This window comes from Mesorhizobium sp. A556, assembly GCF_054489545.1.
Window position 1 is genome coordinate 113,616 of sequence record NZ_JBTMXA010000008.1, and the last position, 56,439, is coordinate 170,054.

A 56,439-nucleotide genomic window follows, 5' to 3' on the forward strand; every position below is an offset into this window, starting at 1 on the left:
ACATTGGCCGATCGCCATCGCGCCCTCGGGTCCAAGCTGGAAGACTGGAGCGGCATGGGCACGGCCTGGTCCTACGACAAGGACGCGAACGAGGAATACGTCGCGATCCGCACCAAGGCCGGCCTGATGGACGTGTCGGGCCTCAAGAAGGTGCACATCACCGGCCCGCATGCCGCGCATCTGATAGACCTTGCGACGACCCGCAACGTCGAGAAGATCATGCCCGGCCGTTCGGTCTATGCCTGCATGCTGAACGAGGCCGGCAAATTCACCGACGACTGCGTCATCTACCGTCTCGGGCCCAATAGCTGGATGGTCGTACACGGTTCCGGCACCGGCCACGAGGAATTGCAGCGCGCCGCTGTCGGCCGCGACGTCTCGATCCGTTTCGACGACAATCTTCACAATCTTTCCCTGCAGGGGCCGGTTGCGGTCGACTTTCTCGCCAAGCATGTGCCGGGCATCCGCGATCTCAACTACTTCCACCATATGCAGACGCAGCTTTTCGGCTTTCCCGTCATGATCTCGCGCACCGGCTATACCGGCGAGCGCGGCTATGAAATCTTCTGTCGTGGCCAGGATGCGGGGGCGATCTGGGACACGATCGTCAAGGAGGGCAAGAGCATGGGCATCATTCCGTGCCGCTTCACCACCCTCGACATGCTCCGCGTCGAAAGCTATCTGCTGTTCTACCCCTATGATAATTCGCAGAAATACCCCTTTGCCGACGAGGGGCCTGGCGATACACTGTGGGAACTGGGGCTGGACTTCACCGTCAGCCCCGGCAAGACCGGGTTCCGCGGCGCCGAGGAGCATTACCGCCTGAAGGGCAAGGAGCGCTTCAAGATCTTCGGTGTCCTTCTGGACGGCAAGGAGCCGGCCGACGAAGGCGCCAAAGTGTTCCGGAACGGCAAGGAGGTAGGCGTGGTAACCTGCGCGATGGTTTCGCCGCTCACCGGGAAATCCATGGGCATCGCCCGCCTGGATGTCGATTGCGCCGTGCAGAACACCCCGCTCGAAATCCACAACGGCAGCGGCACGATCAAGGCTTCGGCCCATACCCTGCCGTTCGATGACCCGAAGAAACTGAAACGGACTGCGAAAGGCTAACTTGGGAATGCCTGCAACGCCGATCATAAGCCGGCCGGTCTATGGAACGCTTTCGCCGCAGCCCGGCACGGACCACCTCTTCGTCGCTGACGCCGAAGGGGCGTCGGCCATCCTCGACATGGCGCAAAAGGCACCTGCCGGCTTTTTCGATAATGCGCGCGTGATCTTCATTCCCGGAGATACCGGCTCGCGCCATGGCGAGGCGCTGGCCGGGTTGAAGCCGGCGCAATTCCATGAAAGCCCGTCCTTTGCCAGCGCGCTGCCGCGCCTGCGGCAGGTGTTGGCCAATGCCCATATGGGCACCCGGCTCTATTTGTCCGGCTCGGAAGGCCTGATCGGGCAGGCGATGCTCGCCGCGATTGAAGCAGGCATCAATCATCGTTCGATCCAAACCGAACATCGGGGCTCGCTGGCGCGGCGGGTGCAGTGCGTGCACTGCAAGGGCATTACCGAAAACGTGACAACACAGCCTGCTACCTGTTTGCATTGCGGCCTGCTGCTTTTGGTGCGGGATCATTATTCGCGGCGCTTCGCCGCTTTCCAGGGTGTCTGCATCAACGCCGAAGATCCGAGCGAAAACCCCTTGAAGGAAGAGGTTTTCAAATGAGCGCCAGCACCAACAAGATCATCGTCACCGTCACCGATGTCGTTCCGGTGACCAATCTGGTCAAGCGGTTCCATTTCCGCCGAAGCGAAGGCGGGCTGTTGCCGACATTTTCGGGCGGCGCGCATGTCGTCATCGAAATGCGCGAGGACGGTCAGACCCGACTCAACCCCTATTCTCTGATGAGTTCGCCGCTCGACACCACCGACTATACGATCAGTGTCAGGCGCGACGACCAGGGGCGCGGCGGCTCGCTGTTCATGCACAGTCAGGTCAAGCCCGGCTTACGCATGGTCATCAGCAACCCGGTCAATTTGTTTTCACTCGATCTCAGGGCAAAAAAGCACCTGATGATTGCCGGCGGCATCGGCATCACGCCCTTCATGGCGCAGATCGCGCAGCTTTCCCGCAATGGCGGTAATTTCGACTTGCATTACTGCAGCCGTGGGCACACGCATGGCGCTTACGCCGAGATGCTGCGTGAGCGTCATGGCGATCGGATAAACCTCTACTACAGCGAGGAAAAGAGCCGTCTTGACCTCGACAGGCTGCTTTCCACCCAGCCGGTCGGCACCCATCTCTATGTGTGTGGGCCGATGCGCATGATCGATGCCGTGCTGACGACCGCCAGGGCGCTTGGCTGGCCGGACGAAGCCTTGCATTTTGAGCATTTCACCGCGCCGCAGAACGGGGCGCCCTTCGACGTCAACCTTGCGGTAAGCGGCAAGCAGATCCATGTCGGCGAACAGCAGAGCCTGCTTGAAGCGATCGAGGCGGCAGGGGTCAACCCGCCCTATCTTTGCCGGGGTGGCGTCTGTGGCCAGTGCGAAACCAGCGTCATCTCCTATGACGGAAAATTCGTGCACAACGACCATTTCCTGTCGGAAGAGGAACATCGCAGCGGCAAGAAGATCATGCCGTGCGTCTCGCGGTTCGAGGGAAAATCCCTTGTCCTGGAGCGCTAGCAGGTTGACTGGATTTAGCCTGGCGGGTGGGTCAGGCTATTTGAAAATGCCGGAGCGTGCTCCATTTCCGGATGGGTGCAAGGCGCTCCGGCGTATCGGGAGGAAACCATGACGATCAATTTCAGGCAGGAAACGTTTCGCGACGATTTCTCGTTCAAGAACAGCCCCGAGCAGGTCCGGCGCTTTCCGTTTCCCTTCCATGAAGACGGCTACATGTATTCGGTCAATATAGAACCGCATGTAAGGAGCAGCAACAAGGATAGCGTCTTCGGGCACCTTTTCGACGTTGACGAGCATTATGTCTCGGAGATGCACGACCGCGCGCTGGTGCTTGCCGAAGACCCGCTACGCTGCCAATCGCTTCCGCACATGACACTGGCCGGCTGGGACACGCTGGAACTGCTGATGACGGAGATGGCGCGCGACTATCCGGAGTATTTCACGCTAACGCGGGACGACGACCAGTGGCATTGGATCAACCGGCCGCTCGACATCGACCAACGCTTTACCTTCGGGGACACCTCGACGCTGCCTTATGGCCCGTTGGAATATATAACGCGGCAGAGCCAGGGCGATTTCGCCGTGCTTGACCAGCGTGAGGGCAATCTGTGGATGGATGCCGGCATGATCACCACTCAGGCCGACTGGTCGCTGGATTTCGATATCGGCATGAATTTCTTCGAATGGCATGCACCGGTGCCGCTGGCCCATGAAATGGGCGTGTTCACGCGCGCGCTAAAATTCCTGATGGCCATGCAGCAGGGCCAGCCGGCACGCCGCCTCAACTGGACGATGACGATCAACCCTCGCCTCGACACAAGCCCCGAAAATTACCACAAATGGGGCACGGACCGGATGACGGTCACGCCGGAGAATGTGGGCGAGAAGGTGCATCTTCGCGTCGAAGTGCAGATGTTCTTCCGCCTGCCACGTTCCAACGGCATGCTGTTTCCGATCCGCTGCTACCTGATCAAGATGGACGAACTGGTGACGTCGCCGAAATGGGCACGCCGCTTCCACCGGGTTTTGCGCGACGTGCCGAGCGAATTGGCCGAGTACAAGGGGCTGACGCGCTACCGGCCGACCGTGGTCGAATGGCTGTCCAAACATGACGACGGCGCGCCGACTTCATCGGGGTATGGGCCGGATTAGAAGCGGATCAAAGCAGCATCCGATGCTCGACCAAAGAATTCCTGACACGGTTCAAACCTGTCCGCCGCCCTGGCGGTAAGAGATGATCGACAGGTAGCGCATCGGCAGCTTTGTCAGTTCATGTGGGCCGTGCGGGGCATCGGCATCGAAAAACAGGCTGTCACCTGGCACCATCCGGTAAAGATTACTGCCGTGTCGGTACACAACCTCGCCTTCCAGCATGTAGAGAAACTCCATCCCGTCGTGCTGGAACGTCGGAAATACGTCCGAATCTTCCGTCAGCGTAATGAGATAAGGTTCGACGACGACGCCGGCCGTATTGGAACCGATATGACCGAGAAGCGTGTACTGGTGTCCGGCCCGGGTGCCGCGTCGTTCGACATCGACCCCTTCGCCCGCCTTCACGAAGACAGCGTTGCGATCTTCCTCGAATCGTCGCAAAAATGCCGTTACCGGAACACCAAGCGCCCGCGACAGCGACTGCAGCGTCGTCAGCGACGGCGAGGTATTGCCGTTCTCGATCTTCGAAAGCATGCCGAGAGAAATGTTGGTGGCGGCGGCAAGGTCGGCAACCGTGATGCCGAGTTTCTTGCGAAATGCGCGGACTTCGTGGCCGATCGCGACTTCCAGCACCTTTTCCCTGGTGTCGCGGACGGCATGGGGGTCCTGGGTCAGAGGTTTAGGGCTGGCCTTCTTGCTCGCAGCAATCGCGGCAGGAGGTTCTTGCTCATCCGTCGCTGATTTTTTCATTTCGCCACCGCCAACACCCCTACCGTCCTTGTGGTCGATATTTCACCTTGGTAAACATAATAGCCATGTGGTTCAAGTCCGCCGGCTTTCGGGAGCAAGGCGCGGGCGCAGCAAGGCTAGAGTTTCAGGTTTTGAAGGAAGCGTATCCGGCGTTTTCGAAGTAGTTGCTGCATTCGGCTAGTTCGCTTGAGGACACGAGGTGGCCGGGCGATGTCACTTTAACTAGAGTGCGGAATCGTGGGGTTTATTTTGTCTCCGCAGAATTCAAACCCTGGTTCCCGTAACGGCTTTCCACTCCGCGATCGCGTGGATGCGGTGAAGGCGGCTTTGGAATGCGGAGCGTTGTGAATGGGGTGGAAGGAAGATGTTTCGGATGACGGGGAAGATCAAGACGAGCGCTGAAGGCTTCCCGGTGATTGAAAGCGCTGCATCGTTCGCTCCCGCTTTCGCAGCGGCACATGTGAATTCTCGGCGCGGTTGTTTGGGCTCCTTTCTGACCCAGGTCAAACGTAGCCAATTGACTGTCAATCGATCGCTACTGACCATATGTGGTAAGAAGATTATCCGACGGAGCAGCTTTTCTGGCGCATTCATCCCATCCGTTCAGAGGCATAGCTTCCTGGGCTTGCAGGGAAAATAATCGTCTTATTGCCACTTACGAAAACGCGCCGGTGAATGTGAGCATGAATTGCCCGGGCCAGAACCTGGGCTTCTACATCGCGACCAAGGCTCACATAATCATCTGGGGACTGGGCATGTGTAATACGGACCGTATCTTGCTCGATGATTGGGCCTTCATCGAGGTCTGGCGTGACATAGTGTGCTGTGGCGCCGATCAATTTTACACCGCGTTCAAAAGCCTGCTGGTATGGGCTTGCACCTTTGAATGATGGCAGGAAGGAGTGGTGAATATTGATCACTCGACCCGCCATCTTCCGGCATACTGCATCCGAAAGAATCTGCATATATCTGGCCAGCACCACAAGTTCAGCTCCACTGTCCTGGATCGCGGTTATAAGACGGGCCTCCGCGTCGGGCTTATTGTCTTTCGTTACTTTAATGTGGTGAAACGGGATATCGTGATTTACGACGACTTTTTGATAGGTGAGATGATTGGAGACAACGCCCACTATTTCAATTGGGAGAGCTCCGATGCGCCATCTGTATAGCAAGTCATTTAAGCAGTGACCGAAATTTGATACCATCAACAGCACCTTGGTGCGTTCTGCGGCCGCGAAGATTTTCCATTCCATTCCAAAGTCATTGGCAACAACTGCGAATCCTTTGCTCAATTCATCACTTTCGACCCCCGTTTCCGAACGAAAGGTAATGCGAGCAAAGAATGTACCGGTCAGTTCATCGTCGAATTGCGAGGAATCGGTGATGTTGCATCCTTGTGAGGCAAGATAGCCGGAGATACCGGCAACAATGCCTCGGCGGGATTCACATTGGACGGTCAGAATATAATGTGACACAAAAACACTCCGTTTCGGCTGGATTCCATGTGTTTCGACTTTGGATGGTCGATTCTGGTTTAGCTGCGCGGCCTGATCTTACCCGGATCGTAATGCGCGAACGGCACGATCGTCGCTGGCAGCCGTTTCGAGTGGCCGTCCAGTTTGCCTATCTCCACTTCGGTTCCCAGTTGCGAATGCATGATGTCGACCCGCGCCAGCGCGATGGTCTTGCCGAGCAACGGCGAGCGCATGGCCGAAGTCACCTGACCGATCTGGGCGCGGCCGACATGGATGCAGTCGCCATGGCCGACGGCGACATTGGCGTCGATGTCGAGACCGACCAGTTTGCGGGTCGGGTTTTCCTTGCGCCGGATCAGGGCTTCGCGGCCAACGAAATCGTCGGTTTTCGACTTGAGCGGCACGGTGAAGCCGATGCCGGCCTCGAACGGATCGGTCTGGTCGGAAAACTCATAGCCGGCAAAGATCAAGCCGGATTCGATGCGCAGCATGTCGAGGGCGAGCAAGCCCATCGGCTTCAAGCCATGCGGCTGGCCGGCATCCCATACTGCGTCGAACACTGTCTCGGCATCGCGCGGATGGCACCACACTTCGTAGCCCAATTCGCCGGTATAGCCGGTGCGCGACACTACGATCGGGGCGCCGTTGGCACCGCCAATGCGGCCGATGGTGAAGCGGAACCACTCCAACTCGTCCAGCGCTGGCTGAGTGGGCGGCGTCCAGACAACTTCCTTGAGGATGGCGCGGCTGTTCGGCCCCTGCACGGCAATGTTGTGCATCTGGTCGGTCGAGGACCGCACCAGCACCTTCAACCCGAGCTTCTGCGCCGTCTCGCGCAGCCATTCGCCCGAATAGTCGTCGCCGCCGATCCAGCGGAAATTGTCATGGCCCAGACGCAGCAGCGTGCCATCGTCGATCATGCCGCCGTGCTCGTAGCACATCGCACTGTAGACAACCTGGCCGACGCCGAGTTTCTTGACATCGCGCGTCAGCGTATATTGCAGCAACGCCTCGGAATCGGGGCCGGTGATCTCGAACTTCCGGAGCGCCGACAAATCCATCACCACCGCCTTCTCGCGGCAGCCCCAGTATTCCTCGATCGGCCCTTCCTTGGCGAAATCGTTCGCCAGCCAGTAGCCCTTGTATTCGATGAAGTTGCGGGAGTGCTTCGCAAAGCTGGAATGGAAAGCGGTTTCACGGGTCATTTTTGGCTCGGAATCTGGAGTAACGCGTCTGGCTATCGCCCGCGAGAATTTGTGCTGGCCCGAATAGGTCCGCACATGGATGTCGGTCAGGTCCCAGCCATTCGCCGGCGTCGTGTCGTCCGGGCAGGCCGAGGAGACGCACACGATATCGGTCAGGGCCCGCAGCAGCACATAGTCGCCCGGCCTCGACCACGGCTCGTCCGAATACATCACGCCGTGCGCATCGATGCCGGTATTGAAGAAGAAGTTGACCGCCATCCAGCCGGCGCGGGCGCCGACGCCGCGATCGGCCAGCGCGCGGTTGAAGTTTTCCGAACAATTGGCATGGCCCGGATAGCCGATATCGTCGTAATATTTGGCGTAGCAGGCGAGCGCGAAGGCGTCGTGGCGTCCGCAGGTGTCCTGCACCACTTCCACCAGCGGCTCGAAATCCTGATCGTAATATTTGGCGTGCAGGCCGGGCATCGGATAGGCATGGCCCATCAGCGAGCGCGTCGCCGTGACGTCCAGCGCCAGGTCGCGGCCCTTGTCGAGCTTGCGCGCCGAAAAGCACTGGAAGTCAGTGCATTGGCGGCCGTCTACGTCGATGATCTGGAGGTAGTCGCCTGCCTTGACGAAATAGGATTCGGCAGTCTTCGACTTTACCCTCAGGTCGAGCAACGGGTCGGCAAGCGGGTCGGCGAGGTCGGACCGGCCGCGCGTACGTGGCCGTGCCCGCTGCACCGTCAGCACCAGCGGCGTCGTTGTATCGTGGCCATCGATTCTCATCGGGCCGCCGGGCGCCGCCGCAATCAGGACACCGTTGCGGGTGGCTGTGAACGTTTGTTCCACGCCTGCGGGCGTCTCGGCATCGAAAAAGCGGATCGCCTCGGCCCCGGCAAGCTGAAGGCGTCGGAGTTCCAGTCCATAGCGAAAACCGCGCAGGCTTTCGTCGCCAGCCAGCAGCAGCGCCTTCAGCCCGGCCGCGTTGGAATTGGATTTCGCCCCCAGCACGCCGGCATCGCTGCGGCCCGCACCGTCGAAAGCGACCAGTTCGCATGGCTGCCCGCCCTCAGCATTGCGCACCGCAATCCGGTCCCCAGCCTCGATCTCGACCAACACCGCGCCCGCTCCGGCAACGTGGTAGCGCTCCATCCCCGGAACCAGCATTCCAGGGCGCAGGACCAGACTTGGGCGCGGAGGCCCAAGCGTAATCACCGGATAGTCCGTCAAAGGCATGATATCCTCGGGTAAGAATTTTTCCTGTACGTCAAATTTCTTGCGTGACAAGAATACCCTCTTCCTCGTGCGGTAGCAAGCTTTGCCACAGGCGTAAAGCGTACCAATCGAGCGTCCATTATATCTGCACCTCGTCATATACGCTTGCATCGCATCGCCGGTTGACAGGTCGATCAAACCAATTAATGTCACTGCCAGTGAAATTTATTTAGCACTAGAGAAGTCTGGGAGGACTTGAATGGCGGGGAGAGTAGCTGTCATTGGCGCGGGGCCATCGGGGCTTGCCCAACTCAGGGCCTTTCAGTCCGCCGCGAGTAAGGGCGCCACAATTCCCGAAGTCGTATGCTTCGAAAAGCAGTCGGACTGGGGTGGCTTGTGGAATTATACCTGGCGTACCGGCACCGACGAGTATGGCGACCCAGTCCACGGCAGCATGTACCGCTATCTGTGGTCAAACGGCCCGAAGGAATGCCTGGAATTCGCCGACTACACGTTTGAAGAGCACTTTGGCCGCCCGATAGCTTCCTATCCGCCTCGCGCGGTGCTGTGGGACTACATCAAGGGCCGTGTCGAAAAGGCCGATGTCCGCAAATGGGTCCGCTTCGACAGCGCCGTGCGCATGGTTACCTATTCCGACACCAGCGGGAAATTCACGGTATCCGTTTATGACCGCATCAAGGACGAGGTCTATTCCGAGGAATTCGACCATGTGGTGGTGGCGTCGGGGCATTTCTCGTCGCCGAACGTGCCGTATTTCGACGGAATCGACAAGTTTGGTGGGCGCGTCATGCACTCGCACGACTTCCGCGACGCCCTTGAATTCAAGGACAAGGATATTCTGCTGATCGGCCGCAGCTATTCGGCCGAGGATGTCGGCTCCCAGTGCTACAAATACGGCGCGCGCTTCATCGCCAACAGCTATCGATCGAAGCCCATGGGCTTCAAATGGCCGAAAAACTGGGAAGAAAAGCCGCTGCTGATGCGGGTGGACGGCAAGACCTGCCATTTCAAGGACGGAACGTCACGCGACTTCGACGCCATCATCCTATGCACCGGCTATCTGCACTATTTCCCGTTCCTGACTGAGGATCTGCGGTTGAAGACCGCCAACCGCATGTGGGTCCAGAGCCTCTACAAGGGCGTAGTCTGGGACAAGAACCCGAAGCTATTCTACCTCGGCATGCAGGACCAGTTCTACACATTCAACATGTTCGACGCGCAGGCCTGGTACACGCGCGACCTCATCCTCGGCCGCATCAAGCAGCCTTCAAAAGCGGAAATGCAGGCCGACAGCCAGAAATGGGCAGACCGCGAGGCAACGCTCGAGGATGCCGAGCAGGCCATCTGGTTCCAGGGCGACTACACCAAGGAACTGATCGAGGCGACCGACTATCCGACCTTCGATATCGATGCGGTCAACCAGACGTTCATGGAGTGGGAACACCACAAGATGGACGACATCATGGGCTTCCGCAACCACAGCTATCGGTCGCTGCTGACCGGCACCATGGCGCCGAAGCACCACACGCCGTGGCTGGAAGCGCTCGACGATTCACTGGAGGCCTATCTGGGAACGAAATAGGCTTGGCCGGTAGACGAGGAATCTCGCGCCGACTGACCTAAGCTGGCAATAGCTAAGGGAGGTCCTACTCTGTCCGATGCACCTATTCTTGAACTGCGCAACGTTACCCGCAAGTTCGGCGGTCTGACGGCGGTCAACGATCTGTCCTTTTCCGTCCGGCGCAACAGCATCCACGGTCTTATCGGCCCCAACGGCGCTGGCAAGACGACGACGTTCAGCCTAGTCAGCGGTTACTACAAGCCGACCAGCGGCAACATATTTTATGAAGGCCAGGATGTTTCGGGCCTCAAGACAAGCAAGCTCGCGCAGCGCGGGCTTATCCGGACTTTTCAGGGAACGACGTTGTTCCAGGAATTCAGCGTCATCGACAATGTGCGCGTCGGCTGCCACCGCAGCGCCGGCGCTAGCTTCGTTTCCCGCATCATCGGGTCGGACTCAGCGATTGAGGGTGCGGCCGAACGCAAGGCGCGCGCGGCGTTGGAGCTTTTCGATCTGGGTGCGCTCGCCGACGAACCGGCGTCGAGCCTGCCACATGGCTATCAGCGCGCGCTGGGCATGGCGGTTGCGCTGGCGGCCGATCCCACGCTGATCCTGCTGGACGAACCCTTTACGGGGATGAACCCGGAAGAGACCAAGCGCATGATGGACCATGTAAGGCGGCTGCGTGACGAGCGCGACATCACCATCATGCTGGTCGAGCACGACATGCAAGCCGTCATGGGGCTGTGCGAGCGCATAACGGTAATGAGCTTCGGCCAGTTCCTGACGGAGGGGTCGCCGCAGGAAGTGAGCACCGATCCGCGCGTCATCGAAGCCTATCTGGGGCGTAGCGAAGATGCTGCTTGAAGTCCGCAATCTGCATGTCCACTACCAGAAGGTCGCCGCCCTGAAGGGCATAGACCTGCAAGTGCCTTCGGGTGGCATCGTGACGATTATCGGCGCCAACGGCGCCGGCAAGAGCACGACGCTGCGGGCCATTTCAGGGCTGGCGAAGCCTTCGAAAGGCGAAATCCATTTCAATGGGGAGCGCATAGACAATCTACCGCCTGAAAAGATCGTGGCGCGCGGCATTGCCCATGTGCCGGAGGGCCGCCGCATTTTCCCGGACCTGAGCGTCGAGGAAAATCTGCGCATCGGCGCGTTTTTACGAACCGACAAGGGCAAGATCGAAAACGATATCGACGGCATCTTCCAGCGCTTCCCACGGCTCAAGGAACGCCGCACGCAATGGGCCCGCACGCTTTCCGGCGGCGAGCAGCAGATGGTGGCAATCGGCAGGGCGCTGATGTCGGGGCCGAAGCTGCTTCTGCTCGACGAGCCCTCGATGGGCCTGTCGCCGGTTCTGGTCCAGGAAATGGTCCGGATCGTGGCCGACATCGCCGAAACGGGCGTGCCCGTGGTTCTGGTGGAACAGAATGCCGGACTGGCGCTCCGGCTAGCGTCCTACGCCTATGTCCTCGAGATCGGAACCGTCGCGATCGAGGGTAAGGCAGCGGATCTGAGGGCCGACGACCATGTCAGGAGGGCTTATCTCGGTGCGTGAAGAATGGAGTTTTTCCGAGCTGATCGCCGCCGGATGGCGCGAGGCCGATCTCGAATGGGAACGCCTGAACGAGGTGGCGCTGTCCTGTCTTGCGGAAGGCCGCACGGAAGAGGCCCGCTCGAATTTCGCCGGCGCGCTGCGGCTGGCCCGCAACGACTTCGCTGCCGGCGATCCGAGGATCGCGGCGAGCCTCACCAATCAGGCGGCGGCGCTGGAGAGCGTCGATGGCCATGCGAACACCGCTCAGATCAGGGCCGCGGCAGCGCAGGCCTGGGCCGCCTGCGACGGCTGGATCGAGAAAATGACGGCGCCGCGGACCGCGCGGTCTTCGCTCTTCCATCTGCGCATGGAGCGGCTGCATCGGCCCGCCTATGAGGAGCGCTGGCGCGTCAAGGGCCGCGAACTGCTTGCCGGCGTTCGCCAGGAAGTCGTTTCGTCAGACACGTTCGAGTTTGTCGGGCTGCAGGAGGCCACCGCCCGCCTGGCGCGCTGGCACAGGGAGCGCCCGGTAACGCTGAGCGACCCGAGAAAATTGATGGCGGCAGTCATCCTCCTGGGCGCGCGGGAAAAGTTGGCCGACGCCCACGGTGAAGCAAGGGAGCATGAGGCCGGGTCGCTTCGGTGAAGGTACGGGGATGAAGAAATGGAGGCGCAACAGTCGGACCGGCGCATTCCCAAACAAGGTAGGGTCGACAACGGGAACAGGCCGGACGGGGACACTTCTCCGACGGGCTATTCGCTCAGCGGAGGAAATGTCATGAAATCTGCATCCAATATCACGCTTAATCGAAGATCACTTTTGGCTGGCGCGGCAAGCGCAGCACTTTTGCCGGTCATCTCCATGCCGAAGGTGGCCTTTGCGCAGGAAGACGTCATCAAGATCGGCTTCATGGCGCCCTTGACAGGCCCCGTCGCGGCGTGGGGCAAGCCCGGCCTCGATGGCTGCAAAATCTGGGCGGACTGGGCCAATGCGGCTGGCGGCATCGACATCGGCGGCAAGGCGCACAAGATCGAGTTCGCTTCCTATGACGACGAGGACGACGCCGGCAAGGCGCGCACCGGCGCCACCCAGTTGATCCGCGAAAACAACGTCAAATTCATCATGATGCTGGGTGGCAATTCCTGGCCCGGCGTGGAGGAGATCGCCGCCCGTCAGGGCATGATGGTCTCGACCCTGCTGCCGAGCGATCTTACGCCCGACACCAAAACCCTCATCGCGCCGTGCGAGGTGCACCCGATCTACAACGTCACCGGCGTGGACTGGCTCGCGGACAACAGGCCGGAACTCAAGACGGCCGTCATCTGCGCGCAGGACGACGCGCTGGGCAAGCCGTCGGTGGCGACTTATCTCGCGGCCTTCGAGGCCAGGGGCATCAAGATGGCCAACGATCCGCTGTTCTTCGATCCCGCGACAACCGATTTCGCCCCGGTGATGACGCAGCTTCTGGAGAAAAAGCCCGACATACTGTGCCTCGACACCTGCTACGCCGACTATGTTCAGCCCTTGTGCGAGCAGGCATTCCAGCAAGGCTTCAAAGGCCAGATAATCTCCTGCACGCTGGACTTCTACCAGCGCATCGTCGAGCGGACCTCGAAGGAATTCATGGAAGGCGTGATCTTCCAGTTCCCCGACTTCGACGACAAGGCGCTCAACGACCCGCGCATCAACTTCAAGAAGCCGAACGAATTCTACGCCGAATACGTCAAGCGCTACGGCGCCACCGAGTGGTCGGCCGTTTCGTGGGAATACGCCTCGATCATGGAACTGTGGGCGGATGCAGCCCATCGCGCCGGCAGTGCCGAACCCGGCGACGTGCTCACCGCCATGAAGGAAGGCGGCAAGGGCAAGCATGCGTTCGGCGAGGCGCGCTGGTGGGGCAAGGAACTGTTCGGCATCGACAATGCGCTGGTCGGCGACTGGCCGGTCGTCGTTATCCGCGACGGCAAGGCGACGATCGCCGAGTTCCGCTCGATCCCCGACTGGTGGGACAAGAACGGGCCGCTGCTGATCAAGCACATGACCGATCTCGGCCAGATGTGGAGCCAGCGCACCTGACACAAATGCGCTGCCGGACCCCATCCGGCCCGGCAGCATCCTCCAAAAAAACCGCTAGCTATCGAACTGGATAGACCATGCCGGATTTTCTCCTGCAGACTGTTTTCAATGCATCTTACGCCGCCAGCTATATGGCCCTGATCGCGGTCGGGCTGGTGCTGATCTTCGGCGTTATGGGCGTCATCAACTTCGCCCACGGTGAACTTTACATGGCGGGTGCCTATGGGATCGTCTTCTTCTACGCTTGGCTCGGCCTGCCGTTCTTCGTGGCTGTGGCTCTGGGGCTGGTCTTTGTCGGCTGCCTCGGGATATTGATGGAACTGGCCCTGTTCAGGCCGCTGCGAACCAATCCGCTGGGCGGGCTGATCGCGTCGATCGGCTTCCTGTTGATCCTGCAAAACCTCGCCGTGCTTGGTTTCGGCCTGCGCAACCAGAATGTGCCATCGGTTTCCCAAGGGCGTATCACGGTCGGCGGGGCGTTCCTGACTTATGAGCGCCTGTCCGTGATCCTTGTCACTGTGGCGCTTTTGACGGCGCTGTGGCTATTTCTGCGGCGAAGCAAATTCGGATGGGCGCTGAGAGCCTGCGCGCAGGATCGCGAAGCCGCTGCCCTTCAGGGCATCTCGATCAACCAGACCGCACGCTATGCGATGTTCATAGGGGCAGCCCTTGCCGGCGTCGCTGGTGCGATGACCGCGCCGCTGGTGGCGCCCTCGCCTTATATGGGCCATTCGGTGATCGTCACGGCGTTCATCATCATCATCGTGGGGGGTATCGGAAGCCTCGAAGGTGCGGTGGTGGCGGCCGTCTTGTATGCTTTCGTCCACACTTTCGTGACGACGTTCTACGATGGCGTGATCGCCAATATCGTCGGCCTGCTGCTGATGCTGGCAGTGCTGGTGGTCAAACCCCAGGGCCTGTTTGGAGTGCGCGAACGTGCCTGAAAAAACCACCATGGGCGGAGCCGGCCTGATCGGCATTCTCATCCTTGCCGCGCTGTTGATCGGCGTCCCGCATTTCGTCAGCTTTTCGCAGCAGGAACTGCTTGTCCTGCTCACCATCAACGTGCTCGTCGTAGTCAGCTACCGGCTGCAGACCTTGACCGGCGAGTGGTCGTTGGCGCATGTCGTGATGATGGGCACCGGCGCCTACGCCAGCGCGCTCTTTGCGAAGAGTTTCGGCTTTCCCGTACCCCTGGCAATGCTGGCCGGCGCGGTGACGGCGGCGCTCGTTGCAACGGTTCTGAGCTTCCCCCTGTTTCGCATGAAGGGATTCTATTTCCTTATCGGCTCGTTTGCCGCGGGCGAGATATTGCGGCTGATCTGGAAGCGCTTCACCAATCCGTTCGGTGGGCCGAAAGGCATCCAGCGCATCCCCGGCTTTCCCGAAATCAATATAGGCTCCGTCCATATCGATTTCTACAACCCTGAAAATTACTACTATCTGGTTCTGGTTGTCGTCCTGATCTCGCTATGGGTTCTATACCGCGTCGAACAATCCCGGATAGGCCTGACTTTTCATGCGATCCACTGGCAAGACAAGCTGTCCGAATCCGTGGGCGTCGATGCGTTCCGCTACCGAATGCTGGCGTTCGTGATCGCCTCCTTCTTTGCCGGCCTGGCCGGTGCGCTCTATGCGCACTATCTCAGCACCGTCAATCCGAACCAGTTCGACGTGGACACCATGGTCTATGTCCTGATCTGGACGATCGTCGGCGGCACCAGCCGCTGGTATGGGCCGATCCTTGGCGTAGTCGCCTTGACCATCATCGATGAGGTCGTGCTGCGGGCGATCGGCGCCGACCAGATACGGCCGCTGCTTTATGGCGTGACTCTCATTCTCGCCATCCTGTTCCTGCCAAACGGGCTGGAAAGCCTGGTCATCAAGGCCAATGATGCTCTGCGCGGACGTAAAGCGCCAGGGGCTCCGGATACACAGGCTGTCGTTCGGGATTAGAGCGCCGTGCGCCTAATTGGACGCACAAAGGACGTTCCACCACTTTGATTGAGCATCGGACCCGAAAACTGGATTCCATTTTCGGTCCGACGCCCTAGAAGACCTGTGCGCGGGTATGGACTGGCGTGTTATCTGTGGTTCCCTCAATCTGAACGATGGATTGGGGGATGCGATGTCACGTCGGCGCATTGGTCAGGAAAGGTTCGGTTTGCCGTTGATCGTGGCCAGCATTCGTCTTTGGATGCGAAGAACCTTTAATTCCGGGAAACGGAACCAACCCTGGCGATTGCGGTTTGTCGATCAAAGGAGATTGGAGCAATGCAGGGTCCTCGAAAACCAAATCCGGACGAAGAAATGCCAAAGCCAGGTCGTGAGCCGTCTCCTATCGACGAGCCCGATCCCGACAGGTTTCCGGACGAAGAACCGAACCCAAATCCTGACGGGACGACGAACCAGCCACTTCAGGGAATGACGACACCGCCACGCCCGGTGCCTGACCCTCAGCCGCCCATGCCACCAGGGCCAATGCCTGATCCCGGGCCGGATGCAGCGCCGATGCCGGCCAGGCTAATGCGTTGCTGAGCGACCAGAAAGGAAACCCCCGAAGAGGTGTGCCGCAGTTCATATATTCCCAACATGAGAATACCATTCTGTGCCGGAGAGACTTTTGCAACAGAGTCGCATCGGCCGCGCCGAGAACGGCCTCTAGAATTCTGGTTTGATCAACGCGAGACCGACGTCAGGATTGAGCTTTTTGCGTAAGTACTCCGGTGATTCTATGAGGATGATCTCCAAAGTGGGGCGGACCTCCGCAGTTTGAAGATGCCCGATCCTTGCAACACGGCTCCGCCGATGGCTGTTCTGCGTCTCGCTGCACGCTCAGTCGCATGATCTATCGCGAAATGGCGGACGCTCACGCCGGCCTCGATCTCTGTCCTTGCGCCTGGCGTCCGCACGAAGCCTCTGATTTTGAGGTGCTCGGAATGGCGTTGATGGCGGCGTGCGAGCGCCATCGGGTGCACGATCTCAGGCAGATGCGGATTGCCGGCACCGCGTGATGGCGGCCGATCGGGCAGGGAGAGCTACTACGAGACTAGCAAGAGCATTGAAGTTCACGCCGCAGTGTACACCTCTTCCCGGGCGCTGCGATCCATCGCGACACAGCCTGCGGTGGTGCGCGTATTGATGCGCCGGTTGCTCGCATGGCCATGGGCAGCGATCTCAGCCAAATCGTCGCCCGGCCGGATCGGGCGTGTCCACCAGCCGTCGGTCAGCTTCCATCCGGCCAGCATGGCGGCCTCGGCGTCGGAGTTGTCACGTCGAAGCGAAGCTGACTGGTGAACGATCTGGGCGCCAATCGAGCGTTTAGACAGTTGCTCCCGGCCCTCGGCAAGAGCCGCGGCTTGATCGTCGGCAACCACCACATTGTGAAAATACCGCCGTGAACGCCGGATCGGCGTCAAGTACGCGATCCTGACTTGAAAGGCTGACATGGCTGCTACCGCCTCTGTTTGCGATTTCCTGATCGAAAGATCGGTAATCGATGACAGCGTTGCAAGGGTCGGTAGGAGTTGCAAGGGTCGGTAGGAAAGGAGTGGAAATGCCCGGCGCCACCCAAATGAAAGCCGGCGAACGGGGAAGAAGGGCCGATGCCGAAAGCACAACGCCCGCCGCGGAGGAGGTGCGGCGGGCGTCATATGGGTGGTCGACGATCGGGAGGAGGTGAAAGTCGACCCTATCTGTCAGTCCCTGGGAGGAGGAGGATCCTGACAGAATTTGATTATCCCATAATACTTTACCCGATACGCTGCGCTAGCCTTGATTTTGCATAGCAGCATTGCAACTTGTGCGACGCAGCATGTCCAACCCGTCAGTGAACGGTGCCGGACTTGAACTCATCGAGGGCCCAAGGCAAGCTCGTAGAGCGAGGCGTGTTGATTCATGTTTTGACTTGATGCCTCGCGTTGTATCCAGAAAGCTATAATGATGGACGTCGCCTCAGGAGAGGTGATGCCCAGAATAATTCTAGTGGTAGGCGTGCGAGCCCACGCAAAATTGTCATGGATTGTGACGCCGATGAAACCCTCCGCGCCTGCGCAGAAAGTTCTTATATATGCGGCGGGAAGTCTGAGGCACGTCCTCCCTTCCACATAGGGGCTGCGAGAAAAGGTCGAGTGGTCGTCATTCGGCGTGATCAGCATGTCGAACGTCTTCCCGGCCTCGACAAGTGCTGCGGCAAATTGCTGGGTGACCGCTGGATGCACGTTCTCGTCGAAATCGCCATGATCAAGGAGAAGCTTGCCCTTCAGGTGTCCGGCTAGTGAACTGTTAGCGACGGCGTCGGCAACAGTCCCGCCTTGCCGAGCGCCCCGGACAAAAAATCGTTCACCAACGTCGACTCGCCGATCTTGGCGTGCAGCGTCTTCACGTCGATCGCTGGCTCCGCAGGTTCAGTATGGCCATCCGATCTGAAAACCCCCGCAGCCCCTTTCAGCAACTGCGATCGCCAGGTCGTGATTTGGTTGGAGTGAACGTCGAACTGCTGCGCCAGTTCCGACAGCGTCTTCGCGCCCTTCAAGACAGCTAGAGCCACCTTCGCCTTGAATACCGGACTGTGGTTCCGGCGTGTCGCTTCGCCATCTGATCTCCTGTCGGCGGCCATGCTGGCCCCCTTTAGGCAGAAACTCCACTTGGCCCAATGTGCAAATTTGCCGAGCCACCTCTCCGTACCGAATCCGAAATGCGCTACACAATGGATCGGACACGATGAGCGAATTCCAAATCCAAAAAACACACTAGAGGCGACGCGTGTTGCAGGTTGCCTTCGGTGATGCGAAGAGTTCCGAGGGCGCTCCCCACTCTTCTTGTCCGTCGCCGCGCTCTCCGGTGATCAAGGCGCGCATCTGGGACAGATAGGTCTCGATGAAGAAAGCGGTCTGGGATTCCAGCGGCGTATAGGGTCCGGGCCGGTAGGCGCGCGAGGCAATGCCATCGGCGTTGTCCTCGGTGATCTTCTTGTCCTGGACGGTCGTCACGTCCCACATCCACGAGATATTGTCGGCGTCCACATCCGCGTCGGCATTCTTGTCGACCAGCCATGTGATGATGACGTCGGTCTCGTTGGCATTGCGCGGAATCATCTGGAACATCGTCAGATAATCGTTGGGGGCGCTGAGGAACGACAAGCGGCCGATCCGGAAGCCGTTCTCTCCGCCGTCATACGTGCTGCGTCCGCCCATCAGGCGCGATACGGGCTGGCCGTCGTCGGAGAGCGTCAGGCGACCCGAGCCGATCGGCTTGCGGTGCATGGCGAAAGGCATGGTGTCGAGGTCGCCGGCCTCCCACACGCCCTTGTCGAACTCGGCGTCGCCGATGACGCTGTGCCATGCGTCGATCTCGCCCTGCCACTCCGCTGCCTTGTCGTCGTCGCGCATGGCCGTCACCTTCACGTGGCCATTGACGCGGAAATATTCCGGATGCGCCGAGCGGCAATGGTAGCATTCGAGGAAATTCTCCAGCACCAGTTTCCAGTTTGCCTTGGTGAGGTAGTTCTTGCGCGCGACGATGCGTGCGTCGTGCACGCCGTTTTCGCGCAACAGGTCGGTCAACCCGGCTGCGGCCGGTTCGATGTCGGGCAGGCTCGAGGCTTCCAGCCCGCAAAGGACCAGCCCGCCGATGACCTTCATCGGCACCTTGTGTAGGCCGAGTTCGTCTCCGTCGACGCCCTCGGGCAGGTCGCCCCGTGTCTGGAGTTCGCCGGTAAGCCTGAAGGACCAGGCGTGATAGGGACACACGAGGAGCTTGCTGCGCCCGTCCTTGGTACACAGGCGCGAACCGCGGTGGGTGCAGACATTGTAGTAGGCGGCTATGTCCTCATCCCCGTCGCCGAAACGGGTGACGATGATCTCTTCGTCGAAAAGCTGCCGGACGATGTGGCTGCCCTTCTCCGGCAGTTCGCTGACATGGGCGACGGTGACCCACTGCCGGGGAAACCATAACTCCCGCTCGAGCGCGAAGATTCCCGGGTCGAGATAGAAAGCCTGCTGCAGGGACCAGTCCTTGCGGTGCCCATCGATCAGGTCGATGACGCGCGCGGGATCGATGGAGGACAAGGCTTTTTCGCAGGCAGGCATGGTTGGCTCCTCGGGCTGGCTCAAGATGACTTTTGATTAGAGTGGGAGCAATACAGCCCGGAAATCAAGCATGGATTTGGCAGGGTTCCATCTTGAAAAGGCATCGAGTAACGTGTCGGGGACATGAAGACGCTCAAAGCCTCCCTTCCCCTGCTCAATGCGATGGTCGCCTTCGAGGCAACCGCGCGGCACGGCAATCTGACGGCGGCGGCGCAGGAACTGGCGATCGCGCAGTCGGCTGTCAGCCGCCATATCGCAAATCTGGAAAAGCAGCATTCGCTCGATCTGCTGGCGCGCAAGGGCAACCGCGTCGCGCTGACGGCAAACGGGGCCTTGCTGGCGGAGGCGATCCGCGAGGGCCTCGGCACGATCCGCGATGCGGTGGAGCGCCTGACGGAGCCCGATCGCGATACGTTCGTCATCGGTAGCGGCTACGACCTTGTGCAGGCCTGGCTGATGCCCCGCTTCGAGCTTGTCACCTCGCTGGTTACCCATGGGCGGGTGTCCCTGCTGACCTCGAACGACCCGCAGGATTTCCGACGGCCGGAAGTGGCGATCTCGATCCGCTTCGGCCACCCCGGACATTGGCCGGGATTCATTGCGCGAAAATTGTTCGACGGAGAATGGTTTCCGGTCTGCTCGCCGTCTTTCCTGGAGCGATACCCGGCGCTGGCCAGGGAGGACCCGTCGACTTTCCTCGACGTACCGCTGCTGCATCTCGCCGCCCCCGGCGAAGCGGTCGACAACTGGAAATCGTGGATCGGAACCGAGCGAAACCTGCCCGGACCGACATTTTCCAGTTACCTGCCGATGATGCATGAGGCGATCGCCGGCCGTGGCGCAGCCCTTGCCTGGGCCGGGTTTGTGGAGGAACAGCTCAGGCTCGGGCAACTTGTACGCCTGACCGCCGCGTCCAGGCACCACGATGAGGCCTTTTATCTGCTCATGCGCAGTAAGGCGACGCCGACCGCGCGGGCGGTGGCGCAGGCGCTCCTCGACAACGCCGCCACGCCCCATTGATGAATTGAACGGGTCTGGAACCGCCTGCCTATTCGGCTGCGGGAGCGAAACGGCGGGCGCCGTGTTGCTTGCTCCAGGCCGGCATTGACTCCTCGATTTCCACCTCGCCCGGGAATGCGTCGAGCGCATAGCGGTCAACCCGGAAACGCGTCGGATCTACGAAGCGCGGCGTATCGAGCAGAATCTCGGTGGCAAGCTTGCCGAGGCCCGGACCGTGGGTGACGCCGCTTTCGTTGTCTCCACCGACGACGACCACATTGGCGCTTCCGGGAACATGCCCGACCAGCAGGCCGACGTCCGGCGTGTAGCAGGGAATACCCTGCGACCAACTCGAGACCGTCGAGCCGCGCAACGGCGGAAACACCTCCTGCAGTCTTTCCATCTGCTGATCGACCATGGACTGCATCAGTTCGCGGTTGCGCGGCTGGCCTGGCTCCGTCCCGCCATTTTCCAGCCGGTGAAGCGGGGTATAGTGGCTGCCGGTGCCCCACATCACCGCGCCGAACGTCTCGCGCAGCCAAAGGTGCAGTTCACGGCACTGAATTGTCGGTAAGGTGGAAGGCAGACCGCGGTCATCGGTGACGACACGGGTCGCGAGCACGCGCAGCATCGGCAGCCGCCAGCCGAGGCCCGCGAGGATTTCATTGTTCCATGCGCCCGCCGCCACCACCGCACCATCCGCCTCGATGGTTCCCCGATCGGTCTCCAGGGTCACCTTGCCGCCGGCGTCGCTGATGTTGCGGACCCGCGTCTGGCCGCGGATGACGCCGCCAAGGCGCTCGATCTCGCCGACCAGTACGTCGAGCGCCAGCTTCGTGTCGACCTGGATGCCATGCGGATTGTAAGCGCCGGAATGGACCTTGGCGGGGTCGACCAGCCCGCCCATCTTCTCGCCGATCTGGGCGGCGTTCAGGTCCTGCATCTCCTTGGGTGCATAAGGCGAATTGAGAACCGGCGCCAGGAAATCCTCGCGGCCCTGCGGCGTGAGCGCCATCATCAGCGTGCCGTTCGGGCGGTAGCCGATTTCCGTGCCGAGTTCGTGCAGCATGCGGTAGAAGTCCAGGCCGTATTGCTGGAGCTTGACCCCCTCCTCGCCGAGCGGGATCATGCCTGCCGACCAGTGCGAGACGAAGCCCGCGCCGGCTGACGTGGTGGCGCTGCCTGGTTCTCCCGCTTCCACTAGCGTAACCTTCTTCACGCCCTCGCGAAGCAGGTGGTAAGCCGTGGAGCAGCCGATGATGCCGCCGCCGATTACTACGATGTGCCTGCTGTTTTCGTCCGCCATCTTGCTGCTCCTCAAGTCGCTGGGGCCGTCGAAGGCCCGTCCACATAGGTTTCGAGCCACCAGACGATACGGGCCGCGGTGTCGATATATTCGGGATAGACCCGAACACTGTGTCCGGCGTTCGGGTAGGTCGCCAGCGCGCTGGGAGAGCCCGAGCGCAAGGCGGCGAAATGGCATTCCAGCGCCTGGCTGGGCGGCGTGCTTTTATCGATGCCGCCAGCCATCACCAGCGTCGGCACCCTGTTGCGCTGCTTGTGAAAGGCGGGGCTGCGCGCAAAATAGGCTCCGCTTTCGTCCCAGGGCGAGGATTCGAGCATGAGCGCGTCGAATTCAGGGATCTGGGTGGTTCGGTGCTGGCTGTACCAGTCTCCCACGGGAGAAATCGGTATGACCGCGGCGAAGCGGTCGCTGCGCGTCGGCATCCAGGCCGACATGAAGCCGCCATAGCTGGTGCCGGTCATCGCAACGCGGCCGGTTTCGGCGATCCCCAGGCTTACGAGCGCCTGGATGCCGCTCAGGATGTCGTCGGCATCCGCTCCGCCCATGTCGCCCTGCACGGCACGCGCAAAGGCATCGCCGCGTCCCGTGCTGCCGCGCGGATTGGGAAAGAAAACGCTCCAGCCGCGAGCGACCAGCAGCGGTGCTGCGCGGGTTCGCGCCATCCAGCGGTTGCGATGCGCCGAGATCGGCCCGCCGTGAACGTCGACCAGAAGCGGTGTCGGCCCATCGGCTTTTTCCGGGCGAACCAGCCAGCCCTGAATCTCCAGCCCGTCCGGCGCTTTCCACGAAAACGGCTCGATGATGCCACGGTCCGCCATCGCGGACGGCGCGCCGGGCGCGGCCAGCGACGCGATCTCCTGCAGTTCGCCGCCCTCGATCCTTGCCAGGAACGGTGTCCGGGAATAGGCCTCGGCGACGACAAGCGAACCGGTATCCCCGACCGGCGCGGCGGCAGGCGCCCACTCGCCGCAGGTGGCCTGCGTCGAGGACCAGCGTTCGGTCAAAGCGCCATGGGAAAGGTCGTAATCGGCGACCACGGTCTCATGGCCGCGAATGCCGGCCAGATGCAGTTCGCCGGCAGAGCGCCATTCGAGCGACGTGATGTCAATGGCGTCGGTCGCGACGCCTTCGACCGTGCCGTTGGCGAGGTCGAGGACACATAATTGCCCGGCGACAAGGCCGCGATCGCTGCAAAATGCCCGGATGAAGGCGACGCGGGAGCCGTCGGGCGCGCCGCGCGGGACGCCGATCTGGTCGGGCGGCCTGTGCGCGAGCGTTACCGCGCCCGAGCCTGCATCGATCAGGGAGAGCTTGGAGGAGTACCAACTGCCTTCGCGGTGGTCGTCGCTGGTGACGGCGACGATCCTGTCGGACCCGCACCAGCTTGCCTCCCACACGTTGAGCGGCGCGCGGGTGAGCGCGGCGGGCGCATCCTTGAGGTTCCAGATCTGGATGGAGCGCCACAGATCGTCGCCCGCGCCCCAGTCCACCTGCGGCAGCCAGGCGGGCGCGCCCGATTCCTCTTTTTGCGCATAGCCGCCATGGATGCCGGCGAGATCGGCGCCGGCTCCCGCGACGACGAGGAGAAGTTTTTCGCCGTCCGGCGACCAGTCGATCTGCTCGACGCGTCCCAAAACGGTCGCGGCTGCAATGGCGCTGTCACCGGACCACAGTTCGATGCAATCGGTGCCGGCTTCCTGCCCCGCGCACGCCACGGCCAGTTTGCGGCCATCGGGCGACAGCCCGATCTGCCTCGTCTCCCGGTCGTTGAGGCGAACCGGCGCTCCGTTCCCGCCTGCTACGCGGTACAGGCGATGAGCCAGCCCGGTTTCGAAGTCCTCGTCGAAACTCTGCCCGATGAAATGGATGTCTTTGGAGGAGGCGTGAGCGCACGGGCTCCGGGCGCCGAACACATGGCCACGCAAACCGAGAAGGCCGGCGTAGAATTGCCGCGCCTCGGCGAATTCCGCGGAAGTGCGGAAATCACCCTCCATCCGGGCGGTTCCCGGCTCGGAGAGCCGCTTTGCGTCCAAGGCCATGTTCGGCTCCCTGCGGCCCGGTCGGTAACGGAGCAACCGCCGTTCCGCCATCCATTCCGGGCAGCATAATCCAGCCGGGCGATTTGTCTAGACACTAGTGTACATCTGATTGGGCCAGCCGTGTCAATGATTGACCGCCTGGTCCGGATGTTGACTTAATGGGGGCGATCAACGCCGAAACAGCGACAGGGCAGGGGTGCTATGAGTCTTTTTGACCAGGTTCAGTCGATCATGGACGGCGAGGTGATGTGGGACGCACATTCCGGCTTCATGCCCGATCCCGCCGCCGATCTGGAGAACCTCGGCATATGGCGTACGGCCGGCTTCAACTACCTCTCGATCGATGTCGGCTTCGATCTACTGCCTTGGGAAAAGACCGTCGCGACGCTGGCCAGTTTCCGTCACTGGATCCTTTCGCGCCCGTCGGACTATTCGCTGGTTGCCTCCGCCAGCGACATTCTCGCGGCCAAGGCCGAGGGTAAGCTGGCGGTCACCTTCGACATCGAGGGAATGAACGCGCTGAACGGCCGGATCGAAATGATCGAGTTCTACCATCGGCTAGGCGTGCGGCAGATGCTTTTCGCCTACAACCGCAACAACCTGGCCGGAGGCGGCTGCCATGACGACGACATCGGCCTGACCGATTTCGGCCGCCAAGCGGTCGACGAGATGAATCGCCTGGGCATGTTCGTCGACCTGACCCATACGGGTTACCGCACCACCATGGATGTCATGGAATATACCGACCGGCCCGCCATCTTCTCGCACTCCAATCCGAAGGCGCTGTGCGGCCATGGCCGCAATATCACCGATGAGCAGATCAGGGCCTGCGCGCGAACCGGCGGTATTGTCGGCATTGTCGGCCTCAACCGGTTCCTCGGGGAAAGCCGCACCGATTCCGAGCGGCTTGCCGACCATGTCGAATACCTGATCGACGTCGCTGGCCCGCGCCATGTCGGCATCGGGCTCGACTATGCCTTTCCCGTGAAAGTCGACGGCGTGGCCGACGCCATCGCCGAAAACCCTCACTTCTGGCCGAAGAACGAATATCCGGAGGGGGCAACGACCTATGCGGCGCCGGGTCAGATCAGGGAACTCATCGAGATCCTGCTGCGCCGCGGCCAGGCCGAACGCACGGTCCGCGACGTGATGGGCGGCAACTTCATGCGGCTTGCGCGCGAGTTGTGGAAATGACCTGCGGCCAGACGCCCCGGTCATAGATACGTTTGGTGTTCATATGGGCCGCGGCAGCCGCTTTCCACCGGTTCCGCTTTTTCACTGGACATATGTGTATGGTGCGGGCACGGTAAGGGGAAAATTCTGCGGGAGGCGCAGACCTCTCATGTGTCTCAAAACATAGAACAACAAGAGGGTAGAACATGGTCATAACCGGAAATAATACCAATATTTCGCGCCGCACCGTCCTCGCCGGGGCAGGGGCGCTCGGGCTTGCTTCTCTCATCTATCCCGCACAGCGCTCCCAAGCGGCGGGTTCCATCCTGCGGGTGCGTTCCTATTCCGACATCCAGACGCTCGACCCCTGCTACCGTCTCGCTTCTCCTGAGGGCGACATCACCAACGTCATCTTCGCGGGGCTCGTCATCACCTCCGCGGGCGACACCTGGGGCTGGAAGCCGATGGCCGTTGAAACGATCGAGCAACTCGATCCGCTGACCATCGCGTTCAAGCTGCGCGACAATATCGGTTTCACAGACGGCTTCGGCCAGATGACCGCCGAAGATGTCAAATTCTCGATCGAGCGCATCGCCGATCCCAAGAACGAATCCCCTTATTCCGGCGACTGGACGACACTGAAGGAAGTGGAGGTCAAGGACACGCTGTCGGGTGTCATCCACCTGAAGGAAGCCTTCGCGCCCATGTGGACCACGACGCTGCCGACGCCGTCGAGCACCATCCTTTCCAAGCGCGCGGTGACCGAGGCCGGCGGCAAGCTCGGGGTCAAGCCGATTGCGCAGTCGGGACCCTACCTTTTGAAGGAATGGTCGCCCAAGCAGCGCACCGTTCTTGTGCGCAACCCAGACTGGAAATACGAGCCGGGCGGCTACGAGGAAATCCACATCCATCCGATCGAGGACGAAAAGACTGCCGAGCTGGGCTACGAGGCCGGCGACCTCGATTATACCTGGACCTCGGTGTCCTCGATCACCCGGCTCAAGAAGACGCCGCCACCGGACACCACGGTGGTCGAAAAGCCGTCCCTCGCCTTCGTCTGGCTCGGCATGAACCAGGTTGCGGCGCCGTTCGACAATCCCGACCTGCGCCGCGCCGTCCAGTATGGCGTGGATCGCAAGGCGGTGGTGGACGCAGCCTATTTCGGCGCCGCCGCCACCTCCACCGGCATCATCGCCCCGGGACTGATCGGCCACCGCGAGAAGAACCTTTTCGATTACGACCCGGACCGTGCGCGTGAGCTGATCAAAAAGGCCGGATTCGACGGTGCTACGGTGACGCTCGACATCCTCAACAAATCCGAGCGCCTGACGGCCGCGCAGGTGATCCAGGCCAACCTCCAGGAGGTCGGCCTCAATGTCGAGATCAAGCAGAACGACAGCGGCACGTTCTGGACCCTCGGCGCCAAGGAAAGCCCGTACCAGAACAAGCTGCAGATGCTGCTGTCGCGCTTTTCCATGCAGCCCGACCCGAGCTGGGCGACGGAATGGTTCACCACGGACCAGATCGGCGTTTGGAACTGGGAGCAGTTCAGCAGCGAGGAATTCGACAGGCTGATCGTCGAAGGCAAGGTGGAACTCGATCCGGCCAAGCGCGACGTCATCTACAAGAAGATGCAGGACCTCATGGAGGAAAGCGGCAGCTACGTCTTCCTCACCCATGAGGTGACCGGCGCGATGTTCCGTAACAGCGTCGCCCCGGCTCTGAAGCCGAATGGAGAGCCTGTCTTCGCCGATTTCAAACCCGCCTGATCCGCCCATGCTTGGCAAAGGCACGGCGCGGAGCGGCTCGGCCGAAAACTGAGATGCTCCGCTACGCACTGAAGAGACTTGGTCTGGGTGTCATCATCGTAAGCGTTGCGATGATGATCCTCTTCGCCATGGTCTATGTGATCCCGGGCGACCCGGTATCCGTGGCTCTAGGGCCGCGCGCCACGCCGGAGATGATCCAGGCCCTGCGCGCGCGCATGGGTCTGGATCAACCGATCTGGGTCCAGTTCGTCAAATTCTACACCTCGGCGTTGCGCGGCGACCTCGGCACCGCGGTGCTTTCCGAACGCCCCGTGCTCGATGTGGTGCTCGAGCAGCTGCCTTTCACCCTGGCGCTGGTCGGGGGGGCGATCACGTGGTCGGTCCTGCTCGGCATCCCGCTGGGCTGCATCGCGGCGGTGCGGCGCGGTGGCTTCGTGGACCGCGTGGTCGGCGTGCTCTCCGTGGCGGTGATCGCCGTTCCCTCCTTCGTCATCGCGATCTATTCGCTGCTGATCTTCGCCGTCGCGCTGCAGTGGCTGCCCGCCATCGGTGCCGGGGAGCCCGGCGATTGGGGCAGCCAGCTCAAGCACCTGATCCTGCCTTCCCTTTCGGTCGGCATCGGTTGGGTGGGCTACATCGCGCGCATGGTGCGCGCCTCCATGCTTGAAACGCTGGAGGCCAGCCATATCCGCACCGCGCGCGCCTTCGGGCTGACCGACCGGCGCATCACTTACTCCTACGCGCTGCGCATCGCCATCTTGCCGACCATCACCCTGCTCGGCGTCGGCATCGGCAACATGCTGTCCTCCGCCGTCTTCGCCGAAATCGTGTTTGCCCGGCCGGGCATCGGCAAACTCGTCTACGAGGCGATCTCGGTGCGCAACTATCCCGTCGTCACCGGCGCCGTGCTGGTGACCACCGTTTTCTTCGTTGTGGTGAACGTTCTCGCCGACATCCTCATAGGTGCATTGGACCCCCGTGTCAGAACAAGCTTTGATTGAGCGGCCGACCGCCGGCCGCCTGGCCGGGGCGGGCCGCATCCTCAGGCGCATCCTACGGGAGCCGCTGGGTGCCTTCGGCCTGACCCTGGTCGTGCTTGTGGTTCTGTCGGCGGTGTTTGCCGACGTGCTGACCAGCTACCCACCGACCAAGCTTTCGCCGATCGACCGTTTCGCGCCTGCAAGCTTCGAGCATCTCATGGGAACCGATCATCTCGGCCGGGACCTGTTTTCGCGCGTGCTGCATGGCGGCCGCATCGCGCTGGCGGTCGCCCTCGGCGCGACCGGCCTGTCGCTTGCGCTCGGCATCCTTCTCGGATTGATCGCGGGCTACGGGCCGCGCTGGCTCGACAATGTGCTGCTGCTGGTGTTCGATGCGGTCAAAAGCTTCCCGACTATAATGCTGGCGCTGACGCTGGTCACGCTTACCGGGCCGTCGCTGTTCGCCGTGCTGATTGTCGTGGTTCTCGTCAGCGTGCCCGGCTATGCCCGCATCATACGCACGCAGACCCTGGTGCTGAAATCGGCCGAGCACGTCATGGCCGCGCGGTCAATGGGCGCCGGCACAGCGCGAATTCTCACCGTTCATATACTGCCCAACGTCATCGGCCCGATCCTGATCCTGGCGTCGATGGACATTCCCGTCGTCATCGCAATCGAAGCCGGCTTGAGCTTTCTGGGCCTCGGCGTGCGCCCGCCGATGCCGAGTTGGGGGTCGATCCTCAATGACGGTTTCGTCAACATCCGCGATTCCTACTGGATCGTCATGGCCGGCGGCCTGCCGATCGTGCTCACCACACTGGGCTTCACCTTTCTCGGCGAAACGCTGCGCGACCTGTTCGACCCCAGGCTGAAGGCACGCGTATGACGGTGCTCGACGTCAAGGATTTGAGTGTCGACTTCGCCACGGAGGGCGGCGCGCTGCAGGCGCTCAGGAAGGTCAACCTCACCGTGCCGGCCAACCGGATCGTCGGCGTGGTCGGCGAATCCGGTTGCGGGAAATCCACGCTCATCAACGCCATTCTGGGCCTGCTCGCCGACAATGGCGAGGTGAAGTCCGGCCGCATCCTGTTCGAGGACGAGCACGACCTCACCACGCTCGACGGCAACGCGATGCGCGCCCTGCGCGGCCAGAAGATCGCCACCGTCTTCCAGGACCCGATGGGCGCGCTCAATCCCGTGCTCTCGGTCGGCCGCCAGATGCGCGATATTCAGTACCGCTCCGGCCTGTCGCGCCGGCAAATGGACGAGCGCTCCGTCGCCATGCTGCGAAAGGTCCGCATTTCCGATCCGCAGGACCGTCTCGGGCAGTTTCCGCATGAGTTCTCCGGCGGCATGAAACAGCGCATCGCGATCGCGATGGCGCTGTTGATGGAGCCTTCGCTGCTGATAGCCGACGAGCCGACGACGGCGCTCGACGCCACACTCGAGGTGGCGACCATCGAATTGCTGAAGGAGTTGCAGCAGCAGATCGGCTGCTCCGTGCTTTTCATCTCGCATCATCTCGGCGTCATCGCGGAACTTTGCGACGAGATGATCGTCATGTATGCCGGTGAGGTCGTGGAACGCGGCTCGACGCGCGACATCTTCCACAACGCCAGGCATCCCTATACGCGCAAGCTGCTCGCCTGCGATCCGGCTCGGTTATCGAAACGGGAGCCGCGCCTGCCCACGATACCGGGGACGCTGCCGGATCTGCGCCGGCGGCCGCAGGGCTGCGTCTTCCAGGCGCGCTGCGAATTCGCCGATGAAATCTGTTCGACCATGCCGCCGGATGCCGTGCTTTCGGAGCGACACACCGCCCGCTGCTGGCATGTGGATAAAACCGCGGGAGCCATCGCATGACGGACGAACCGCTGCTGTCCGTTTCGGATCTGCGGGTGCGCTTCCGCGTCGGTGGCGTGGTGAGTTCGCTGGCCCGCCGGGTCGAGATCGGAGCGGTTGCCGGGGTCGGGTTCACGCTGGAACGGGGCCGGACCTTCGCGCTGGTGGGCGAGTCCGGCTCGGGTAAGACGACGCTGGCGCGCGCCGTCAACGGTTTGCAGCCCATTGCGGGCGGATCGATCCGCTTCGAGGGCAGGGAACTGCAAGAGCTGCCGAAAGCGGACTGGAAGCCTCTGCGGCGCAAGATGTCGATGATGTTCCAGGACCCGGTCGGATCGCTTTCGCCGCGCCTGAGCGTACGCTCGCTGCTGGCGGAGCCTTTCGCCATTCACGGCCTGTCCGGCCGCAGCCTCGAGGCAGAGGTGGAGCGCCTGCTGTCGCTTGTGGGCCTGCCGAACGATTTCGCCGATCGTTATCCGCACCAGCTTTCCGGCGGCCAGGCCCGCCGCGTCGGCGTCGCCAGGGCCGTCGCGCTCGACCCCGTCCTGATCATCGCGGACGAGCCCACGGCCGGGCTCGACGTGTCCGTGCAGGGCGAAGTGCTCAATCTGCTCAACGAGTTGCGCGACCGTATGGGCCTGTCGATGCTTATCATCACGCACAATCTGCACGTGGTGCGGCAGATCGCCGATCGCATGGCGGTCATGTATCTCGGCCGCTTCGTGGAGGAGGGCGAGACGGAGGCTATTTTCCGGGCGCCGCATCATCCCTATACGGCAGCGCTTCTGTCGGCCAATCCGGAGCCGGACCCGGACAAGGTCCATAACCGCATCTCCCTGCCGGCCGAGGTGCCGTCCCTGCTGGCGCGCCCGTCGGGCTGCGAGTTCCACACGCGCTGCCCGTTCGCGCAGGAACTGTGCGCGACGACCGTGCCGGCGCCATCCATCATCGGGTCGAGCCGACTGACCTGCCATTTCCCGTTGAACACCGATTTGTCCGACGCCGCTTCGGGCGCGCCCAACCAAAGGATATGACATGAAGGATATTCGCATCGTCACCGATTTCCCTCGCAAGGTACGCGAGATCGAGAACCTGTGGATTCCGATGCCCGATGGCACAAAGCTCGCGGCCCGCGTTTGGCTGCCGCAAGACGCGGAGGCCGACCCTGTCCCCGCCATCCTCGAATATCTTCCCTACCGCAAGCGCGACGGAACGGTGGAGCGTGACGCCCTCACACACCCTATTTCGCCGGCCATGGCTATGCGGGTGTGCGGGTCGACATGCGCGGAACCGGCGACAGCGAAGGCATCTGCAAGGGCGAATATCTGAAGCAGGAACACGACGACTGCCTTGCCGTCATCGAATGGCTGGCCGGGCAGCCCTGGTGCTCCGGTACTGTCGGCATGATCGGCATCAGTTGGGGCGGCTTCAACGGGCTGCAGGTCGCCGCCCGCCGTCCGCCCGCGTTGAAAGCGGTCATCTCGCTCTGCTCCACCGACGACCGCTACAATGACGACGTGCATTATCTGGGCGGCGCGCAGATGGGCGACAATCTCTGTTGGGGCACCACGGCCTGGGCCATCGCCATGACGCCGCCCGATCCGGCGATCGTCGGCGACCGATGGCGCGAAATGTGGGAAGGCCGCCTCAAGGGCAACGGCATCTGGATGCAGGATTGGTTCGGGCACCAGCGCCGCGACGATTTCTACAAACACGGCTCGATCTGCGAGAACTACGCCGATGTCGAGATTCCGGTCTATGCGGTCGGTGGCTGGGCGGATGGCTATCCGAACCCGATTTTTCGGATGCTCGAGAACCTGCCGGGCATTCGCAAGGGGCTGATCGGGCCGTGGGGCCACAAATATCCGCATTTCGCCATGCCGGGACCGCGCATGGGCTTCCTCAAGGAATGCCTGCGCTGGTGGGATCAATATCTCAAGGGCATCGATACCGGTATTGCCGACGAGCCGATGCTTCGGGCCTGGATGCAGGACCCCGCGCCGCCCGCAGCCCTTTATGACGAGCGGCCCGGCCGCTGGGTCGCCGAACCGTCATGGCCGGGACCGGGCGTCGGTGAACGCTCGCTTGCCCTTTCGCCGGGCCGGCTTTCCGAAAAGGGCAGCGACGACGTGCTGACGATCTCCTCGCCGGAGACGGCCGGATTGTCGTCCGGGTCGTGGTGCGGTTACGGCGCGGTGCCGACACTGCCGGTCGACCAGCGCATGGAGGCCGGCAACGCGCTGGTGTTTGAAACGCAGCCGCTCGACGAAGCGGTCGAGATACTCGGCTTCCCGGAGTTCGAGGTGACGCTGTCTTCCGACAAACCGGTCGCGCTGCTCTCTGCCACCCTGTCGCTGGTGCTGGAGGACGGGGCCGCTTCGCGTGTCAGCTATGGCATCTTGAATCTCACGCACCGGCACGACGATCTCGATCTCGAAGCGATGACACCCGGCAGGCCTGAAACGGTCCGTGTGAAATTGCGGTGCTGCGGTCAGCGCTTCGAGAAGGGCCAACGCATCCGGCTCGCTGTCGCCACCGGCCACTGGCCGATCGTCTTCCCGGCACCCGAGAAGGCGACGCTCTCGATCCACTGCGCCGGCGGCAGGCTGATCCTGCCCGTCCGCAAGCCGCAATCCACTGATGCGGCGCTCGCGCCGTTCGAGGGACCGGAGAGTGCGCAGCCGATGGCGCAGGAGATAGTCAAGGCGGGCGAACCGCTCCGGCGCGAACTGACGACGAACCAGATCACCGGCGAGGTCACCTATCTGCTGACCAGCGACAGCGGAACCGTGCGGCATCCGCACACCGGAATGGTGCTGTCCGCCAGATCGAGCGAAACCTTCGTCGTCCATCCCGACGACCCGAATACCGCCCGTGGCACGGTTACCTGGGACAAGTCGTATGCACGGGGCGACTGGATCGCCCGGATTTCCGTTTCGGCGACCGTGCGCGCGCTACGCGACGTGTGGCGGATGGAAACCCGCCTCGTCGCCCATGCCGGCGACGAACTGGTCATCGACCGCGAAGAGGTCAGGGATTTTCCGCGCGACATGAACTGAGCCGACGCATCCTTCTCCCCGTTCACGCGGAGAAGGATGCGGGCCGGCCGGATGATGGCGGCTTTCCGGCCTACCCATCCCTCTGCACGAGCCTGGCGAACACTTCCACCTCGCCTTCGAGCGGGTCCTTGCCGGTATGGGTGCGCAGATAGGCGGGGACGAGGGAAAGCCGGCTCCGGACCGGTTCGTCGATCTCCAGCGAATAGTATCCTATCTGCACGAAATAGAGCACGCGCGCCCGCACGTAGGCTTCCGTATCCTCATAACCGTAGCGCTTGAACATCGCGCATACGGCCGCGACGCGCGCGTCGTCTTCCTCATTGACGACGCGGCGGACTTCCGCCGACAGCCTCGACCACGCGCGCACGGCAAAATCCAGTTGCGGGTCAAAGAGGGACGCGTCCAGCCAGCACTCGAAGACGTTGAGCACCGCTTGCGTTATCGAGGCGGCCGGGCGTTCGGCCCGCTCCACGATGAAGCGGGTGTTGTTGTTGCGCCAATATTCGAGAAGCTGATCGAGAAGATCCTGACGGCTTTTGAAGTACCAGTAGAAGCTGGAGCGGGAGACGTTGAGCCTTTGTCCGAGCGCCAGCACGCGAACCGCTTCCACCCCTTCCGAGATGAGCGTCTCCAGCGCCAGTTTCAGCCAGTCTTCGCGCGTTACCTTGGCGTTGCCCGAGCCCCCCGGTCTACGCACGAGGTCTTCGATACTGGAATCCGATAACATGGCGAACCTGGCAGGTTGAAGGTCGCCTAGTTAACATCGGGACGAACCTCGCTACAACCGGGACGGCTGCCAAGCCACTCCCACAGATACGGCGCGAGCCCCCGATCGACATGGATGCGGAGCCGGTCGTCCGCACCGTAGCGGTAGACGATGGCGTTCACGCCGGCGAAGAGCACGGCAGCCGATGGCGATTTGCCGGCGGGGTCGAGCGTCATGGCGTTGGCGATGACGCCGTCGAGCCCCTTTCCTTCGATCTCGAAGATATGCAGGGCGCCATCCATGCGCGTCGTGGCAAAGTCGCCATGCCAACCCGGTTCGACAGCGAATGGCTTTTCGGAAACGGCGAGCAGACGATCGCGCGCAAGGCGAACCTGCCATGCCTTTCCTGTAGCCAGCGCCAGCGCACCGACGCCGTGGCCGGACAGGTCGGCCGCCGTGTTCCACGCGTCGAGATCGCCGCTGACGAGCATCTGATACAGGCCGGCGACGGATTTCGCGGCAGCACCCCCGCCTTCGATCCTTGCCGAACTCCACTCGGGAGCGGCCGGCCAGCGTTCAGCCAGATTGGAAATGATTTCAGCCATTGAGCCGGTCTCCGGCTGGATCGAAAGAGCAGGGTGCGGTGATCGTCGCGCGCCGCAGCATGCCCAGGTGCTGGATGTCTATCACCTCGCCATGGCGTGACGCGCCGGTCTCCATCAGTGCGAGCGCGATCGGCCGGCCGAGCACCGGGCTGAAATAGCTCGACGTGACGTAGCCCAGGCTGCGCCTGGCCTCGCCCGCCCGCTCAATGCCGTGGGCGCCGGCGCCGAGCGGTGCTTCGCCCTCGGCGACCGCCAGCCCGACGAGTTGCTTGCGATCGGTGCGCATGCCTTCCTCCGTGAACAGCGAGCGGCGGCCGACGAATTCGCTCGTGCGCTTCATGCGTGGGCCGCCGACGCCGAGATCCTGCGGCATGGTGGTGCCGTCGGTATCCTTGCCAATCACGATATAACCCTTCTCGGCGCGCAGGATCATCAGCGCTTCCAGCCCGATCGTCACGGCCTCCAGCGCGCGGCCTTCTTCTTGCATGCGCGCCCACAGCGCCTCGGCCCGGTCGGCGCGGATGGAGACCTCGTAGCTGCGGTCGCCGGTGAAGGAGACACGGGCGATGCGCACCTCCTCGCCACCGAACCGGCCATGGGCAATCGCCATATGCGGCAGGCTGGCGTCGTCCAGCGCCGCACCGAGATCGAGCTTTTCCATGAGTCTGCGTGCATTCGGTCCCGATACGGTCAGCGTCGCATAGTGCGCGGTGGCGTTGTGGATGTAGAGCGCGTCGCCGCCGAAGCGGTCCTGACGCCACTCCTCCAGCCGCGCATGGACGGCGGCGACATGCGAGGACGAGCAGGACACGACGAAGCGGTCGGCGTCGAGGCGCACGAGAACGCCGTCGTCGAAGACCACGCCGTTCTCCGACAGCATGAAGCCGTAGCGGCAGCGGCCAGGCTTCAGCGTCGACATGGTGTTGTAGGTGATGAAATCGATGAATTCGGCCGCGCGCGGGCCGATCACCTCGATCTTGCCCAATGTCGAACCGTCAAACAGCGCCACCGACTGCCGCGCGCGCCGGGCCTCGTTCTGGATGGCGGCAGCGGCATTGGCGCCCGCGCCGCCATAATGGGCGGGGCGCAGCCAGCCGCCATATTCGCGGAAGGAAGCGCCCGCAGTGCGATGGACGTTTTCCAGCGGCAAGCGGCGCACCGGCGCCAGCAGCGAATTGCGTTTGAGGCCGGCGAAACTGGCGAAGGGAACCGGCGTGAAGGGCGGCCGGTAGGTGGTCGTGCCGACATCGGGGATGCTGCGCCCGGTCGCCTCCGCCAGCAGCGCCAGCCCGTTGAGGTTGGAGGTCTTGCCCTGGTCGGTCGCCATGCCGAGCGTGGTGTAGCGCTTGAGATGCTCGACCGAGATGAAATTCTCGCGCGCCGCCAGTTCCACGTCCTTGGCCGTCACATCATTCTGGTAGTCGATCCAGACGCGGCCCTTGGCCTTCGGCTGCGGCCATGCGGCGCTGACGTTCAGGCTCGCCTCGACGCCGGTGCTTTTGGGAAGCGGCGATGGCGCATGGGCAAACGCGCCGAGCGCCACAATAGCGCTCCCCAGAACCTTGGACAGCGCGGTTTCGCCAACGAGCGCGCCGGCCGCGCCAATCCCCTCCAGGTCCGCTCCGGGCAAGAAGGCCGCGAGATCCTCGCGCCAGGCAAGCTTGCCCCTGGCCTGCGAATAGAGATGCACGCTCGGCGTCCAGCCGCCGGAAACCAGCAGGCAATCGGCCGCAAGCCGTGTACCGTCGTCCAGGCTCACGCCCTCGACAGCCTTGCGGCCATGCGCGGCAACGACGGCGCGGCCGGCAAGCACGCGCGCTCTGCCTGCGTCGAGCTTCGTCCCGGCCGGGCGAATATCGGCCAGGACGACATCCGCGCCGGCTTCAGCCATGGCGGCGGCGACTTCGCAGGCGCTGTCGTTGTTCGCCGCGACCACGATGCGCTGGCCGGCCAGCACGGCGTGCCGCCTCAGATATTGCAGTGCGGCGTCGGCGGAAAGAATGCCCGGCAGGTCGTTGTCGGCGAAAGGCAGCGGGCGCTCGATGGCGCCGGTCGCCAGCACGATGCGCTTCGGCCGCACCCGCCACAGCGTATCTGGCTGCCCGTCGCGATGCCGCTGGTTGAGGGCGACCAGACCATGGTCGTAGACGCCGAAAGCGGTGGTGTCAGTCAGCACGAGATGGCCTTCGTCCTTCAGCTTGGCTGTAGCTTCCTCTGCCCATTGCCTTCCGGGCACGCCATCGACCGCGCTGGCGCGGTGGCGCAGCGAACCGCCGGGGTGCGGACCGTCGTCGACCAGGACGACGGAGTGCCCGCCCGCCGCCGCATTGCGTGCGGCGGCAAGACCAGCCGGACCTGCGCCCACGATCAGTATGTCGCAGTGATGGTTGATCTGATCCGACCCGCGCTGCGGCGACCATTCGGGGTCAACGATGCCAAGCCCGGCCATGGCGCGGATGCGCGGCTCGAACAGGTGCCAGTCCGGCCACATGAAGGTCTTGTAGTAGAACGCGGCCGGAAGAAAACGGGCGAAGCGATCAAGCATGGCGTTGCGATCCGCCACGGCATTCGGCGACGCATTGACGCTTTTGACCGTCAGCCCCTGCGCTGCCGGCTCGGTCGTGGCGCGGGCGTTGGGCACCCGGCCAAAGGCCGCTTCGATGTCGACCAGCGCGTTTGGCTCCTCGACGCCGGCGCCCCATATGCCGCGCGGCCGATGATATTTGAAGCTGCGCCCGACGATGGCCTGCCCGCTGGCCAACAACGCGGACGCGATCGTATCCCCGGCGAAGCCGTCGATGACGCGGCCGTCAAAGCTGAACGTCAGCGGATGGGAGCGATCGATGTCGCTGCCGCCGCTAGCAAGGCGGTTGGCGCTCATGGCGTTTGTCCCGCCTGACCGTGTGCGGAGGATCCCGAAACGGCGTGACTGACGGTATCGCGGCTCATCACGAAGAACTCGCCACAGGTAAGGTGCACCCATATCTCGCGGGTCGGACCCTTAGGGTTGTCGCGCATGTAGAGATAATCCGCCCAGCGCTCGGCCGGCACGTCGGCCCCGTCGGGCCGCAGATTGCCGGCCTCGCCGCCGTAGTGAAATTCGGCTTCCGCGCGCGGGCCGCAGAACGTGCAGGGAAAGAGTTGCATCGAAGATCCCCTAATGCGCTATGCCGGACCCAGCCGCCTCGTCGATCAGGCGACCCGTTGCGAAACGGTCGAGATCGAATGGCCGACTGATGTCGTGATGATTGCCGGTGGCAAGCAGGTGCGCCAAAAGCGTGCCGCCGGCCGGGATGGCCTTGAAGCCGCCGGTGCCCCAGCCGCAATTGAGGAAGAGGCCGGGAAGCGGCGATTCGCCGATGATCGGCGATGAGTCGGGAACGACGTCCACGATGCCCGCCCATTGCCGCATCATCTTCAACTGGCCGAAGATCGGGAACATGTCGAGCATGCCGGAAATCACGCTCTCCAGCACCGGCAGGTTGCCGCGCTGGCCATAGGATGGAATGCGATCGAGCGCACCGCCGATGACCAGTTCACCCTTGTCGGACTGGCTGACATAGACGCCGGTATCGGGCGAAATCACAACCGTGTCGAGGATCGGCTTGACGGGTTCGGATACGCAGGCCTGCAGCGCGTAGGAATTGATGGGCAGGCGGAAGCCGGCCTTCGCCGCCAGCACCGAGGAGTGGCCCGCAACGGCCATGCCGGTGCGCTCCGCCCGGATCGCGCCCCGCGACGTGACGACGCCACGGCAGCGCCCGCCTTCGACGATGAAGTCGGTGATCTCGCAGTTCTGGATGATTTCGACACCGAGACGGCTGGCCGCGCGTGCATAGCCCCAGGCGACGGCATCGTGGCGGGCGGTGCCGCCGCTTGCCTGCCAGGTGCCGCCATAGATGGGATAGCGGCAGTCCGGCCCGTAATTGTAGATAGGCACGACGCGCCGCACGTCGTCGAGCGAGAACAGATCGCAATCGACGCCATTGATCTGGATCGCGTTGACGGAGCGCGCTGCGGCTTCCATCCCCGCCTCGCTGTGCGCAAGCGTAAGGATGCCGCGCGCGGAAAACATCACGTTGTAGTTCAGGTCTTTCGACAGTGTCTTGTAGAGGCCGTGCGCCAGTCCATAGAGCGCCGCACTCTCGGGGTAAAAATAGTTGGAACGAACGACGGTCGTGTTGCGGCCGGTGTTGCCACCGCCGATCCAGCCCTTCTCCAGCAGCGCTACATTGGTGATGCCATGGTTCTTGGCAAGGTAGTAGGCGGTGGCGAGGCCATGCCCGCCGCCGCCGATGATGATGGCGTCATAACGCGGTTTCGGCTCGGGTGAGCGCCAGGCCTTCTCCCAGCCGGTCTGTCCGGCAAGGCCCTCCTTGAACAGGGAGAGCGCGGAATAGTGTCTGGTCATGCCGGGTCCGTATCAACGTCCGAGTGATGTTTCGCCGATGGATAAGACACAGGCAACGATCTTCCCGCTTTCAAACGGGCTGAAAGTAGAACCGAATAGACACTAATGTCCAGTCGCAACTCGTCAACCAGGCGTCACCCGCACGGATGAACGGTAGGCCGGTGCCAAGCGGTCCTTGTCAAACGCATCAATGGCGCCATGCCGCATCCGGCGCAGCGTGCTTGAGACGACCACAGGAGTGGCATTTTCGCGTCCGGTTGCTCCACGATGAATGTCCGCAAGTCGGCTTCGGAGCCGGAAGCGGAATGGCGGTTTGAACCGCGATGATGCAAGCGGACACCCGCTGGCGCTAGATTGTTTGCGAAGCGAGACCGCCAGTACAAGTACCAGTCCCGCTGGTTGCGTGCCAAATGGGTGGGAGACACGCGAATGGCCTTGGCCGCTCAGTCAGCCTTTCACGCCGGATCGCTTGCAAGGATTTTTGCAACCTTGTCTGCGATGGCCTTTCCGAGATCCAGATTGTTCTGCACGGTAAAATGGATGCCGTCGCTGCCGTCGGTGGTAATGAAATCACCGGCGTTCAAGAAGTCCACTTTCATAAAATCCGCCATGTCCCTGTATTGCTTGCCAAGCTCCCCTGATTTTTCATGTCCGCCGCCGAACATGCCCTGGAAATAGGGGTGGGGCATGGGCGACAGCGGCGGGGGAGCAACCACAAGGCATTTCGGCGCTGGATAGGGCGTCCCGATGCCGCCACCGCCCGTAAGCACCTGCCCAACCAGTTTGGCCATCCCGTAGGTGATGTCATAGGGCGTGCGGTTGAAAAATGGCTTGGTGTCGTTGGTGCCGAGCAGGAGGATGACCAGATCGAGCGGCAGGTGGCTGGCGATCGAAGCCGGCAGATAGGCACTTCCGTTCAGCCGGGGATCGTTGGGATCGTCGGCACTGGTGGTGCGTGCGCTGAGGCCTTCCTCGACGACATGGTAGGCGTCACCGAGATGGGACGCCATCACGCCCGTCCAGCGCTGTTCGTATGGATAGCGATATGTCGGCGACCCTTCGATCACCGGAATCCAGCCCCAGGTGAGTGAATCGCCAAAGCACAGGATCGATTTCTTTTGGCTCATGTGTCTCCTCCAAAAAATAGCTGTTTCAGGACCTGGCCGTGCGCAGGCCGTAGAAGATCGCGGCAAGCAGGATGATCAGGCCCTGGGCGATGAACGTCGCCAAGCGGCGAGGCCGGCAAAAGGCCATCGTTGCACTTGCACGCCGGCTGGCGGTGATCATGCACCGCATGTGGAGCGACGCACCGAATTCCGCTGGACAAGGGAGAGCTCGCCCGCAGTTGTCTGAACAGACTGCCAGGAAGGAGACTATAAAGTTCCGCCTGCCGGTGGAAAGGCGTCCTTCGCGGGACGATGGATGAGGTGAGTTCGCTTGGGTTCTTGTATCGGTCGCACCATCGCGATCAGGACGCGCAACAGATTGGGCCGCCTCATTCTACTGATCCCATAATGGGAGGGCCAAAGAGTCGATCCCGAAGAGAAGCGAGGGCCCGCGAAAGACGTTAATCATCAGCCGAGCGGAAAGCCCGAAAGCGCTTGACCTCAACACGCCGAATAGAGAAGAACCTCGGGTTGTCGCCCTATTTCCGCATTTCCTATGCGACCTCCGAGAGCGAACTCAAGGAAGCGTTGCAGCGCATTTCCGCGGCCTGTGCCGGCCTTGCACCGGACGTTCGCCAAGCCTCTTGAGACAGGACCAGCCGATGTTGAATGATCCCCGCTCCTATGGACTGTGGGAGGCGGCCGCGCCGCAGGCTCCGGCAACGGCCGCATTGGAATGTGTCAGTCGATGTGATTGGCGGCGGCGGCTATATCGACATCACCTTAGGGGCCGTGAAACAACTGCTATTGGTCGGGCACGGGAACGAGCTGCGTCTGTCGTCCGCTCAATCGAAAGTACCGTCTGCGGAGGAAGCTCTCCACCATGCAGGGCCTGGAGGTGCTGGACTACGTCCTTATCCGCTGCCGTGAGCCGATGGTTCAGACGAAGAAAGTCCATCCAGGTTGGCGTGCGGAACGTCTCTGTCCAAACTGATGGTGTTTGAAGGTTGCGCTGAAGGGTCCAGTTTCGTGCACCGGCGCGGCTTTGAACGTGCCGCCTTGCGCGCATGCAATCCAGGAAGGCCGCATTATTCTCATCGGATATGGAATACTCGATTTTGGCCACGATCGGGCCACTTCTGGGCTTCAGATCGAGTGCCAGTTCCGGCGGGTGGAAATCCGAACTTTCTTGATCTGCTTCTTCCCATGGACGTATCGGCAACAGTATTCCCGCTGCCGCGACCAGCAACAGAGCTCCCGCAGCGCCCTCCAAGGCCCAGGTCAAGGAGTAGTTCTGCGCGATGGTACCCCATATGAAGCTGCCGGCAGCCATACCGCCAGCGCTCAAGGCATAGTAGATCGAGAGCGTGCGGCCGACGACCCACCTTGGGCTTGCCAGCTGCACCGACACGTCAATGCCCGTCCAGGTGACGAGCCAACCCGCACCGCCCAGTGCCAGCGAAAAGGCCGCCACAGGGACCGACGATGTAAGCGCGAGGGAAAGGCAACATGCTGCACAAGCGACAGAGGCGACCGCCACCAGCCTGTTTTGAGACATGATGCGCCTTAGGAAGCCGTTGCTCATGCCTGCGATGAAAGCCCCCATGCCGAAGGCGGCCAATAAGATGCCGTAGACGATTGGCCCGCTTTTCAACTGATCGCGGACGACGAGAGGGAGCAGAGCGAGGATGGAAATACTTGCCAACCCGAAAAGAGCCGCACGGGCGATCGCCGCCCTGATCTCCAAGGACATCAACGTGAAGCGCAGCCCGTCGTGAATAGCCGTGGTCATTCGCTCGCGAGGAAGAGGAGAAGCGCGAACTTTCCATTTGGTGCGCCAAATTGCACCGAGAGGCGCCAGATCACTCACCGCGGCCACGGCGAAAGCCGCCAGCGGTCCAAAGAAGGCCAAGATCAACCCACCCAGCGCGGGTCCTATGCCCCGCACAATGTTATATCCGACGGACATCAGCGTCACCGCAGCCGGAATGTCGCGCTTGTGAAGGATATCACCAACGGAAGCATGCCAGGCCGGATCGTTCAAGGCGAAGCCGCAGCCGGCCAAGAAACCCAGTCCGAGAATTAGCCATGGACTGACAAATCCCAGACCCACTGAAATCATCAGCATCGTTGATGCCGATGCCAACAAGCAGTGCCCCGCAAACATCACCCATCGGCGGCTGAAATTGTCGGCGATGGCACCCGCAAGGATTGAGAGAAAGAACACCGGTAATGTGGATGCGGCCTGCACGAGTGCGACCATCAGATCGGAAGTCGTAATGGTGGCCATCAGCCAACTGATGGCAACCGTTTGTACGAGCCACCCGAGACTGGATATTTGTGAGGCCGTCCAGATCGAACGAAACACCTCGTTCCGGAGTGGAGCGAGGGTCGTTGATTTGGGTAGATGGGGATCTTCACGCTGCATGACGGTTGACTGCTTTCGAGCGGATTATTTGGTTCACGGCAGCCACTACTGCCTTTTTGGCTTTTCAATTTAAGCAAGGGAATCGTACTTCAGGCATGACCGAGCACCGGCATTCCGAATGCTCTAAGTCAACCCTTCGGCCAACATATCGTTTAAGATGACGCGCCCAATCCCGAGTTCTTATCTAGCAGAGATCGAAGTCGGAAGTGTCGCATTGAGACCGGACAGCAAAATAGATCATGCGACAGGGTGCTTTTTTGAGCGACTCCAACGAGAAGTCGCAGACAGACCCACTTGGCGCGATATTCGTCCGGCGTCAGACCGAATGCGTCGTCCGATGCCCTTCAGCGATTTGAACTGTTTGCCATCTTCCAGGCAGATGATGAATTCCGGCGTCACCGTTTTTCTGACCGGAACAGCGGGAACGAGTTTTTCTTCGGGTGGGGCGTCGCGCTGCCTGATTGCAAGCCACGGACTGCGGCATGGACGTCGACAATGGTGTGCGGCAGCTCGACAGCCGGGACCAGATTGTTGCTGACATAGGCGTGGACAATGTGCTTGGTCAGCTCGATCAGATCGATGCCGGCATCGACGTTTTCTTCGGTCATGGCCAACTCATGTTGGGGTCAGGTGCGATGGCATGTCCGCCGTCCTGATTTTCGCTATAGCAAGAACAGCCCGCTGCAAACCCTGAAACCGTTCGCGTTCTCTGCCGGGAAGCAAGACCGTAGGCGTGATTCTGCGCAAGGCTCTATTTGCGTGGCGAGGTGCCTCCCAAGGCGAGGCGCCAATCCCCGTCCTCAGCGGCCGCTACGGCTTTGCCTTGGCGGTGATCGTTGTCCGGTCCGGAACTCACGGGCGCCTGTCGAACGGTGAATTGGTCCCACCAGGACGGGAGCCAGACAATGTCGCACAATCTGAGCCTAGCGCAGAACCACGCTTACGATCTCGCTCGCACCCTGATGATCCCAGTGACGCCGTTCAAGGTCGATGATGAATACGGCGTCATGCCGAGCGAATATCTCGAGGACGGCGAGGTGGAGGTGATCCATGAATACGACCCCCACCAGTGTGGGCGCCGGGCTCATTGAGCCCGTTATCTGCCTCCCTTGCGCCCGGAAGGGCGCAAGGGAGGCTTCGCCGCGGGACAGGCCCCTCAAATATGCCGAGTTGTCATCAGCGCCCTTGCGCCCTTCGGTCTTCGCGGCTGGCGGGGATTCTGCCGGACAAGACCGGTGACCGAAACCAGACAGGAAGGGCCGAAGCCGCGATGCGGGGAGGGACAAGAACTATCGGCCCGGCCTTGGTGCGCCTGATGCAGGCGCACCACTAAAGTCGAGAAGAAAACGATCATCGAAATAACGACCAGTGATTTGACGCGCTGCTCACAGGCCGCGTGCCTCGCAGTCTGCAACTTGTATCCGACAGCGCGATCACGCCTTCGGAAGTAGCGAACCTATCGATGTTTACGGAGTTCAACGACATCCTCGATGGGAATCCGGATCGAACACCTGACCCCGTCAGGATGGAAATCCAGATCCGCGCCACCGTTGGGAGAATATTGCAGGCTTCGCCCGATCACGGTTCGCCCGAAGCCCTTTCGTTGAGGTTCCTTTACTGGCGGCCCGCCGCTTTCGATCCAGTCCAGCTTCAAGGACTCGGTATCCCGCTGCGCGTGCAAACAAAGCTTGCCAGTCTCCGTTGAAAGGACTCCATATTTGACAGCGTTGGTCGCCAATTCGTGAATGGTCATGCCCAGCGCGATGGCTGCGCGGGGTGTGATCCCGATACCGAGTTGTTCAAGCTGAACACGGCTATTGTCGAGTGAGACAAACGGCGCCAACTCGGTTTTGACGACATCCGCGACGGTCAGGTTTGTCCATGCTTTGTCCGCCAGCAGATTATGAGTAGCGGCGAGTGATTGAATGCGCCCGGAAAACGACTTGTGAAAGCCTTCCAAGGTATCTTCCTTGGAAAGCGTCCGGTTGGATATGGACAGCACCAGGGCCAGTGTATTTTTGACGCGATGGTCAAGCTCACCCATCATCAGCAGTTGCTGCTTTTCCGTGACCTTGCGCTGCGACAGGTCAACTAGGGTGATGACGCAACCGTTGATTGCTTCTCCTTCATGTGTAAGGGGCGCGGCGCTGATCAAAACGTCCTTGACGCGCGGCGCATCCGGCGCATGAGCTTCGATGCCCTGCAAAGTCCCTCCGTTCACAACCGTGGAGATCAGATCGTCGGAATTCGCAATACCGGAGACCGCCGGAAACGTCAGCTTTACGGCCTCGCCAAAGAGTTCACCGATGAGTTCGCCCTCGCGGATGGCGAGCATGGCGGCATTCACATGGGTTATCCGGCCATCGTTGTCGCACACAACCACGGCTTCGTTCGCCGAGGCGATGATGGCGCGGGCAGCTCGCTCCGAAGCCGAACTCTTTTCCGCCCGCACGCGGTCGGTCAGATCGGTCAGGGTCAGCGCGAACCCTGACACGACTCCGGTGTTGAACGGTGCCGCCGAGACCAGGAAAAACTGCTTTTCCCCCTGGTTTTCCAGCGAAATCTCCGCCGTCTGCTTTTCCGTTCGTGCATCCTCCAACAGGTCCCCAATCGTCGGACGAACCGTCCCCGGCAGGACGTCGAGCAAGGACTCTCCCTGGCACGCCGACAAAGGCTTTCCCAAAAACTGGCAGAAGACGGTGTTGGCATAGAGCACTTCGCTATGCGCGCCCAAGGCCGCTGCGCCGTGGTCCATCGTTTCCATGAAGGCGCGGTACGAATCGTCCCAGCCTTGCAGGGAAAAGACCTCCTCCGTCATGGCCCGGCGGATGACGAGGGCGTCGACTTCGCCTTCGCGGATTGCGCGCAGTGTTTCCTCGGCCTCATTGGAAGGGCCTGCGTGATGGCCACTTCCTTTGACGGGGTCACTCATGAGGAATGCCGCTCATATCGAGGTGGACGAGCACCTTTTGCGTGTCCGAAAGATCGCCGATGATCTTGCGGATCGGCACGGGAAGCTGGCGCACCAACGTGGGGATCGCCACAATTCCATGCTCGCGCGCGAGCATCGGATTCTGCTTCAGATCGACCACTTCGACGATATATTGGGCATCCAGATGCTCCGCGCAGATGCGCTTGAGGTTGGCGATCGCCGCCAGTGACTTGGGCGTCTGACCAGCGACATAGAGCACCAGCTTGCGTCGGTTGCTGTCTTGCTCGGTCATTTCGATTTACGTTTCTTCACTGGGGCGCCGTCATCCTTACGGCTGCGGCGCATTTCACTCTCGTCGATATCGAGTTGCGCCAGATAGGCAGTCTCGGTTTCGATCATGCGCTCAAGTTCCATCTCATCGGACGTAAGATCGGTCTTAAGCAATTCGATCTGCGCTTCGAGTTTCTTACGACGATGATCGAGTTGCTGCTGCAAGCGGGAAAGCTCGGCAGCGCGGACAGTCTTCTCGCGGCTGGTCTTTGCCTCGAACGCACGCCGCGACGAACCCGTCAACGCACCGCCCTCTCCGAGATACGGTTCGCGCAATTCGATGCCTTTCTCGCTCATGGCGAACTCGCGCACCTGATTGGAATGCTGCATGCCGCGCGCCTTGAGCAGATACAGTTCCCGATTGAATTCGCCGTTGCTCTCTCGATTAAGCAGCAATATCCAGGCATCCATCATCGAAGATAGGCCAGCTTCGGTTTGCGTCTCCTCGCCCTTGGCGTGTGCCAGATGCGTGAAGACCGCGGTGATCCCCTTCGCCTTAAGAAAATCGACCATGCGCAGGAGCATGGCCTGCACTTCCGTCGTATCGTTTGGCGCCACAAAAGCGGAGACAGGATCGAGCACGACAAGCTTCGGCTGAAACTTGACGACTTCCCGAACCATGATGGCCAGATGCATCTCCAGGCCATAGAGCGTCGGCCGGGCCGCCACATAGCGCAGCAAATCATTTTTCATCCACCGCTGCAAATCGATGCCGATAGAGCGCATGTTGCGGGCGGTCTGGAGCGCAGATTCTTCGAACGAAAAGTACAGCGCCTTTTCGCCGCGCTGGCAGGAGGCGTCAATGAAGCTCGCGGCGGCCGAACTCTTACCGGAGCCGGCGACACCGGAAATCAGGATACTCGAGCCGCGATGGAAGCCGCCACCGCTGAGCATCGCGTCAAGATCGGAGATGCCGCTGGATATGCGTTCGTCGGAAACCGTGTGATTGAGCCCGATCGAACTTATCGGAAGCACGCTGAAACCATCCTCGTCGATGAGGAACGGGTATTCATTGGTTCCGTGCGCCGTGCCACGATATTTGACGATCCGCATACGGCGCGTCGAAATCTGGCTCTCCACCCGGTGGTCGAGCAGGATCACACAGTCCGAAACGTATTCTTCAAGGCCGCTGCGGGTAAAAGTCCCCTCGCCACGCTCGGCGGTTATAACGGTGGTCAGTCCGCGCTCTTTCAGCCAGTCGAACAAACGGCGGATTTCCGCACGCAGGATTGCCGGGTTGGTGAAAGCGGAGAACAAGCTCTCTATCGTATCGAGCACGACGCGCTTGGCGCCGACCTGTTCGACCGCCATCTGGAGCCGGATAAACAAGCCCTCTAAGTCGTATTCGCCGATCTCGGCCAGTTCTGCTGGATCTATGGCGATGTGTTCGATGTAAATCTTGTTGTCCGCGATGAGCTTGTCGAGCCCGAAACCAAGCGAAGCAACATTGTTGATGAGGTCGATCGGGCGCTCCTCGAAGGTGACGAAGACGCCCGGCTCGTCGCACTCACGTGCTCCATGCACGAGAAACGTAGAGGCAAAGAGCGTTTTGCCACAACCCGCCGCGCCGCAGACAAGCGTTGGCCGGCCAGTCGGAAGGCCGCCCAAGGTGAGGTCATCGAATCCGTCAATTCCGGTAGGGGATCTCGAAATGCCATAAGCATCTGCCATTGAGGCACGACTTTCGTCTGATAAGTTGCATCACCCTTAGAGAAGGACGGTTCGCTTGGCAACAAATCAGCCTCGCGGAAGAGGCTACCGGCCCTAACGATACAGGGATCGCTAATATTCGTCTGCTTGGTCGTCTAGGACCAACCGACTTCAGTGATCGGGCGTGGTATGCGGGCGATCTGATTGGTTCTCATGAACGAAAGTGCCCGACGCCTGTGTCAAGGGACGTCGGGCACTTTCGGATGTCGATTGCTCCTGGGTTGAACCGATCAGTCTAGCCAGGTCTGGCCGCCATACCAGTCGTCAACATCGCGTTTTGCGAGGTCTTTCTCGATGCCGTACCGCTCCTGAATCTTGCCCTCGAGTTGATCGCGCCGGCCTGCGATCTGGTCAAGATCGTCGTCGGTCAGTTTCCCCCATTGTTCCTTGACCTTGCCCTTTACCTGCTTCCAGTTTCCTTCGACGCGGTTCCAGTCCATGGTTATCTCCATAAGGCGGGGATCGCCTATGAGAGAAACGCCGGACCAGTCTTTTTGTTCGCTTGGAATGTCAAATAATTGGATTTATCGGACGATACCCAGAGAATCCGCCGCCACGGGTTTACGCCGCAGTAGGCGGCCCGAACCAAGCTCTTAGCGCCTCGGTGATCCCCTGCGAGGCTTGGTCTCCAACCCATGCCACATAGCCGTCGGGTCGGACCAGCACAACGGTGGGCGCCGTTATCGCCCCAAGCGCAGGAAGCTCCCACGGACCATCGTATCTGGCGTCGGCCAACTGAACCCGACCCGCCCACGGCGTGATGTCGAGCGCGGCCGGCTCACCGAAGTTGAGGAGCACCGGCCGGGCGTCATGCAGCAGGCTGAAGACCCGTAGTGGGCCGTTGGCAGTAACGATATCGAGGTCGGGCATGCGGCGTCCGAGCAGGGGATGTCCCTTGCCGAGATCGTAGTGAATGTCGAGCCCCGACATCATCGCGGCAAATCGCTGGCGCGGCCCGTCCATGCAGAGCAGCTCGGCCATCGTGTCACGCACGGCCTTGGTGCGATCGTCATCGCGGCGCAGCGCGACTGAGGCCATGGTGTTACGCAACACGCGGGCAGCGATAGGGTGGCGCTCAGTGTGGTAGGTATCGAGGAGGCTTTCTGGTGACGTCCCCTTGACCACCTGGGCCAGTTTCCATCCGAGGTTGACCGCATCCTGCACGCCGGTCTGGAGACCCTGCCCACCGTCCGGGGGATGTATGTGGGCGGCGTCGCCCGCGATCAGTATCCGTCCCTTGCGGTAGGCCGCGGCCTGCCGGGCCGTATCGGTGAACCGGGAGATCGAGATGGGGCTATGGACCCCGTAATCGGTCCCATAGACGGACACGAGCACTTCACGAAGGTCGTCGAGGGTGGGCTCAGTGGTGGCTCCGATCTGCCGTTCGGTCACAAGGACGCGCACCGGCCCCTTATCTGCGTAGATGATCTGGCCGTCGCGGATCTCGTATTTTACGCGGCCGAGGGAATGGATGCCGATCTCGTCACGACGGGTTCCCCATTCCGGCGGCAGTTCGGCCAACTCGACCTCAGCGATCAGATTGCTGGTCGTCGGATCCGATCCGGGGAACGCAATGCCGGCGGCCTTGCGGACCAGACTGCGACCGCCATCGCACCCGACGAGATATTTCGACCGCAGCGACGAACCATCGCTGAGGTCAATATCGACGCCGGAACCGTCCTGCGCGAAACCCGTCGCCTCAATGCCGCAATAGATCGGCACCTTGAGTTCGTCGACCCAGCCGGCCAGTATCCGCTCGATGCGGTTCTGCCACAGCCCGAGCCCGTAATTGTGCCTTGTGGGAAGGGCACTGATGTCGAACGTGATCCCGGCGAACCCATAGGGCTGGGCTTTCTGCCCCTCCGCCAGGAATCGGTCGACGATGCCGCGTTGATCCAAAATCTCGAGTGTGCGCGCGTGAAGCCCACCCGCGCGGGAGCCGGCGAGTTCCGGGCTGACGCGCCTCTCGACAATGGCGATGTCGACGCCTGCCAGTGCCAACTCGCCTGCCAGCATCAGCCCGGTCGGGCCTGCGCCAACGATCACCACCGCAAGCTCGCTCATCGCCACACTCCGGTCGGCATCATCGTAGGCATCTCTTCTGGCCCTCTTCAGCCATTAGTTAATGGATAAAACGCGATCCACCAATTCCTGAACTTGACTGCCTCGTCACCAAGTACAGAGAGGGGCCTGACAGGCATTACGGCCACAATCCGGTTTGGAAGATTTCACGACCGCGTTTTGAATTCTTGAGTATCTGTCGAAAGAGAATACGCCTGACGGCGCGGATTTGTGCCTTTGTAGGGGAACAATCGCACCAACATCGTGTTACATCAGATACCCCGGCTTGCGAACGGGCCCACGGAGAAATTTCATAGACGAGGCCGAGATGGCCGATGATGTCGCAGGCATGGCAAACCCTCGGCGGACAGACTCCATACAAAGCGAATTCAGCTACGAAGATTTCATCGATAATGGCATCGTGGCACTCCATGTTGTTGGTCCAGATGGCGTTATACAGTGTGCGAACAAGGCTGAGTTGGAACTTCTGGGGTATGGGGCAGACGAATACATTGGGCATCACCTTGCCGACTTCTACAGCGATCGTCATGTTCTCGACGAAATTTTAACCCGCTTGAAGCGGGGTGAAAATATCTACCGCCGATACTGTAAACTTAACTTTCTTTGCTCGAGAATTGGTCTGGCAGGTGGTGTTCAAGCGGCTTGGAGCCGAGCGACATCGTTCCACATGCGCATCGCCGCTTCCCGCAGTTCTCGATGATGCCGGGATGCCATCTCATGGCGGGGAATGTAGAAGAGGCTGGCGATTGGGTCGTGGATGGAGACGAAGCGCTGTATCTGACCTGCTGACTTGAAACGCTTCATGATCCGTTCCCGTCGTCGGATCGGCTGATGAGAATTCTCGGCTCGGTTGTTCAAGCCTTTGTGCGACCGGTGCTCGATACCAGGCATGATCTCCCGCCGTGCTGCATCATAAGACCGAAGCTTGTCGGTGATCATGACACGCGGTGGTTGGCCCTGTCCTTTCAGCAGCTTGCGCATCAAACGCTTTGCCGCCCTGGCATTTCGGCGGCTCTGGACGAGAACATCGAGAACAAAGCCGTTCTGATCGACGGCCCGCCAGAGCCAATGCTTCTTGCCCCGAGTCGTGAGGACGACTTCGTCGAGGTGCCACTTGTCACCAAGCCTGCCGGCAGAGCGCTTACGGATATTGTATAGCCCCGAGTTTTGTAGACGCTCCCGGGTGTTCCCCGTCAGCGTCGTTATCGACGGTAGCCGAACCAACCACGATGCTATCGTTTCCTGAGACACCATAAATCGCTTGCAGACCCGCTCCCGGCGCCGGCTGAAGCCGATCCGGATACTCAAGAGCAAATATCTGAATAACCGGATCGAGCAGGATCATCGGCGCATCAAGCGCCGCGTCCGGCCAATGCTTAGCTTCAAATCACAGACATCAGCCGCGATCATCCTGTCCGGCATCGAGATGGTCCACATGATGCGCAAGCGACAGGCGAGATACGCCTTCAATCCGAGTCCGGCCCTAGCCGGACAGTTCGCAATTCTTGCCGCATAATTGGCCTCGAGGCAGGCCTCTTTACGTTTCCAGTCAACGGTTGCAACAAACCCGTGTTCGTGCTGGCTCAATCCACTGGATATATCAGACACGGATCAAGCATGATCTGACGTTCGCCAACACGGCTGTAGCCGCCCGCAAACAGAACGATCTCACGCGATGCCTTACGCTGTGCATAGGTCACACACATAATTTGAATGCCTTCCGGCTTACACATAATGAGATAGGCTAGGGCGCCGTCCCAGTGGCTTTCCTCGATCGAGCCTTTTATAACCATGGTGATCCGGCCATCATAATCGGGCACACGATCGATCCAGTCACCGATCGTCTCGCAGGTTGCTGTCGTGCCGAAGCCCTCTCCGCTCCGAAACGGCCCATCTTCCTCGAACACTGGCTGAGCTATCGCCAAAGTGCCGGTCACGCATAGAACAACCGTTACTAGAACTGCCTTCAGGCTACCACTCATTTCTGAATTCCATCTGTCCACTTGCTTCCGGTTTGGACCAGCACTGACAACGTCGCGATATCGGCGCGATACCTCCCGGAGGCGATGCGTCGATTGCGAGGTATGTTTCCGTTGGCTGATAATTCTACTTCTGCTCCGCCTTGAGTTCCTTCTCGAAGGCGATGCGCGACTGTTCGACGATGTCATGCAGCAGGCCGGGTTCAACGAAGGCGGCCTTGTCACCGGCGTCCAGCTTGGCTTTTCGTTCGAATAGGCCGGTCACTTGTGGATGCGATGGCAGAACGATGTCGGCTTTCATGGCGCCAAGCCGTTCGAAGCTTGTGCGAAAATCCGCGACAATACCCGGATAGCCCTTGTTGCCGACCAGGGCATTGCCCGCGATGCTGACGCTGCAGGGAAAGATGACCTGCCGTTCCGTCCCCTCGTCGGTGTCCCTCAGCGACCATGTCGTGCAGCCCTTCGTATGGCCGGGGGTGAGCGTGGCCGTCATGCGAAGTTCGCCGAGCGCAACGACGTCGCCGTCATGCAGCACCTTGTCCACCTTGACCGCCGGGAAGCGGATGATGCCATAATTGGTGTCGCCTTCCGGCGTGCCGCTCTCAAGCGCGCGCCTGTCCTGTTCCATGGCCATGAATATCGCGCCCGTATCGCGCTTCAACTGCGCAGTTCCGGCCGCATGGTCGTAATGGGCATGGCTGTTGAGGATGATCTTCACGTCCTCGAGTTTGAATCCCAGGGCCTTGATATTGTCTTCGATCGGCCCGGCATTTTCGGCAAGTGTTCCATCGAGCAGGATCGCCTGCCCGTCCGACACCAGCAGATAGGAAGCCAGCCCCCGCGTGCCGACATAATAGATGTTATCGGTAATCTTGAACGGCTTTGTCGGCTGGCTCCAGATAGCCGGCGGGGCCGCAATGGCGCATGCACCGATGCTTATGCTGAAAGCCAATGCCAGCGCCGATACCGGTATTTTTCTCATGCCGAAGAATGTCCTTGTAAGTGATAATGCCCCTGAGAACCCGGTGACGAGGCGTATTCGCTATGTCCGCGACCGGCAAACGATGATATCTCGGCAGAGACATTAGAATTATTTGGGTATCGATGGATCGGCCTCGTCTTCCGCTTAACGCCTTGCGCGCCTTCGAGGCGTCCGCAAGGCATCACAGTTTTACCCGCGCTGCGATTGAGCTTTGCGTCACTCAGGCGGCCGTCAGCCATCAGGTCAAGAATCTGGAGGCGCAACTGGGCGTGTCGCTCTTCCGGCGATTGCCGCGCGGCCTGATGGTCACCGAAGAGGGCGAGGCCCTGCTGCCAGTGGTGCGGGATTCCTTCGACCGCATCGGCGAGACACTCGACCGGTTCGAGGAGGGGCATCTGCGCGAGGTGCTGGCCGTCGGGGCGGTGGGAACCTTCGCCGTTGGTTGGCTGCTGCCTCGCCTGCACACCTTCGGGGAGCAGGCGCCCTTTGTCGATCTCAGGCTTTCCACCAACAACAATCGCGTCGATCTCGCCGCCGAAGGGTTGGATTACGCCATACGGTTCGGCGCCGGCGCATGGCACGGTCTGGATGCGATCGAGCTGTTCGAGGCGCCGCTGTCTGTGCTGTGCAGTCCGCAGGTCGCCGCCGGGCTTTCGTCTCCCGAAGATATCTTTCAGCAGACCTTGCTGCGCTCGTACCGCAATGATGAATGGCCGAAATGGTTTGCCGCGGCAGGGCTGAAAGGGCCTGCCGCCGTGCGCGGCATGACGTTCGATTCCTCGCTTGCGATGATGGAGGCCGCCATTCATGGTGCGGGCGTCGCCCTTGCCCCGCCGTTGATGTTTGCCAGATTGCTGGCCACCGGCGAGATCGTCCAGCCGTTCGATGTTTCAATCGGGCTGGGCAGCTACTGGCTGACCAGGCTGCAAAGCAAGCGCCCCTCAGGCGCAATGCAGGCTTTTGCCAACTGGCTGCTGGGGCAGGCTGGACCGATTGGCGATACTGCTTGATACATGCTGCTGCACAACTCGCGATGATTTTTCAGGGTAAGCCTCCGACGGATGCCACCGTTACAGCGCTGACATTCTTGGCAGGAGCAAATATAGACGCGCCGTGCAAATTGTGCTCGTCATACTCCCCAACCGATAAATGTCCATCCGCGGAATTGCGCCGGTGACCCGCCCTTGAGACGGGTTTTGCATTTCGCATCACAACCCGCACTTCCTACGGCATTATCCCTTATTGCCGCACGGCTCGGCTTTATCTTCTGCCTTTGCTGCAGCGGTTTTGTCGCCATGCTGTTGTGCTTCAACATCCTGTTGAGATGTCGCGACGTTCTTATCCTCCGCCATCGGCATGTTGCTACCATCCTTCTGAGGGCTGGCGGCGGCGCCCTTATTCGGCTGGACTTCCAAAGGAGCTTTGGTACCGTCCTTGGAAATCGGAGGCGTCTTGGTTGCATCGGCGGAATTGCTGGTTGAGGCCGTCGTGTCCGCGCAATCCGCCATTGCCAAGCCGCCGGAAAGCAGCAGCGCGGTGGTCGCGGAAGTGGCAATCTTTGTGAAAGTGTTCATTGGGTTGTCCTCTTCGTTGCGATGAAGGACAATTTGAAGTGCGGTCGTTGGTTCCGCATCACGTCATCACGTTTTATCGTGCTAATGCTGCGGATCGGACGGAATGAGGTGCTCGTCTGCCATTTCGTTGGCCAGGAAGGGAAATCGGGAAAATCCTCCTGTTCACCGTACCGTCGGGCCCGGTTGACACGACCCGCAGCTAAGTAGGAACGCGGCATTGCCGAAAAGGTTCAGAGGTCGCCAGTCTCGCGGTAGAGGCTAGCAGCGCGCCGAGCGCGGGTAGCTCCCAGTCTCGGAAGTCGTCGGGTCGACACGGCGCGTTCCCCGGTCTATCCTGAGATGGCGGGGACGAGTTTCAGAAGGATAGAGCAGCCCGGTAGATCGTCAGAGCAATCGGCCGGCTAAGGCACGACAAAGAGCTTTGCCAGGACAAACACGGTGGTTGTGAAGACGATTAGATATATCCAGCCGCGTATCGCTTGGCGGGTATCGGCCTTCTGCTGCTCAGGCGTTCTCTTGTCTCTGGTGTAGATGTATTCGTCGCTGTGATCTTTCATCGGATGACCTTAGGCTGATGGGCTTGGACAAACCCGGATAGCCTATTGCAGAGGCTCCAGCAAATCGAGCGCCTCAGAGCCAGTCGCGGTAGAGGCTGACAGCGCGCCGAGCGTGGAATGGGCAAGTCAACCGCTGCGCAGGCACTCGGCGCAAAGACCCACTCTGCGCGCTGACGCGGCGGTAGCGTGGAACAATCTGCCACACTGGAGGCACTCCACGTCACCAGCCTCCTGCCTTACTCGGGTGCGGTCGTGCTGATGCTTTTCGCTTTTCCGCCCCTCTAGTTCCTCAGAAGCGTTCAATTCTGTGAACCTAGACGCTTTCATCCCGGTTGCTCCAACAGCCACGTCCGAAGCATCTCACCAATGCCTCTAACCGACAAGCGGAAGGTAAGCGGGTAGGATTAACTGCCGCGTTGCGCGTTGATTCGATCGAGTACGGCTCCGCCAAATCCATCGGCACTATGGCTCGTGTCTAGCTTTCGGCCTGCAGGACGATTGATCTCAAGTAGCGCTTGGACGGCTGGGGACTTAGGGTCAACGATTGACCATCCTTCACGCCTAGCATGCATGACTACATAGGTGAGCAGGCCACTCACGGTCTCTTCAAGCACGTCGATGCGGTCTAGCGCTGTCTGTAATTCGGGGCTGATTGGTTCAGTGGTCATTCGCATCTCCTAAACTATGGAACGCCGCGGCACGTTGGCGACGGTAATCCCACGTCAGGAAATCAGAGATGTCCCTGGCCGACAAGCGGGGCGCTATCACGAGAGCCTGGACAACGTGACGCCAGCCGACGCCTACTTCGGCAGGGCCGCAGCCATCATCAAACAGCGAGAAAGGATCGCAAACGCCAAACTATCCAACACCGGCGCTTGCAGCACCGCAAGATCGCCGCTTAACATCAACACCAAGACGAGCCCGACACTCCGCTAAGCTACGCCGCAAACTGAGCCGAATGTTCTGACGACGGAAACCTTTCAAGGTCGATCAAGAAGGAAATCCTCCAAGTTGATCAGGCGATCTGCAGATCACTGCTTGGAAGTATCTTATCAAGAGGCATCGCTTTTACGACCTCTTCTGGCCGGGCGACATGAAGTTCCGCGAAATACCAGCCGGTCGCTTCGATACCGGTGGCGTCGAGCCCCATCCCGTCCAGATTGTCGAGCACCTGCTGGCGCTCTTCTGACGACGCGAATTGGCGCTGAGGGAAAACACCAGCCACTTTTTCCGTGACATAGCCGTGCCGCGTCAGCATTTCCTCGGAAGCTCCGAAATCAAACATGCGCAATACGAAGTGTGCCATCCATGGACGACTGTCGAGACTTGATCGCAGGAGCCGTTCCAGCGAGACCTCGCTGACATAGCCGACGCAACCAGTTGAAATGACGAGATCGGTGTTTTCAAGCGTTGCGGCCTCTTCTGGCGTTGGATCTGTCGTCTCGAGATCGGTTACGACACCAGCGTCCAGCATTCCCACTTCGACCGCGTAGGAAACAGCGCGCTCGGCTAGATCAACGCCCACCATTTCGATCGCTGGATCCACCGGCGCGGCGTAGAGCTCACGATCCCGGGCAAGAAGCGTCTCAGGATCGTTGATCTCTGCATACAGCCGGTAGAGCTCGTCCATGGATAGCCCATGCTTCAAAAGGGCACCGTTGACCCCGTAGGAGCAGCCCAGATCAACGACTTTTGTGCTGTCGGATTGGGTGGCGCTTCGCCGGGCTTCGATCAATTGCTGAAATCGTGGCTTTGCTTCCTGAGGTATCCGGTAACCGAGTTCAGATAGCGTCGAAAAATAGATGAATGGATCAGGTTTATTGTAGATCTCACTCATATTTATCTTGCCAGTATTATCGTAAGTCATATTGTCCAACGTAGCATCTCCTATGTTGTGGTCTTGCCGTATTGCTATTGACGGAGCGCATTCACGCCCTGTGCGCGCACAACAATCGTGTCGTCGCCAGTTCGCGTTCTTCCAACAGGACATGGAAACAGTTGCGGCTTTTGCCTTGCGCTGAAGTGGCCAATTACTCGGGAAGCCAGGACGGCCCCCGCAGTTCCGGCTTCCGCGGGGCTGGCGCCCTTGAGAAGCGCTGCGAGAAACCCCGCCGCATAAGC

At 61.0% G+C, this 56,439-nt stretch carries 51 protein-coding genes and 7 pseudogenes (2 of these 58 running past the window's edge); 27 read left to right on the forward strand and 31 right to left on the reverse strand.

Annotated features, from left to right (window positions below; all coding sequences use genetic code 11):
- The 4 genes from ACX3P0_RS16700 to ACX3P0_RS16715 all read left to right on the forward strand — a co-directional run.
- A protein-coding gene (locus ACX3P0_RS16700; protein ID WP_459090153.1) for an aminomethyltransferase family protein crosses the window boundary here: on the forward strand, positions 1–1,110 show its 3' portion. The gene continues 24 nt to the left of window position 1, outside the view; 1,110 of the gene's 1,134 nt are visible here — the last part of the coding sequence; the start codon falls outside the window, past its left edge; the stop codon is at positions 1,108–1,110.
- A gap of 7 nt (positions 1,111–1,117) precedes the next feature.
- Entirely contained in the window at positions 1,118–1,717 is a 600-nt protein-coding gene (locus ACX3P0_RS16705; RefSeq protein WP_459090155.1) for a dimethylamine monooxygenase subunit DmmA family protein, read from the forward strand.
- A complete protein-coding gene (locus ACX3P0_RS16710; RefSeq protein WP_459081372.1) occupies positions 1,714–2,679 on the forward strand; it encodes a PDR/VanB family oxidoreductase in 966 nt (321 codons plus the stop codon). Before ACX3P0_RS16705 ends, ACX3P0_RS16710 begins: the two co-directional genes overlap by 4 nt.
- 108 nt (positions 2,680–2,787) lie before the next feature.
- Positions 2,788–3,831, forward strand: a complete 1,044-nt coding sequence (locus ACX3P0_RS16715; protein ID WP_459090157.1) for a heme-dependent oxidative N-demethylase family protein — start codon at positions 2,788–2,790, stop codon at positions 3,829–3,831.
- Positions 3,832–3,882: 51 nt separating this feature from the next.
- Here ACX3P0_RS16715 and ACX3P0_RS16720 read toward each other — a convergent pair whose 3' ends face one another.
- From ACX3P0_RS16720 to ACX3P0_RS16735, 4 genes and pseudogenes are all read right to left on the reverse strand, one after another.
- A complete protein-coding gene (locus tag ACX3P0_RS16720; protein WP_459090159.1) occupies positions 3,883–4,581 on the reverse strand; it encodes a helix-turn-helix domain-containing protein in 699 nt (232 codons plus the stop codon).
- A 264-nt stretch (positions 4,582–4,845) separates the two neighbouring features.
- Positions 4,846–5,078: pseudogene (locus tag ACX3P0_RS16725) on the reverse strand (IS6 family transposase); the annotation flags it as partial.
- A gap of 93 nt (positions 5,079–5,171) precedes the next feature.
- Positions 5,172–6,056, reverse strand: a complete 885-nt coding sequence (purU, locus tag ACX3P0_RS16730) for a formyltetrahydrofolate deformylase (protein WP_459090161.1) — start codon at positions 6,054–6,056, stop codon at positions 5,172–5,174.
- A gap of 59 nt (positions 6,057–6,115) precedes the next feature.
- The gene (locus ACX3P0_RS16735) at positions 6,116–8,479 is read right to left on the reverse strand and encodes a DUF1989 domain-containing protein (RefSeq protein ID WP_459090163.1); all 2,364 of its coding nucleotides are present in this window, start codon (positions 8,477–8,479) and stop codon (positions 6,116–6,118) included.
- Positions 8,480–8,717: 238 nt separating this feature from the next.
- On the opposite strand from ACX3P0_RS16735, the gene ACX3P0_RS16740 reads away from it, so the two are divergent.
- The 8 genes from ACX3P0_RS16740 to ACX3P0_RS16775 all read left to right on the forward strand — a co-directional run bounded on the left by ACX3P0_RS16740 (position 8,718) and on the right by ACX3P0_RS16775 (position 16,674).
- Complete coding sequence (locus tag ACX3P0_RS16740; protein ID WP_459090165.1) at positions 8,718–10,061, forward strand: NAD(P)-binding domain-containing protein; 1,344 nt, start codon at positions 8,718–8,720, stop codon at positions 10,059–10,061.
- 141 nt (positions 10,062–10,202) lie between these two features.
- Positions 10,203–10,907, forward strand: coding sequence for an ABC transporter ATP-binding protein (locus tag ACX3P0_RS16745; protein WP_459090328.1), 705 nt, complete (start codon positions 10,203–10,205; stop codon positions 10,905–10,907).
- The gene (locus ACX3P0_RS16750; RefSeq protein WP_459090330.1) at positions 10,900–11,604 is read left to right on the forward strand and encodes an ABC transporter ATP-binding protein; all 705 of its coding nucleotides are present in this window, start codon (positions 10,900–10,902) and stop codon (positions 11,602–11,604) included. The genes ACX3P0_RS16745 and ACX3P0_RS16750 overlap by 8 nt, the downstream gene beginning before the upstream one ends.
- A complete protein-coding gene (locus tag ACX3P0_RS16755) occupies positions 11,597–12,229 on the forward strand; it encodes a hypothetical protein (protein ID WP_459090167.1) in 633 nt (210 codons plus the stop codon). The genes ACX3P0_RS16750 and ACX3P0_RS16755 overlap by 8 nt, the downstream gene beginning before the upstream one ends.
- Positions 12,230–12,361: 132 nt before the next feature.
- Positions 12,362–13,660, forward strand: a complete 1,299-nt coding sequence (locus tag ACX3P0_RS16760) for an ABC transporter substrate-binding protein (protein WP_459081366.1) — start codon at positions 12,362–12,364, stop codon at positions 13,658–13,660.
- 77 nt (positions 13,661–13,737) lie between these two features.
- Positions 13,738–14,604 (forward strand): branched-chain amino acid ABC transporter permease, encoded by an 867-nt coding sequence (locus ACX3P0_RS16765; RefSeq protein WP_459090169.1) that lies wholly within the window; start codon positions 13,738–13,740, stop codon positions 14,602–14,604.
- On the forward strand, positions 14,597–15,616 hold the full coding sequence (locus tag ACX3P0_RS16770) for a branched-chain amino acid ABC transporter permease (protein WP_459090171.1): 1,020 nt from the start codon (positions 14,597–14,599) through the stop codon (positions 15,614–15,616). Before ACX3P0_RS16765 ends, ACX3P0_RS16770 begins: the two co-directional genes overlap by 8 nt.
- Positions 15,617–16,503: 887 nt before the next feature.
- Complete coding sequence (locus ACX3P0_RS16775) at positions 16,504–16,674, forward strand: hypothetical protein (protein WP_459090173.1); 171 nt, start codon at positions 16,504–16,506, stop codon at positions 16,672–16,674.
- A gap of 54 nt (positions 16,675–16,728) precedes the next feature.
- Here ACX3P0_RS16775 and ACX3P0_RS16780 read toward each other — a convergent pair whose 3' ends face one another.
- From ACX3P0_RS16780 to ACX3P0_RS16795, 4 genes and pseudogenes are all read right to left on the reverse strand, one after another.
- Complete coding sequence (locus tag ACX3P0_RS16780) at positions 16,729–17,079, reverse strand: hypothetical protein (protein WP_459090175.1); 351 nt, start codon at positions 17,077–17,079, stop codon at positions 16,729–16,731.
- Positions 17,080–17,511: 432 nt separating this feature from the next.
- Positions 17,512–17,880: a hypothetical protein gene (locus tag ACX3P0_RS16785; protein WP_459090177.1), complete on the reverse strand. Its 369-nt coding sequence runs from the start codon at positions 17,878–17,880 to the stop codon at positions 17,512–17,514.
- 113 nt (positions 17,881–17,993) lie between these two features.
- A pseudogene (locus ACX3P0_RS16790) lies at positions 17,994–18,256 on the reverse strand (transposase); the annotation flags it as partial.
- A 155-nt stretch (positions 18,257–18,411) separates the two neighbouring features.
- Entirely contained in the window at positions 18,412–19,749 is a 1,338-nt protein-coding gene (locus tag ACX3P0_RS16795; protein WP_459090179.1) for an aromatic ring-hydroxylating oxygenase subunit alpha, read from the reverse strand.
- A gap of 123 nt (positions 19,750–19,872) precedes the next feature.
- Here ACX3P0_RS16795 and ACX3P0_RS16800 point away from each other — a divergent pair, with 123 nt between their 5' ends.
- Positions 19,873–20,769, forward strand: a complete 897-nt coding sequence (locus ACX3P0_RS16800; RefSeq protein ID WP_459090181.1) for a LysR family transcriptional regulator — start codon at positions 19,873–19,875, stop codon at positions 20,767–20,769.
- Positions 20,770–20,797: 28 nt separating this feature from the next.
- Here the strand turns inward: ACX3P0_RS16800 and ACX3P0_RS16805 are convergent, their stop codons facing one another.
- Together ACX3P0_RS16805 and ACX3P0_RS16810 are read right to left on the reverse strand one after the other, a co-directional pair.
- Positions 20,798–22,054, reverse strand: coding sequence for an NAD(P)/FAD-dependent oxidoreductase (locus tag ACX3P0_RS16805; protein WP_459090183.1), 1,257 nt, complete (start codon positions 22,052–22,054; stop codon positions 20,798–20,800).
- A gap of 11 nt (positions 22,055–22,065) precedes the next feature.
- Positions 22,066–24,093 (reverse strand): prolyl oligopeptidase family serine peptidase, encoded by a 2,028-nt coding sequence (locus tag ACX3P0_RS16810; RefSeq protein WP_459090185.1) that lies wholly within the window; start codon positions 24,091–24,093, stop codon positions 22,066–22,068.
- A 201-nt stretch (positions 24,094–24,294) separates the two neighbouring features.
- Between ACX3P0_RS16810 and ACX3P0_RS16815 the strand changes: the two genes are divergently transcribed.
- From ACX3P0_RS16815 to ACX3P0_RS16845, 7 genes and pseudogenes are all read left to right on the forward strand, one after another.
- Complete coding sequence (locus ACX3P0_RS16815) at positions 24,295–25,287, forward strand: dipeptidase (protein ID WP_459090187.1); 993 nt, start codon at positions 24,295–24,297, stop codon at positions 25,285–25,287.
- 185 nt (positions 25,288–25,472) lie between these two features.
- Positions 25,473–27,035: an ABC transporter substrate-binding protein gene (locus tag ACX3P0_RS16820; protein WP_459090189.1), complete on the forward strand. Its 1,563-nt coding sequence runs from the start codon at positions 25,473–25,475 to the stop codon at positions 27,033–27,035.
- A 53-nt stretch (positions 27,036–27,088) separates the two neighbouring features.
- Positions 27,089–28,036 carry an ABC transporter permease gene (locus tag ACX3P0_RS16825; protein WP_459090191.1) on the forward strand — a complete coding sequence of 316 codons (948 nt, stop codon included), beginning with the start codon at positions 27,089–27,091 and terminating at the stop codon, positions 28,034–28,036.
- The gene (locus ACX3P0_RS16830) at positions 28,014–28,901 is read left to right on the forward strand and encodes an ABC transporter permease (RefSeq protein WP_459090193.1); all 888 of its coding nucleotides are present in this window, start codon (positions 28,014–28,016) and stop codon (positions 28,899–28,901) included. Before ACX3P0_RS16825 ends, ACX3P0_RS16830 begins: the two co-directional genes overlap by 23 nt.
- Entirely contained in the window at positions 28,898–29,878 is a 981-nt protein-coding gene (locus ACX3P0_RS16835) for an ABC transporter ATP-binding protein (protein ID WP_459090195.1), read from the forward strand. The genes ACX3P0_RS16830 and ACX3P0_RS16835 overlap by 4 nt, the downstream gene beginning before the upstream one ends.
- Entirely contained in the window at positions 29,875–30,891 is a 1,017-nt protein-coding gene (locus tag ACX3P0_RS16840; protein WP_459090197.1) for an ABC transporter ATP-binding protein, read from the forward strand. The genes ACX3P0_RS16835 and ACX3P0_RS16840 overlap by 4 nt, the downstream gene beginning before the upstream one ends.
- 70 nt (positions 30,892–30,961) lie before the next feature.
- A pseudogene (locus ACX3P0_RS16845) lies at positions 30,962–32,916 on the forward strand (CocE/NonD family hydrolase).
- A gap of 70 nt (positions 32,917–32,986) precedes the next feature.
- Here the strand turns inward: ACX3P0_RS16845 and ACX3P0_RS16850 are convergent.
- The 6 genes from ACX3P0_RS16850 to ACX3P0_RS16875 all read right to left on the reverse strand — a co-directional run bounded on the left by ACX3P0_RS16850 (position 32,987) and on the right by ACX3P0_RS16875 (position 39,765).
- On the reverse strand, positions 32,987–33,643 hold the full coding sequence (locus ACX3P0_RS16850) for a TetR/AcrR family transcriptional regulator (protein WP_459090199.1): 657 nt from the start codon (positions 33,641–33,643) through the stop codon (positions 32,987–32,989).
- Positions 33,644–33,669: 26 nt separating this feature from the next.
- Positions 33,670–34,227, reverse strand: a complete 558-nt coding sequence (locus ACX3P0_RS16855) for a hypothetical protein (RefSeq protein WP_459090201.1) — start codon at positions 34,225–34,227, stop codon at positions 33,670–33,672.
- Positions 34,220–37,108: a sarcosine oxidase subunit alpha family protein gene (locus ACX3P0_RS16860; protein WP_459090203.1), complete on the reverse strand. Its 2,889-nt coding sequence runs from the start codon at positions 37,106–37,108 to the stop codon at positions 34,220–34,222. Before ACX3P0_RS16860 ends, ACX3P0_RS16855 begins: the two co-directional genes overlap by 8 nt.
- A complete protein-coding gene (locus ACX3P0_RS16865; RefSeq protein ID WP_459090205.1) occupies positions 37,105–37,374 on the reverse strand; it encodes a sarcosine oxidase subunit delta in 270 nt (89 codons plus the stop codon). Before ACX3P0_RS16865 ends, ACX3P0_RS16860 begins: the two co-directional genes overlap by 4 nt.
- Positions 37,375–37,384: 10 nt before the next feature.
- A complete protein-coding gene (locus ACX3P0_RS16870) occupies positions 37,385–38,638 on the reverse strand; it encodes a sarcosine oxidase subunit beta family protein (RefSeq protein ID WP_459090207.1) in 1,254 nt (417 codons plus the stop codon).
- A 455-nt stretch (positions 38,639–39,093) separates the two neighbouring features.
- Positions 39,094–39,765 carry an SGNH/GDSL hydrolase family protein gene (locus ACX3P0_RS16875; RefSeq protein WP_459090209.1) on the reverse strand — a complete coding sequence of 224 codons (672 nt, stop codon included), beginning with the start codon at positions 39,763–39,765 and terminating at the stop codon, positions 39,094–39,096.
- Positions 39,766–39,839: 74 nt separating this feature from the next.
- Here ACX3P0_RS16875 and ACX3P0_RS16880 point away from each other — a divergent pair.
- Both ACX3P0_RS16880 and ACX3P0_RS16885 read left to right on the forward strand, forming a co-directional pair.
- Positions 39,840–39,991: pseudogene (locus ACX3P0_RS16880) on the forward strand (IS110 family transposase); the annotation flags it as partial.
- Positions 39,992–40,239: 248 nt separating this feature from the next.
- A complete protein-coding gene (locus tag ACX3P0_RS16885; RefSeq protein WP_459090340.1) occupies positions 40,240–40,392 on the forward strand; it encodes a hypothetical protein in 153 nt (50 codons plus the stop codon).
- Between the two features lie 130 nt (positions 40,393–40,522).
- On the opposite strand, the gene ACX3P0_RS16890 is transcribed toward ACX3P0_RS16885, so the two are convergent.
- From ACX3P0_RS16890 to ACX3P0_RS16900, 3 genes are all read right to left on the reverse strand, one after another.
- Positions 40,523–42,172: an MFS transporter gene (locus ACX3P0_RS16890; RefSeq protein ID WP_459090211.1), complete on the reverse strand. Its 1,650-nt coding sequence runs from the start codon at positions 42,170–42,172 to the stop codon at positions 40,523–40,525.
- Positions 42,173–42,409: 237 nt separating this feature from the next.
- Entirely contained in the window at positions 42,410–42,571 is a 162-nt protein-coding gene (locus ACX3P0_RS16895; RefSeq protein ID WP_459090213.1) for a hypothetical protein, read from the reverse strand.
- Entirely contained in the window at positions 42,568–42,780 is a 213-nt protein-coding gene (locus ACX3P0_RS16900; RefSeq protein WP_459090215.1) for a MucR family transcriptional regulator, read from the reverse strand. Before ACX3P0_RS16900 ends, ACX3P0_RS16895 begins: the two co-directional genes overlap by 4 nt.
- A gap of 297 nt (positions 42,781–43,077) precedes the next feature.
- On the opposite strand from ACX3P0_RS16900, the gene ACX3P0_RS16905 reads away from it, so the two are divergent.
- On the forward strand, positions 43,078–43,263 hold the full coding sequence (locus ACX3P0_RS16905; RefSeq protein ID WP_459090217.1) for a hypothetical protein: 186 nt from the start codon (positions 43,078–43,080) through the stop codon (positions 43,261–43,263).
- 365 nt (positions 43,264–43,628) lie between these two features.
- On the opposite strand, the gene ACX3P0_RS16910 is transcribed toward ACX3P0_RS16905, so the two are convergent.
- The 5 genes from ACX3P0_RS16910 to ACX3P0_RS16930 form a co-directional block, all read right to left on the reverse strand.
- Positions 43,629–45,104 (reverse strand): HWE histidine kinase domain-containing protein, encoded by a 1,476-nt coding sequence (locus tag ACX3P0_RS16910; RefSeq protein ID WP_459090219.1) that lies wholly within the window; start codon positions 45,102–45,104, stop codon positions 43,629–43,631.
- On the reverse strand, positions 45,097–45,396 hold the full coding sequence (locus tag ACX3P0_RS16915) for a circadian clock KaiB family protein (protein WP_459082508.1): 300 nt from the start codon (positions 45,394–45,396) through the stop codon (positions 45,097–45,099). Before ACX3P0_RS16915 ends, ACX3P0_RS16910 begins: the two co-directional genes overlap by 8 nt.
- A complete protein-coding gene (gene kaiC, locus ACX3P0_RS16920; RefSeq protein ID WP_459090221.1) occupies positions 45,393–47,105 on the reverse strand; it encodes a circadian clock protein KaiC in 1,713 nt (570 codons plus the stop codon). The genes ACX3P0_RS16915 and kaiC overlap by 4 nt, the downstream gene beginning before the upstream one ends.
- A 269-nt stretch (positions 47,106–47,374) precedes the next feature.
- On the reverse strand, positions 47,375–47,584 hold the full coding sequence (locus ACX3P0_RS16925) for a CsbD family protein (RefSeq protein ID WP_459082510.1): 210 nt from the start codon (positions 47,582–47,584) through the stop codon (positions 47,375–47,377).
- 121 nt (positions 47,585–47,705) lie between these two features.
- Entirely contained in the window at positions 47,706–49,208 is a 1,503-nt protein-coding gene (locus tag ACX3P0_RS16930; RefSeq protein ID WP_459090223.1) for an FAD-dependent monooxygenase, read from the reverse strand.
- 346 nt (positions 49,209–49,554) lie between these two features.
- On the opposite strand from ACX3P0_RS16930, the gene ACX3P0_RS16935 reads away from it, so the two are divergent.
- The gene (locus ACX3P0_RS16935) at positions 49,555–49,926 is read left to right on the forward strand and encodes a PAS domain-containing protein (RefSeq protein WP_459090332.1); all 372 of its coding nucleotides are present in this window, start codon (positions 49,555–49,557) and stop codon (positions 49,924–49,926) included.
- On the opposite strand, the pseudogene ACX3P0_RS16940 reads toward ACX3P0_RS16935, so the two are convergent.
- Positions 49,860–50,375: pseudogene (locus ACX3P0_RS16940) on the reverse strand (IS6 family transposase); the annotation flags it as partial. The gene ACX3P0_RS16935 and the pseudogene ACX3P0_RS16940 sit on opposite strands and share 67 nt — an antisense overlap.
- A 40-nt stretch (positions 50,376–50,415) precedes the next feature.
- On the opposite strand from ACX3P0_RS16940, the pseudogene ACX3P0_RS16945 reads away from it, so the two are divergent.
- A pseudogene (locus ACX3P0_RS16945) lies at positions 50,416–50,742 on the forward strand (DDE-type integrase/transposase/recombinase); the annotation flags it as partial.
- A gap of 67 nt (positions 50,743–50,809) precedes the next feature.
- Here the strand turns inward: ACX3P0_RS16945 and ACX3P0_RS16950 are convergent.
- Positions 50,810–51,208: a hypothetical protein gene (locus ACX3P0_RS16950; RefSeq protein WP_459090225.1), complete on the reverse strand. Its 399-nt coding sequence runs from the start codon at positions 51,206–51,208 to the stop codon at positions 50,810–50,812.
- Positions 51,209–51,332: 124 nt separating this feature from the next.
- On the reverse strand, positions 51,333–52,187 hold the full coding sequence (gene bla / locus ACX3P0_RS16955) for a subclass B3 metallo-beta-lactamase (protein WP_459090227.1): 855 nt from the start codon (positions 52,185–52,187) through the stop codon (positions 51,333–51,335).
- Positions 52,188–52,309: 122 nt separating this feature from the next.
- Here bla and ACX3P0_RS16960 point away from each other — a divergent pair, with 122 nt between their 5' ends.
- The gene (locus ACX3P0_RS16960) at positions 52,310–53,197 is read left to right on the forward strand and encodes a LysR family transcriptional regulator (RefSeq protein ID WP_459090229.1); all 888 of its coding nucleotides are present in this window, start codon (positions 52,310–52,312) and stop codon (positions 53,195–53,197) included.
- A 222-nt stretch (positions 53,198–53,419) separates the two neighbouring features.
- Here the strand turns inward: ACX3P0_RS16960 and ACX3P0_RS16965 are convergent, their stop codons facing one another.
- Together ACX3P0_RS16965 and ACX3P0_RS16970 are read right to left on the reverse strand one after the other, a co-directional pair.
- Positions 53,420–53,761: a hypothetical protein gene (locus tag ACX3P0_RS16965; protein WP_459090231.1), complete on the reverse strand. Its 342-nt coding sequence runs from the start codon at positions 53,759–53,761 to the stop codon at positions 53,420–53,422.
- Positions 53,762–54,162: 401 nt separating this feature from the next.
- A complete protein-coding gene (locus ACX3P0_RS16970; RefSeq protein ID WP_459090233.1) occupies positions 54,163–54,318 on the reverse strand; it encodes a hypothetical protein in 156 nt (51 codons plus the stop codon).
- Between the two features lie 759 nt (positions 54,319–55,077).
- Here ACX3P0_RS16970 and ACX3P0_RS16975 point away from each other — a divergent pair.
- Positions 55,078–55,220, forward strand: a pseudogene (locus tag ACX3P0_RS16975) (IS3 family transposase); the annotation flags it as partial.
- Positions 55,221–55,333: 113 nt separating this feature from the next.
- Here the strand turns inward: ACX3P0_RS16975 and ACX3P0_RS16980 are convergent.
- The gene (locus ACX3P0_RS16980) at positions 55,334–56,155 is read right to left on the reverse strand and encodes a class I SAM-dependent methyltransferase (protein ID WP_459090235.1); all 822 of its coding nucleotides are present in this window, start codon (positions 56,153–56,155) and stop codon (positions 55,334–55,336) included.
- Positions 56,156–56,229: 74 nt separating this feature from the next.
- Positions 56,230–56,439, reverse strand: partial view of an adenosine kinase gene (locus tag ACX3P0_RS16985; RefSeq protein ID WP_459090237.1) — the 3' end only. The gene runs 840 nt beyond the window's last position; 210 of the gene's 1,050 nt are visible here — the last part of the coding sequence; its start codon lies off the right edge, out of view — the gene reads right to left on this strand; its stop codon occupies positions 56,230–56,232.

What these genes read in the sequence shown, in the direction of transcription:
- ACX3P0_RS16705 (WP_459090155.1), top strand. Translation starts at nt 1,118, where the DNA reads ATGCCTGCAACGCCGATCATAAGCCGGCCGGTCTATGGAACGCTTTCG.
- ACX3P0_RS16710 (WP_459081372.1), top strand. Translation starts at nt 1,714, where the DNA reads ATGAGCGCCAGCACCAACAAGATCATCGTCACCGTCACCGATGTCGTT.
- ACX3P0_RS16715 (WP_459090157.1), top strand. Translation starts at nt 2,788, where the DNA reads ATGACGATCAATTTCAGGCAGGAAACGTTTCGCGACGATTTCTCGTTC.
- ACX3P0_RS16720 (WP_459090159.1), bottom strand. Translation starts at nt 4,581, where the DNA reads ATGAAAAAATCAGCGACGGATGAGCAAGAACCTCCTGCCGCGATTGCT.
- ACX3P0_RS16735 (WP_459090163.1), bottom strand. Translation starts at nt 8,479, where the DNA reads ATGCCTTTGACGGACTATCCGGTGATTACGCTTGGGCCTCCGCGCCCA.
- ACX3P0_RS16740 (WP_459090165.1), top strand. Translation starts at nt 8,718, where the DNA reads ATGGCGGGGAGAGTAGCTGTCATTGGCGCGGGGCCATCGGGGCTTGCC.
- ACX3P0_RS16760 (WP_459081366.1), top strand. Translation starts at nt 12,362, where the DNA reads ATGAAATCTGCATCCAATATCACGCTTAATCGAAGATCACTTTTGGCT.
- ACX3P0_RS16765 (WP_459090169.1), top strand. Translation starts at nt 13,738, where the DNA reads ATGCCGGATTTTCTCCTGCAGACTGTTTTCAATGCATCTTACGCCGCC.
- ACX3P0_RS16775 (WP_459090173.1), top strand. Translation starts at nt 16,504, where the DNA reads ATGATCTATCGCGAAATGGCGGACGCTCACGCCGGCCTCGATCTCTGT.
- ACX3P0_RS16795 (WP_459090179.1), bottom strand. Translation starts at nt 19,749, where the DNA reads ATGCCTGCCTGCGAAAAAGCCTTGTCCTCCATCGATCCCGCGCGCGTC.
- ACX3P0_RS16800 (WP_459090181.1), top strand. Translation starts at nt 19,873, where the DNA reads ATGAAGACGCTCAAAGCCTCCCTTCCCCTGCTCAATGCGATGGTCGCC.
- ACX3P0_RS16805 (WP_459090183.1), bottom strand. Translation starts at nt 22,054, where the DNA reads ATGGCGGACGAAAACAGCAGGCACATCGTAGTAATCGGCGGCGGCATC.
- ACX3P0_RS16810 (WP_459090185.1), bottom strand. Translation starts at nt 24,093, where the DNA reads ATGGCCTTGGACGCAAAGCGGCTCTCCGAGCCGGGAACCGCCCGGATG.
- ACX3P0_RS16815 (WP_459090187.1), top strand. Translation starts at nt 24,295, where the DNA reads ATGAGTCTTTTTGACCAGGTTCAGTCGATCATGGACGGCGAGGTGATG.
- ACX3P0_RS16820 (WP_459090189.1), top strand. Translation starts at nt 25,473, where the DNA reads ATGGTCATAACCGGAAATAATACCAATATTTCGCGCCGCACCGTCCTC.
- ACX3P0_RS16825 (WP_459090191.1), top strand. Translation starts at nt 27,089, where the DNA reads ATGCTCCGCTACGCACTGAAGAGACTTGGTCTGGGTGTCATCATCGTA.
- ACX3P0_RS16835 (WP_459090195.1), top strand. Translation starts at nt 28,898, where the DNA reads ATGACGGTGCTCGACGTCAAGGATTTGAGTGTCGACTTCGCCACGGAG.
- ACX3P0_RS16840 (WP_459090197.1), top strand. Translation starts at nt 29,875, where the DNA reads ATGACGGACGAACCGCTGCTGTCCGTTTCGGATCTGCGGGTGCGCTTC.
- ACX3P0_RS16850 (WP_459090199.1), bottom strand. Translation starts at nt 33,643, where the DNA reads ATGTTATCGGATTCCAGTATCGAAGACCTCGTGCGTAGACCGGGGGGC.
- ACX3P0_RS16855 (WP_459090201.1), bottom strand. Translation starts at nt 34,227, where the DNA reads ATGGCTGAAATCATTTCCAATCTGGCTGAACGCTGGCCGGCCGCTCCC.
- ACX3P0_RS16860 (WP_459090203.1), bottom strand. Translation starts at nt 37,108, where the DNA reads ATGAGCGCCAACCGCCTTGCTAGCGGCGGCAGCGACATCGATCGCTCC.
- ACX3P0_RS16865 (WP_459090205.1), bottom strand. Translation starts at nt 37,374, where the DNA reads ATGCAACTCTTTCCCTGCACGTTCTGCGGCCCGCGCGCGGAAGCCGAA.
- ACX3P0_RS16870 (WP_459090207.1), bottom strand. Translation starts at nt 38,638, where the DNA reads ATGACCAGACACTATTCCGCGCTCTCCCTGTTCAAGGAGGGCCTTGCC.
- ACX3P0_RS16875 (WP_459090209.1), bottom strand. Translation starts at nt 39,765, where the DNA reads ATGAGCCAAAAGAAATCGATCCTGTGCTTTGGCGATTCACTCACCTGG.
- ACX3P0_RS16890 (WP_459090211.1), bottom strand. Translation starts at nt 42,172, where the DNA reads ATGCAGCGTGAAGATCCCCATCTACCCAAATCAACGACCCTCGCTCCA.
- ACX3P0_RS16900 (WP_459090215.1), bottom strand. Translation starts at nt 42,780, where the DNA reads ATGACCGAAGAAAACGTCGATGCCGGCATCGATCTGATCGAGCTGACC.
- ACX3P0_RS16905 (WP_459090217.1), top strand. Translation starts at nt 43,078, where the DNA reads ATGTCGCACAATCTGAGCCTAGCGCAGAACCACGCTTACGATCTCGCT.
- ACX3P0_RS16910 (WP_459090219.1), bottom strand. Translation starts at nt 45,104, where the DNA reads ATGAGTGACCCCGTCAAAGGAAGTGGCCATCACGCAGGCCCTTCCAAT.
- ACX3P0_RS16915 (WP_459082508.1), bottom strand. Translation starts at nt 45,396, where the DNA reads ATGACCGAGCAAGACAGCAACCGACGCAAGCTGGTGCTCTATGTCGCT.
- kaiC (WP_459090221.1), bottom strand. Translation starts at nt 47,105, where the DNA reads ATGGCAGATGCTTATGGCATTTCGAGATCCCCTACCGGAATTGACGGA.
- ACX3P0_RS16925 (WP_459082510.1), bottom strand. Translation starts at nt 47,584, where the DNA reads ATGGACTGGAACCGCGTCGAAGGAAACTGGAAGCAGGTAAAGGGCAAG.
- ACX3P0_RS16930 (WP_459090223.1), bottom strand. Translation starts at nt 49,208, where the DNA reads ATGAGCGAGCTTGCGGTGGTGATCGTTGGCGCAGGCCCGACCGGGCTG.
- ACX3P0_RS16935 (WP_459090332.1), top strand. Translation starts at nt 49,555, where the DNA reads ATGGCAAACCCTCGGCGGACAGACTCCATACAAAGCGAATTCAGCTAC.
- ACX3P0_RS16950 (WP_459090225.1), bottom strand. Translation starts at nt 51,208, where the DNA reads ATGAGTGGTAGCCTGAAGGCAGTTCTAGTAACGGTTGTTCTATGCGTG.
- bla (WP_459090227.1), bottom strand. Translation starts at nt 52,187, where the DNA reads ATGAGAAAAATACCGGTATCGGCGCTGGCATTGGCTTTCAGCATAAGC.
- ACX3P0_RS16960 (WP_459090229.1), top strand. Translation starts at nt 52,310, where the DNA reads ATGGATCGGCCTCGTCTTCCGCTTAACGCCTTGCGCGCCTTCGAGGCG.
- ACX3P0_RS16965 (WP_459090231.1), bottom strand. Translation starts at nt 53,761, where the DNA reads ATGAACACTTTCACAAAGATTGCCACTTCCGCGACCACCGCGCTGCTG.
- ACX3P0_RS16970 (WP_459090233.1), bottom strand. Translation starts at nt 54,318, where the DNA reads ATGAAAGATCACAGCGACGAATACATCTACACCAGAGACAAGAGAACG.
- ACX3P0_RS16980 (WP_459090235.1), bottom strand. Translation starts at nt 56,155, where the DNA reads ATGAGTGAGATCTACAATAAACCTGATCCATTCATCTATTTTTCGACG.